Origin of the sequence: Butyrivibrio sp. TB, assembly GCF_900110805.1 — a bacterium.
Classification (GTDB): Bacteria; Bacillota; Clostridia; order Lachnospirales; family Lachnospiraceae; genus Butyrivibrio; species Butyrivibrio fibrisolvens_C.
On sequence record NZ_FOER01000004.1, the window covers coordinates 58272 to 115942 of the forward strand.

A 57671-nucleotide genomic window follows, 5' to 3' on the forward strand; every position below is an offset into this window, starting at 1 on the left:
AAAATCATAAAGATATGAAATAAAGGAGTTTTACATGCAAAACAAAGGCAAATATTATCTCACTACGGCTATTGCCTATACATCAGGTAAGCCTCATATAGGTAACACATATGAAGCAATCCTTGCTGATGCTATCGTTCGTTATAAGAGAGCTGACGGCTATGATGTTCACTTCCAGACAGGTTCTGATGAACACGGCCAGAAGATCGAGTCAAGAGCTATTGAAGCAGGGTGCGATAGCCCTAAGGAATTTGTAGATCAGGTATCCGGAGTTATCAAGGATATCTGGAACAAGGTTGGAACATCTTATGACCGTTTCATCCGTACTACTGATGAGGATCATGTTAAGCAGGTTCAGAAGATCTTCAAGAGATTCTATGATCAGGGCGATATCTACAAAGGATCATATAAGGGCAAATACTGTACAGAGTGTGAAGCTTTCTATACAGACTCTCAGCTCAAGGACGGCAAGTGTCCTGTATGCGGCGGCGATGTTCATGATTCAGAAGAAGAAGCTTATTTCTTCAAGATGAGCAACTATACTCAGAGACTCATTGACTATATCAACGAGCATCCTGAGTTCATCCAGCCTGAGTCCCGTAAGAACGAGATGATGAATAACTTCCTCCTTCCGGGTGTTCAGGATCTGTGCGTATCCAGAACAAGCTTTAAGTGGGGAATCCCGGTAGACTTTGATGACAAGCACGTAGTATACGTATGGCTTGATGCTCTTGCTAACTATATCACAGGTATCGGTTATGACTGTGATGGTAACAGCACGGAAGAGTTCAAGAAATACTGGCCTGCGGACCTTCACCTTATAGGTAAGGATATTCTTAGATTCCATACAATTTACTGGCCTATATTCCTTATGGCTCTTGATCTTCCTCTTCCTAAGCAGATCTTCGGTCATCCATGGCTCCTGCAGGGCGGCGAGAAGATGAGTAAGTCCAAGGGTAACGTTATCTATGCTGATGATCTTGTAGATCTCTTCGGTGTTGATGCGGTTCGTTATTTCGTACTTCACGAGATGCCTTTTGATAACGATGGAACTATCACATGGGAACTTATGGTTGAGCGTTTCAACTCTGATCTTGCCAATACTCTTGGTAACCTTGTAAGCCGTACTATCGCTATGAGCAACAAGTACTTTGACGGCGTGGTAGAAGATAAGGGCGTAGCAGAAGCTGTTGATGAAGACCTTAAGAACGTTGTTACAGGTACATACAAAGTAGTAGAAGAGAAGATGGATGAGCTTAGAGTAGCTGATTCTCTTACAGAGATCTTCAACCTCTTCAAGAGATGCAATAAGTATATCGATGAGACAGAGCCGTGGGTACTTGCCAAGGATGATTCCAAGAAGGACCGCCTTGCAACAGTTCTTTATAACCTTACAGAATCCATCATGATCGGTGTATCACTTCTTGCTCCGTTCATGCCAGAAACAGCTGAGCAGACAGCTAAGAACTTTAATACACAGCTTAGAGGATTTGACAGCCTTTCCACATTTGGTTCATATCCTAATGGAAACAAGGTTTCAGCTGAGCCTGTAATGCTCTTTGCAAGAAAAGATCTTGAGACAGTCCTTAAGCAGACTGCCCAGATCACCGAGAAGCAGAAAGCAGAGTTTTTTGAAAGTCAGGAGACAGCTGCCAATAACCTCGAAAAAGCTGGAAGAATACAGGATGCTGAAAAGATCCGCGACAATCTTAAGAAGCTTCGCGGTGACGATGGATCATCTGATGAAGAAGCTATCGACATCGAGCCTAAAGCTGAAATAGAGTACAACGACTTTGCAGCAATGCAGTTCCAGGTAGGCGAAGTTATCAAGTGTGAAGCTGTACCGAAGTCCAAAAAGCTTCTTTGCTCACAGGTCAAGGTTGGATCTAAGACACTTCAGATCGTATCAGGAATTCATAAGTATTATGAGCCTGAAGATATGGTTGGCAAGAAGGTTATGGTTCTTGTAAACCTTAAGCCTGCTAAGCTTGCAGGAGTTACTTCTGAAGGAATGCTTCTGTGCGCAGAGGATGCTGATGGCAATCTCTCACTCATGGTTCCTGAGAAGAAGATGCCTTCTGGAGCAGAGATCTGCTAATATAATACGGCTTTGAGCCTTAGGGGAGGTTACAGTGCTATATGGGTGATGCTATCAAAAAAGAAAGTCTGTTCTATCAATCAGCCGATGGAATCGATAAGATTCATGCAAGTATGTGGACACCTGAAGGAGAGCCTCGTGCTATCCTTCAGATAATCCATGGCATGCAGGAATATATTGACAGGTATGATGAGCTTGCACGTTTTTTTGCCGGTCATGGTTTTGTTGTGTGTGGTGAAGATCACCTTGGACATGGTGAAAGTGTTGCAGATGGCAAAAGCTACGGATATTTCTGCAAACAGGATCCAGAGAAGGTTCTTCCTGAGGATTCGCATCAGCTTACACTTATGATGAAAGATAGATATAAAGGTCTTAAGTACATAGTACTGGGGCATAGCTTTGGATCTTTTATTACAAGAGAATATCTGGCCAGGTTTGGATCAGATGTTGATGTGGCTATAATCTCAGGAACAGCATATCAGCCGGCGAGTGTTGCAAAGAGCGGTTTGTTTCTGGCAAGACTTCAGAAGCTGTTTTTCGGAGACAGGCATATAGCCAGGTCTCTTGACAAGATATCTTTTGGCTCCTATCTGTCTAAGATTGAGAATCCAAAGACGCCTTCTGACTGGCTTTCTTATAACGAAGAGTCCGTTGCGGCATACCGGAGTGACCCTTGGTGCACATTTACTTTTACCATTAATGGATTTGAAACTATGGCTAAACTCCTACTGCTTGTGGGTAACAAGAATAGGATGCAGTTTATCCCTCACGATCTTCCGATCCTTCTGTCTGCAGGAAGGGAAGACCCCGTAGGAAACTATGGTAAGGGTGTAGAACAGCTTTATAATATTTACAAAGATGAGATAGGCCTTAACGTATCTTTGAAGCTTTATGATCATATGCGTCATGAGATACACAATGAACCGGACAGACTCAAAGTGTATGAAGATTACCTTGAATTTGTTAATAGGTTTATCTGAGCCGGAATCATATTTTTACAGTTTTTGTTTTGATCTATTTTATATCTATACTGACATCTGTTTGAACTGACATAAGCAATGTGGAGGAGATTGGCGCTTATTAAAAGGCCACTCTTGGGAGATATCATGGAGTTTATTATCAGGAAGGGATATGCCAGTGACTGGGACAAGGCAATGGAGCTGGTGTGGAGGACATTTATAGTATTTAATGCCGCTGATTACAGCACGGAAGGACAGGAGAATTTCAGGAAATTTCTCTTTGGCCAGGAACTGTATCAGCAATATGCTATCGGTAACTATGACCTTCTTACAGCATTTGACAAGGATACCCTGGTTGGCGTGCTGCTTCTTAGAGAGAACAGACACATATCGCTCCTATTCGTGGACGGAGACTATCATGGCCGCGGGATAGGGCATATGCTTATAGAATGTGCATCCAAGTATGTCAGGAAAAAAGGAAGAAGATTTAAGATAAGCGTTAACGCTTCGCGCTTCGCTGTTCCTTTTTATAAACATGAGGGTTTCAAGGAAGCCAGAATCGAGCAGTTCGAGGATGGTATAAGATATCTCCCTATGGAACTAAAATTGTGATTGGTATTTTGACTTTTCAGGCAATAGGGCCTTTTGTTCAAGCACCAAAAGCAGCTCTATTGCTATATTTTTGTAATGAGTGACAATAAGTCACAGAAAATGGTGGGTTATGAGTAAGTTATTTGATTTAGACAGTCCTTTGATGAGAATTCTTAATAAGGTTGCGGATCTTATGATCCTTAATGTTGCAACGCTTCTTTTCTGTGTGCCGGGCCTTTTTAGCGGCTATGTTGCACTTCAGATCTACATGAGTGAAGGTGTTATCAATCTTCCTGCGATCCTGATGTTCGTAGTATTGTCCATACCGATAGGAAGTGCACTTACAGGAATGCATTTTGTGCTTCTTAAGATGGTAAGAGGTGATGAAGCATATATTATCAAGGATTTCTGGAAGTCTTTTAAACTTAACTTCAAGCAGGCATCAGTGATATGGCTTATATTTGAAGTTGCGGGATTTTTACTTATTGCGGATTACAAGATATATATGGGCTCAGATACTTTCCCAAAGATCATGCTCATCATGACAGGTGTTGTTGCAATAGTTATATTTATTATATACATTTATGTCTTCCCGGTATTGTCAAGGTTTTCAAATACAATAGCTAATACTATTAAGAATTCATTTCTTATGTCAGTTCTGGGACTTCCGAGAACTCTCGGAATGATACTTATTACAGGCGCATCATTTGCTCTTCCTGTTCTTGGTGCAACTTTGATCTATCGTATATTCCCTTTATACATTTTATTTGGATTATCACTTCCGGGATTTTTGTGCGCTCTTCTTTACAGCCCTTTATTCAAGAGGTTTGAGCCTGAAGTCAAAGAAGAAAAGATGTCCACAGAAGAAGAACTCCTTGAGGCTGCAAGAGCTATCCAGGGAGCTAAAGACGAAGACTACGACGAAGTTGCAAAGATCATTCAGGATGAAGGAATGGATGATGAGGATAATTGATAATGATAAAGTTCTGATGACAGCTATTAAGGGTTGTTTAAGGCGGATTGTTTTGTGAACATATCATTATTGAAAATGGATGTAAATAACATTTGCTTATCGAATCGTGCCGGGTTTATTACTTGCAGTAATGAACCTGGCATTTCTTTTGGATGTTGATATCGGTATATTGTCATTCTGACGTAAAGTTTTCGTTTTCTTCGGCAGATTGACATAAAAAAAAGAGAAAATAATTCTCAATATGCATATTGTCTATAACCGCTGATTAATTTTGTTAAATCGCGCCATATCAAAAAAAGAAAGTAAACGATATACTGAGTAAGGATTGAAAAATCTGGATGACTATTTCTTTTATGAATGGGAGGATTATAATATGGCAAGCTTACAGTTAGAGCATATTACAAAACAGTATCCTAACGGTTTCGTAGCTGTTAAGGATTTCAACCTTGATGTTGAAGATAAGGAATTCATCATTTTCGTTGGACCTTCAGGATGCGGTAAATCAACAACTCTTCGTATGATCGCAGGTCTTGAAGATATCTCTTCAGGTACACTTAAAATCGGCGGCAAAGTAATGAACGATGTAGAGCCTAAGGATCGTGATATCGCGATGGTATTCCAGAACTACGCTCTGTATCCTCATATGACAGTATATGATAACATGGCATTCGGTCTTAAACTTCGTAAAGTTCCGAAGGAAGAGATCGACCAGAAGGTTAAGGCAGCAGCTAAGATCCTTGATCTTTCAAATCTCCTTGATCGTAAGCCTAAGGCTCTTTCAGGTGGTCAGAGACAGCGTGTAGCTATGGGACGTGCTATCGTTCGTAATCCTAAGGTATTCCTTATGGATGAGCCTCTTTCAAACCTTGATGCTAAGCTCCGTGTTCAGATGAGAACAGAGATCGCTAAGCTTCACCAGAGACTTGGTACAACAATCATCTACGTTACACACGACCAGACAGAGGCTATGACTCTTGGTACCAGAATCGTAGTTATGAAAGATGGTGTTGTTCAGCAGGTAGATACACCTCAGAACCTCTATGACAAGCCACAGAACCTCTTCGTTGCAGGATTCATGGGTTCACCTCAGATGAACTTCCTTGATGCTGACGTAGAAGTTACAGGTGATACAGCATACCTCAAGATCGCTAACCAGAAGATCGAGCTTCCTCCGGCTAAGTCCAAGAAGCTTATCGAGGGTGGCTATGACGGAAAGAAGGTTACATTCGGTATCCGTCCTGAAGATGTTGATGATTCAGAGATGTTCGTTAACACTTCTAAGGCTGTATTCGAGTCTACAATCAACGTATACGAGCTTCTTGGTGCAGAAGTTTATCTGTACTTCGATCTCGAAGGATTCCCTATCACAGCTAGAGTTGATTCTCGTACAACAGCTAGACCTGGCGATAAGGTTAAGTTCGGTTTCGATGTTGAGAAGATTCACGTATTCGACAAAGAGACAGAGAAGACAATCACAAACTAATAATAGTTTACTTAAAGGCAGAGCTTACGGGCAATGTCATTAAGTTTACATTGAACACTTAAGGAACTAACCCAAAAATCAGCAAGAGCGATGGAGATATTTATATCTTCACCGCTCTTGTTTTATTTTTGAACATCACAATTAGACAGACAAAAGTCTGTCTAAAATAGTATTCAGTTCAGCGTAATTATGCTACTCTGTACAAGAAGCCATGAAAAATCTTTACAGTCAGATTTCGAGTGCGATGTCGTTCTGGCCGTATTGGTATAAGATTTCTTGCAATTATGGTTTCCAGATCAGGTGGTGTCGCTCTATTATAAAAGAAGAGTCTGCATATATGGACAGCAACCGAGAAGTTTGCTTTATATGTATGCTTTCTTTGCTTTTTGGCAATGACTACGTGAGAGGTAATCATTTCAGAAAAGTTATACATAATCAGATGTGCATAGATTTCTTGATGGATGCACATCACCTTTTTTGAATGAAAGTCCAGCATTCCGACGGTATATTTCAGGTCTCTGAATGAGGTTTCTATTCCCCACCGTGCTGCATACAATTTTTTTACTTCTTCCAGTGGATAATTAGCGGCATCTAAGTTTGTAAGTACTGTCTCAAATGTATCCGGCGTTATCCTGAATCTTACAACCCGAAAACTCAATTCGTAAAACCTTACAGGATCATATTTTCGTAATTTCTGGGGAAGATAATCAAATGGTGTTGAACTTGCTATAAAACGGTAATGATTTTTATCTTTTAACAACTCCTTTATCTCATTTGTCTGCTTACGAGTAAGTTTTAAGGATATGTCAACATCAAATTCATCTTTATTGGGAAGAACCAATCCTTCTTTTATTCCCGTCTTTCCGTCCTTGATACGAATGAGAAATGACCACCCTTTCTCCTGTATATGTGCCATGTTGTTGTATGATTCATAACCTCTGTCCGCTATAACAAGAGCCTTGGGGATATTTGAATGATCGACCATTGTCTGCAGTGCAGCATGTTCGTTCCAATCCCAACGTCCTTGTATTATTGTGTCAACATAAATATGTTGGTCAAGGCTGTACAGCGCATTTAAATGCAGAAGATTATATGGTTTCTGCTCATTAGTTCCTTGGAAATATGATGATTTATCCTGTGGATTTGTTGCTATCTGAATGTCAGAACCATCAACAGCCAAGATTTTCATTTCATCAGACGGCATTGTCAGCATTTTTTGGGTAAATCTATCAAAAACAGACTTCAACGCTTCCGGTTTGATTTTTGCTCGTTTCTGCACAAATGCAGAAGCTGAAGGCATCTCAGAAGAAGCCTGAAAGAGATCAATCATCTCATTTGTAAGGCTTTTACTACCCATTCCAATAATGTTTTTTAACATTGATTCAAATGAGAGTTTGCGTTTACGCGTGAAATCTCGATGAGGATCGTAGCAGAATTCTTCGGGTTTAGCAGCCACAGCACGAATTTCAGATAACAAAACATCTTTAATGTGTTTCGGTTTCATGTATAACCTCCTTGCAATCAGTTTTTCCTAATTACAAGGGCCGCTTTCGCTACCTTTTAATACTATCAGTAGCGAAAGCGGCCGCACATTTTGGCATTCGTGTCAAGTGTTTTTTATAAAAAAAGACCCCTATACCATTTCTGATATAGAGATCTTTGTTTTGTCATCTTAACTTAATGACATTGAGCTTACGGGCTCTGCCTTTTTTGAGCAAAAAAACGTCCTGCCCGGAGATATACTCAGCAGACAGGACATTTCATTTGTTTATAATTATCATAGTGTTACTTCCTTTCAACTATAATATCGGTGCTTTATGATAAAACTTTAGTGCGTTTCAGCCATTTTTATGTTTCTATATAGTATAATTATAATGTTTGACTGTATTGATATATAAGATGAAGGGATTGTATGGGAGATGAAGCACGATAAACATAGAGATAAACTGATTGTGGGGGCACTTCAAACAGCTCTGTGTCTTGTTATGATAACAGCTCTTGTTCTTACGGGGTGTGAGAGCGCGCATGTATCCTCTGGGACAGGTGCCAGTGCGGTTATGCTCACAAGCATGGAGGAAGCTGCACTATCAGAGAGTGCGGCGACTTCATATACATCTGATGTTGTACTAGAATCTGGCGTAGACATTAGTATTGATAGTAGTTCTTATGATTCTGTAGTAGAAGTTACTATCGAAGATGGAGCGCAGAGCTCATCAGAAGAAAGCAGCACGTTTACAGTAGCAGGATCTCCTGCACGGACTTTCTATGTAGAGGGAACGCCGGCAGTTGTAAGTGATTCTGATTCCAAGGATGATGACTCTATGAATCTGAACGGTCAAAGCAGCGGCGCAGATGTAAGTGTAACAGAGCTTGTAGCTGATAATTCAACTGATGAGAGCCAGAAATCTTCGGAATCATCAGATAATAATTCTTCAGATAAATCTTCTCAGGAGTCCAATCAAGACAGTAATTCCGGTAATACCCAGCAGACTCAGTCAAAGACTGTAGCCTCAGAGACAGGAGATGTCACCTATGGTATTGATGTGGCTTCATATCAGGGTGTTATAAATTGGCAGAAAGTTGCTGCATCCGGAGTTGGCTTTGCTATGGTCAGGGTTGGCTACAGGTCCAATGACGGCGTACTTCATGAAGATGCCAATGCTAGATATAACCTTCAGGAAGCAAACAAATATGGTATTAAGACAGGAGCATATTTTTTCTCCAGAGCTACTAGTCAGGATGAGGCAATTCAGGAAGCTAATCTTTGTATTAGTATAATAAGCGGATATTCCATAACCTATCCCGTTGCATATAACTGCGAGGGATATAATAAATCCACAAGCCGCCAGTATGGTATCTCTATGCAGGACAGATCCTCATATGCACAGACATTCCTCTCTACTGTTAAAAGCGCAGGATATACTCCGATGTTTTATGCATCCCGTAACGAGCTTGCGGGAGGTACAGACTGGGATACAGCATCTCTTGCAGGAAGTAACAAGATCTGGCTTGCCTACTATCCGTCGGATTCATCGGTTACTAGCCCGGGATATTCAGGTTCTTACTGCATGTGGCAGTATACAAGCAAAGGCTCTGTGCCCGGTATTGAAGGCAATGTTGATATAGATATAGCTTATTTTGGATATTCGGGAACTAGTTCTGCCAAGTCTGATACAGCAACAGAAAGTGTTACTGCCAACATGGAGTCAGGTATGACATTTACAGAGGTCAATGAGACTGTGACCTGTAAGGATGTTCTAAACCTGCGGGATCGTCCCAGTCAGGGCGAAGCTTCTGTAGTCATAGCCAAGATCAAAAACGGCGAGACAGTAACAAGGACAGGATATAATGAAACTACCGGCTGGAGCAGAGTTATCTATAACGGTCAGACTCTTTACTGCGTAAGCAGCTACCTTATAGTTGTCGAATAAAAGATTATGGTATTAACTTGAATCAGTAGTATAACTATAAAACTATAACATATTTGTTATAACGTATTCTTGATTTGCACACATACATAAAATAGGCTAAAATTACTTTTGGTGTGTGCGATAACATGCACAAGTAGCACTAAGTAAGTGCTTACAGTAAATGAAGCGAGGATAAAAGAATGATTTCCGCACAGATAATCAAGCAGAGCATAAGCCAGCTGCAGGCTATAACAAGAGTTGATCTTACAGTCATGGATCTTGCAGGAGGTATTGTTGCAAGTACTAAGGACGGTGAAGATATAGATTCAAGCCTTGTTGTAAGCTTTGCTAACTCTCCTGTAGATTCACAGGCTATAGGCAACAGACACCTTCTTAAGATCATGGATGACAACGAGCCTGCATATATACTTATAGCAAGTGGCAATGATGAAGGTGCCTATACTATTGGTAAAATATGTGTCTGCCAGTTGCAGGATCTTATAGTTGCTTATAAAGAGAGATTTGACAGGAACAATTTCTTCCAGAATCTGATGCTTGATAATCTTCTTCTTATAGATATCTATAATAGAGCTAAAAAGCTCCATATCGATGCAGTAAGGCCCAGAGTTGTAATAATTGTTGAGACAGGCAAGGACAATGATAATACAGTATCAGAGCTTCTTGGCAGCATCTATACAACTCAGGCAGGTGATTATATCACTGCAGTTGATGAGAACAGTGTGATCCTTATCAAGTCAGTTGATAATCCTGACAGCTATGATGAGATCGCTCAGATAGCAACAACTATTGTAGATATGATGAATACAGAAGCAATGCTCAATGCAAGGGTTGCTTATGGTACAATAGTAGGAGAACTCAAGGATCTGTCCAAGTCATATAAGGAAGCCAAGATGGCACTTGAAGTTGGTAAGATCTTCTATGCTGAGAGGAATGTCAATGCATACAATACTCTTGGTATAGGAAGGCTTATTTATCAGCTTCCTGTTAACTTGTGTCATATTTTCCTTGAAGAGATATTTGGCGACAATGATGTCCTCGATCAGCTTGATGAAGAGACTCTTAGCACTATAGCCAAGTTCTTCGAGAATAACCTTAATGTATCAGAGACATCACGTCAGCTCTTCGTACATCGTAATACTCTCGTATACCGTATAGAGAAGCTTGAACGCAGTACCGGCCTTGATATACGCAAATTCGATGATGCACTTACATTCAAGATTGCACTTATGGTTTCGAACTATATCAAATATCTTGATGCCAATGAGTATTGACAAATAAACGAAAAAAGGATATATTACTAGCATTGCGGCTCTGTGAAGGGTGCATATATTTTGTGAATAGCCGGGTCTTATGCAATGGGACTTTGCGAAACGTGTCAGGTCGGGAACGAAGCAGCACTAAGCATTTCATCTCATGTGTTGTAAGGTGCCTTGTTACTTTGCAGGGTATGTGCATCCGTCACAGGGTCGCAGTTTTTTTACAATTTTGTTGGTTTACTTTGGATGAGGTTATTTTATGGAAAAAGCGTATAAATTAGAATTCACCAAAGAAGAAAATGAAAGTTTATATGTTACCAGCTGTGGTCTGTCCAAAACCGGACCGAACCATCACTTCGGCCCTGCCATAAAGCCTCATCACATGATCCATTACATCTTAAGCGGCAAGGGAATATTCAGACTTAAGGGTAAGGAATATAAGCTTACTGAAGGGGCCGGATTTCTTATAACACCTGATGAGCTTGCATATTATGAGGCTGACGAAGAAGATCCTTGGACCTATGTGTGGGTCGGATTTGGGGGAAGCCTTGCAGGGTCTATAGTTGAGCAGTTGTCATTGTCTCCTGATCAGCCTATATTCAGAAACTCAGAATCAGATAAGATATATTCTATAGTTCATGATATGATGGAGCATAACACTTTTAGTGTTGCAGATATACTTGAGCGAAACGGCCAGCTCCACCTATTCCTTTCAGTTGTTGCAGGAAGCCTTATTTCTTCAAAGGGTGAATCGGAGAGTGCCAACAATTATGTTCAAAAAGCTATCTCTTTTATAAGGGCCAATTATTATAACCCTATCAAGATAACTGATGTTGCAGATTATGTCTGTGTTAACAGAAGCTATCTGTATACCCTTTTTGAAAAGGCGCTTGGAGTATCTCCTCAGCAGTATCTTAGTTCATACAGGATATCCAAAGCCTGTGACCTTCTAAAAGTCACGGACCTTCCTATAGAGAGTATTGCCATATCATCAGGATATAACGATCCTCTGGTCTTCACTAAGGCGTTTAGGATGAATAAAGGAATGTCACCTTCAAACTATCGTAAAGCTCACAAAAAAGATGCTCTCCCCGGAGGTAAAGAGCACCTTAAACAGCTTGAAAAGTATCTTGAAGGTAAGACCACAAACTAGTATTATTCCAGTTCCTTTCTTGCTTTCTTTTCAAGTTTGTTGCGGATACGAAGTTCTAAGAAGAATTTCTTTAATATAGAACTGCAATCTTCTTCCATAACATTCCATACAACTTCGCACTGATGGTTGAAGTCTGGATTTTCGAGGATGTTGAGGATAGTGCCTCCGCATCCTGACTTCTGGCTTTGACAGCCTATGACTACCTTGGGTATCCTGGCCTGAACTATAGCGCCTGCGCACATCTGGCAGGGTTCAAGTGTTACATACAAGGTGCAGTCTTCAAGGCGCCAGTCCTTGATGATCTTGCCGGCTTTCTTCATAGCAGATATCTCGGCATGGCATAGAACAGACTTGTCAGTATTTCTTCTGTTATAACCTCTGCCGATGATCTGCCCGTCATATACGATCACACATCCTATAGGAACTTCTCCAAGATCATAGGCTTTTTTGGCCTGCTTTAAGGCCTCTTTCATGTAGTAATTATGCTCTTTTTCAATATCATCAAAAATTTTTTTCATAAAATCTCAATCAAATCATACTATTCTGGTAGGTTTTGTGTTATAATAAGTCACACTAGAATAAACTAATGTTATTATACAACAGTAAGAGGTTTTTTATATGAAAATATCAACCAAAGGAAGATATGCACTCAGAGTCATGATAGATCTGGCTCTTCACGATAACGGAGAATACATAGCTCTTAAGGACATCTCTGAAAGACAGGGGATTACGGTCAAGTACCTGGAGCAGATCGTGACCAATCTTAACAAGGCGGGATTTCTTCGCAGTATGCGCGGCAACAACGGTGGTCACAGGCTTGCACGCAGGCCTTTTGAATACAAGGTTGGAGATATACTGCGCACTATGGAAGGAAGTCTTTCGCCTATAGAATGTCTTGCAGACTCTACATCAGACGGCGTGAACTGTCCACGTTCTGAAGAGTGTCCTACTTTGGGCTTCTGGCGCGGTCTTGATAAGGTTATCAATGAATACGTAGACAGATATACACTTCAGGATCTTATCGATCAGGAACAGATGATCGCCGGCGGGTACGACTATTCTATCTGATCATAGTCCGCTATAGTCAAATGCGGGGATGAAGCTTGATTTATCAGTTTCATCTCCTTGAATGAAGGCGTATTCTACGCCTATGTCTATTGCATAGTCTACAAGCTTGTCGTAGTCAGCTACGCTTACAGTGCGTGTAAGCTCCGGGAATGCTGCGCTATGCGGCATTGGAGTATACTGATTCATAATACTTATGTAGATATCATTTCCGAATCTGTTATGAATCCTGTTAACCACGTTCATAGAATCGTCAAGATGCCCCGGCAGTAAGAGGTGGCGGACGATGGTGCCTTTTTTCATCAAGGGGCCGGAATAATCAGATGACTCATCCTGCCCTGATATATCATAGTTCGTAGAGTCATGATCAATTTTTTCTGTTTGGGTGACATCATCTAAAGATGAGTCTTCGCCGGTTACTATATCGTTATATTCATCAGCATTTAAGCTCTTTTGGCAGGCTTCTTTTCTAGAAATTCCCGGATGAACATGGGGATAATAAAATGTTGGAGCGCCAGTCTGTCTTACCATCTCTTCGATAGCAGGAAGTGCCTTTTCAAAATAATCCCTTGCTTTACTATATTTAAACGATAATTCGCTGTTATAGTACTTACAATCCGGAAGATATATATCAACAAGGCCGTCAAGCATCTTGATGGTGTCAACATTTTCATAAGCGCTTGTATTATAAACAACAGGGATTTTAAGGCCTTTATCTTTGGCGATTTCCAAAGCTTTGATAATACTTGGGACGAAATGAGTCGGAGTTACAAGGTTGATATTGGCAGCTTTCTTGTCTTGAAGTTCTAAGAATATATCGGATAGTCTATCTACCGAAATCTCTTTTTTTACCTCATCATGCGCTATCTCATAGTTCTGACAAAAAACACATCCCATGTTGCAACCTGAGAAGAATACAGCTCCGGATCCTGTCTCTCCGGATATGCAAGGCTCTTCCCAAAAGTGAAGGGCAGCTCTTGCCGCAGCGATAGTTCCGGAAGCTTGGCAAAAGCCTCTTTCGCCCTTGGTGCGGTCTACGCGGCATTTTCTAGGACATATCATGCAATTTTCATATAGTAAGTTTAATTCATTATTCATAGCAATAGCATTTTAACGTAGTTACTGGTAATAATACAAGTTTTTGGATGGTGTGCATGAAAAAGCTAATGGTTGTAGTGTCATATATCAATGAGGTAGGTGTCAAAAGTTCCTTTTGACACCTTTTGACCCTTACGTCATATCAATTTAAGGGATTTAATTTAGAGAAAAATCAGTTTTTTTAACTTGAATGCTTGTGTATAATATGTTATGTAGAATTGCGAGATGAACGCAGTTCATATATTCTGATTTATAGTATTCATGTATAGATTTATTATTGTTTATGATTGGAGTACAAAATGGCATTCGGTGATGAGATAATGCAGGGGGTCATGAATGCGGCTGATACAGTAACCAAAGCTGTCGAAACCGGAAACTTCAGCAATTTGAGCAGTGACCTGTCTGCTACATTTAATGATACGGCTAAGAGGTTCAAAGAGCAGGCTGCGCGCAGCGGTATATACAATTCGTATATGCCTGGTGGCTCATCTGCAAGGAATAATTCCGGCGTTAACATGACAGAGCAGTATATTCTTAACAAAAAGAAGATCAGTGTATTTCAGAAGGCTCATGTTAGTAGTATATCAAGCACTATATCGGGTATAATCGCAGGCTTTTTTACAATATCATCTTTGCTTTTTACGTTAATAATGCTTCCCGGAGCTATAACTTTTACATCAGCATCTGAGATATCAGGATTTATATTTTTCTCTTTGATCACTATTTTATTTGGACTGTGGTGGAAGAAAGCTCATGATAAAAAGAAGCTTATAAAGCAGTTCAATCTTTTCAAAAAGGCAGTCGGTAACAGAGAGTATATATCAATTAAAGAGTTTGCAAGTATAGTTCAGATTTCGGAAGATGATCTTAAGAAATCTTTGAAGAAGATGATATCAAGCGGAATGCTCATTGGCGCAAGGTTTGATGATGAAGAGACAACTCTGATCCTGTCTGAGAATGCATTTGATGAGTACAAGAAATTTGTTCAAAGTCAGAGACAGCAGGAGATCTACGATCAGTCAGCTCAGGTTGATACTCAGGGTATGAATGTGACTTCTGATTCGCAGAAAGTTATTGATGAAGGCAATGAATACCTTGTCAAAGTAAGACGTATCAACGATATGATCCCTGATAATGATGAAGAGCACATGTCAGACAAGCTCTATAATCTCGAGAATATCATGAAGAGGATATTCGAACATGTAGGCCAGCATCCGGAGAAAGCGCAGGATCTTCGTAAGTTCATGAACTATTACCTGCCTACTACAGAGAAGCTCCTGAATGCATATGTTCATCTTGATGCTCAGCCTGAAGTCGGAGACAATATCAAAGATACCAAGAAGCAGATCTCTGATGCTCTTGATACCATTAATACAGCTTTTGAGAAACTCTTCGATGATCTTTTTGAAGAACAGGCTTGGGATATAGCATCTGATATATCTGTAATGCAGACAATGATGAGCCAGGATGGTCTTATGCAGAGCCAGTCAGGATTATAAGCGGTTCTTTTTCCATGAAGACAGATGACAATGGCAATTAGCATATTCAAAAACAGAATTGTTTTTATCGGATATAAAGAAAAAGATATATATAGAAAAATAAGGAAAAGATATATAGAAAAATATAAAGAAAAGGATAGTTATAGTAAACGACTTAAGAAAAAGCACTTTGCCAGTCATCAAATGCCTTATATGCCAGCATTAGATAACTGGCATAAGGCATTTTCTAAAGTCGTTTACTATAGAAATAATCAGTTCTTTGGAGGATAATATGGAAAATCAGTTTTCAGATCTTAATGCAGCACCATCAGCACCAACACTTTCATTTGGTGATCCACAGCCTCAGGCAGCTACAGCAAGTGCTACTGCTACAGCTCCTGCAGCAGAGTCAAAAGAAGAGAGCACCAGAAAATTCGAAGCAGATGTTCAGCTCTCACCTGAAGAACAGAAAATGGTTGATGAATTTGTAAAGCAGATCGATATAACAAATTCACAGGCTGTTATGAACTACGGCGTAGGAACTCAGAAGAAGCTTGCAGACTTCTCACAGAAGGCCATTGATAACGTAAGGACCAAGGACATGGGTGAAGTTGGAGATATGCTCTCAGGCCTTGTAACAGAGCTTAAGGATTTCGATGTCGATGAAGAAGAAAAGGGCTTTATGTCTTTTTTCAAAAAGAGTGCTAATAGAGTAAATGCTATTAAAGCAAAATATTCTACTGTTGAAACTAACGTCAACGAGATCACTTCAAGACTTGAACAGCATCAGGTTACTCTTATGAAAGATGTAGCGCTTCTCGATCAGATGTATGCTCTTAACCTTAACTATTTCAAAGAGCTTACAATGTATATCCAGGCAGGTAAGAAGAAGCTTGAAGAAGTAAGAAATAACGAGCTTGTAGAACTTCAGCAGAAGGCTCAGGCATCAGGACTTCAGGAAGATGCAGAGAAGGCCAAGGATCTGTCAAACCTTTGCGATAGATTTGAAAAGAAGATCTATGACCTTGAGCTTACTCGTACGATTGCTATGCAGACAGGCCCTCAGATCAGAATGGTACAGTCTTCTGACACTATCATGGCTGAGAAGATCCAGTCTACTATTGTTAATACTATTCCTCTTTGGAAGAATCAGATGGTCATCGCTATAGGCGTAGAGCATGCCAATCAGGCTGCCAAGGCTGAGCGCGAAGTCAATGACATGACCAATGCTCTTCTTAAGAAGAATGCAGATAAGCTCAAACAGGCTACAATAGCTACTGCTAAGGAATCTGAAAGAGGCATCATCGATATGGAGACACTGCGCCATACCAATGAGACTCTTATCAGCACTATCGATGAAGTTCTTGCAATCCAGAAGGACGGCAAGGAAAAGAGAAGAGCTGCCGAAGCTGAACTTGGCCAGATCGAGTCACAGCTCAAGGACAAGCTCATCGAGGCATCAAAAGCATAATTTAGAACGTGGGCGGCAACTGCTTGGCCGCTTACAAGTATGTAAAATTACAGTATATAACGTCGGGACGCTCCCGCTCTGTGAAAAACGTAGCGGTACTAACGATGCAAAACACGCATCGTAAGTACCGACGTTTTTCAAAGCCACTCCTTATATATACTGTAATTTCACACACTTGTAAGCGGCCAAGCAGTTGCTTTTGAGGGATGTATTTCTAGGTACCGTTACAGGATGTAACGAGCACATGTCCAGAAATACATGGATGTATTTCTATGTGCCCTTGACAATAAATTATGAATTGATTACAATCAAACGTAACGTTGAAGAGGAATAGTAATGGAACTGTCCTGTCTCAGAGAGAAGACTTATCTGGTGCGAAGTCTTTACAGTGATGTCTGTGAACCTGCCTTGGAGTTCTGTGTGAAAGTTGATTTTGTGATATAAGCTTGAATTTTTTGATGATAGTTTATATTCCTACTTCATTAACATAAACACGGCGTTTCCCGCGTTAAGGGATAGTTGAGAGAAATCTGCAGTTTTTTTCATATGCGGATTTAAATAGGGTGGTACCGCCGAAGATGAATTTATAACCTTTGGTCCCTGTTTTTAATTAAACATGGACTGAAGGTTTTTTTATGTGATAAAGCCTGATGGTCCTGGGTACAAAAAAGGAGAAAAAGATGGCAAACGAAAAGAAGAAAATGGTATCTGAGATCACATCCATGGATGAGGATTTCACACAGTGGTACACAGATGTGTGCATCAAAGCTGGTCTTATCAGCTACTCTAACATTAAGGGATGCATGGTAATAAAGCCTTCAGGATACGCTATTTGGGAGCTTATCCAGAAACACCTTGATGCCAGATTCAAAGAGACTGGTGTTAAGAATGTATACCTTCCTATGTTCATTCCTGAATCACTTCTTCAGAAGGAAAAGGATCATGTAGAAGGTTTTGCTCCTGAAGTTGCATGGGTAACACACGGAGGTCTTGAGCCACTTGCAGAGAGATACTGCGTACGTCCTACTTCAGAGACACTGTTCTGCGATTATTATAAGGGTGAGATCCACTCTTACAAGGATCTTCCACAGGTACTGAACCAGTGGTGCTCAGTAGTAAGATGGGAGAAAGAGACAAGACCTTTCCTTCGTTCACGTGAGTTCTTATGGCAGGAGGGCCACACAGCTCATGCAACTATGGAAGAGGCAGAAGAGCGTACAGTTCAGATGCTCAATGTATATGCTGACTTTTTGGAAAATGATATGGCAATCCCTGTTATCAAGGGTCAGAAGACAGAGAAGGAGAAGTTTGCAGGTGCTGAGCATACATACACAGTAGAAGCTCTTATGCACGACTGCCGTGCTCTTCAGTCTGCTACATCTCACAACTTTGGTGATGGATTCGCCAAAGCTTTCGAGATTCAGTATGCAGGTAAAGATAACAAGCTCCATTATGTATTCCAGACATCATGGGGACTTACAACAAGAACAATCGGCGCTATGATCATGGTTCACGGCGACAATGAAGGTCTTGTAATGCCTCCTAAGATAGCTCCTACTCAGGTAGTAGTAATTCCGATCCAGCAGAAGAAGGAAGGTGTCCTTGACTGTGCACAGAAGATCTATGAGAGCCTTAACGACTTCAGAGCATCTATCGATCTTACAGACAGAAGCCCGGGATTCAAGTTCGCTGAGCAGGAGATGCATGGAATCCCGATCCGTGTTGAGATCGGACCTAAGGATATGGAAGCCGGCAAGTGCGTTCTCGTAAGACGTGATACAAGAGAGAAGATGGAGTGCGCTATAGCTGATGTTCCTGCTAAGGTTGGAGAACTTCTTGATACTATCCAGAAGGATATGTATAACAGAGCTAAGGCTCACCTTGATGCTCATACATATATTGCACACAATAAGGAAGAGTTCGAAGAGAATTTCAAAGAGACCAAGGGCTTTGTTAAAGCTATGTGGTGCGGATGCCGCGAGTGTGAAGACAAGATCAAGGAAGATTATAATGTTACAAGCCGCTGTATTCCATTCGAGCAGGAGAAAATCTCAGATACTTGCGTAATCTGTGGCAAGCCTGCAACCAAGATGGTTTACTGGGGAAGAGCATATTGATGATATTTTAATATCTGTATCTTATAAAAAACTGCGCTAAGCCATAAACTTAGCGCAGTTTTTAGCACATAACGCTAATAATGTCCCTGCTTCAATGCAGCTTTTGAGCGGTTCATCTTATAATAAAAGCAATTTTTGAGCCCGTGTGTTAGAATATGCATAGGAGTTTAGATATGCGTAAAGAAGATATAAAAATCAAAATGCCCATAGAGGCAGCAGAAATACTTGAAACACTTCATGAGGCAGGATATGAAGCCTACATAGTCGGAGGATGCGTACGAGACAGTATATTAGGACGTGTTCCCGGTGACTGGGATATCACAACCAGTGCCCTTCCTCAGGAGGTCAAGAAGCTTTTTAAAAGAACTATTGATACCGGCATCAAGCATGGTACAGTTACTATCATGAAAGGTAAGGAAGGCTTTGAAGTTACAACTTACCGCCTTGACGGAGTCTATGAAGATCACAGACACCCCAAGGAAGTTACATTCACAAGAAGTCTTATAGAGGATTTAAAAAGGCGTGATTTTACTATAAACGCCATGGCCTATAATGACACAGAAGGCCTTGTAGATGAATTCGATGGTCTTAAGGACCTTGATGATAAAGTAATAAGATGTGTAGGCGATCCTGTCAGAAGATTCGAAGAAGATGCTCTTAGAATACTTAGAGCAGTCAGATTCTCCGGACAGCTCGGTTATACCATAGATCCGGAAACAGCCAAAGCTGCCAAGGAGCTTGCACCAACACTTTCTAATATAAGCGCAGAACGTATACAGACAGAATTTATCAAGATGATGACATCCATGCATCCTGAAGTTATAAGAGATGCTTACGAACTGGGCATTACCAAAGTTTTTTTGCCGGAATTCGATCAGTGTATGGAATGTGAACAGAATGCCATCCATCACTGCTACACAGTAGGAGAGCACATGATCCGTTCTGCAATGGAAGTTCCGGCTGATAAAGTTCTTCGTATCACCATGATACTTCATGACATAGGTAAGCCTTCATGCAAGACAAGCGATGAGCGAGGTGATCACTTCAAAGGTCATGCCAAAGAAGGCGCTGGTATGGCAAGGACTATACTTAGAAGACTTAAGTTCGATAATGCAACCACAGACCGTGTCTGCAACCTGGTCCTGTATCACGACATCCTAATGAAGGATGAACCAAGTGAAAAAAATGTTAGAAAAACCCTCTACCTTGTAGGCCCTTCAAACTTTGAAGACCTTCTAATGGTCAAAAAAGCTGATATGCTGGCTCAAAGTACATATCGCCGCGAAGATAAAGAAAGACGCCTTGATCTTTTGGCATCCATTGGACACGAAATCTTAGAAAGAGGCGATTGCCTGTCACTTAAAGAGCTAAAAGTCGGAGGCAAAGATCTTATAGACTTAGGAATCACCCCCGGCAAAGACATAGGAATTATCCTTAACAACATGCTCAAAGACGTCATCGGTACCCCTAATCACAACGATAAGGAATATCTGATAAAACACCTTGCTAACTACAAAAATCCAGTTGAATGACATAATAATAAAAACGGTGCCAAAAGTAACTTTTGGCACCGAGGGTTATTGAAAATTTACACTTGTTCGATCCTTCACCAAATTATAAATATTCGCAAGCTTGCTATTAAGAAAAGTATAAAAAAAGTCGATATATTATCGGATAATGATAATCATTTTTTAATGTCATGTCGCGAGCAAAGCGAGTGACTAATGGTTCAAATTTTCACATGAGGCGTTGATTTTATTTGTTAAAGTCTTGGGCATAACCTGCCTGTTATGGTCACAGCTTTTAATGCGTGCAGCCCACGGTTATTCAAAGGGGAGATGGATATGCGTAGATATGTTAGAAGTTTATTCGTAACCATTATAGCTTTTGTTGTAGCGCTGACTTTTTTCCCGGACATCTCGTATGCACAGACTGTTAACACAGTCTCTCTTGTAGGCAAGTATGATTCGTCAGATACTGCCATCATCAAATCAATCGATACAGATAACAATACCATCACGTTCCGTAATCATGATACAGGACGTGATTATACCCTTTCTTATGACAATACCACTTTGATATATAGTGAATATGGAAGAGCACTCTCGGCACAGCTCCTTGAAGTCGGAGAGATTGCCAATATCACCTTTTTGTCAGGTTCAAGGCACCTTAACAGCCTTGATATAAATGGTGATGCCTTTACTATCGACAAGTCATATGGTTATGACCTTCAGGCAGGCACTGAGACAGCTCAGATAGGAAGCAGTTACTATCATATAACTGATAAGACACTGATCCTGATAGATGGCAGGTCAGGCCGCATCGCAGATGTGCTCCCCGGTGACAATATCAAAGTAACCGGAATAGATACAGAAATCTACTGTGTAGAAGTAAAGCAAGGTCACGGATATGTATCCCTTTCATCCAACATGGTAGGAGATGCTGACATCTCCGGATCCTATCTGGAGATTGGTGATAAGAATATATACCGCGTAACTGACGGAATGCTTGTGAGCGTTCCTGAAGGAACCTACAAGCTCTTTTTGACAGGTAACGGCGTAGATTATGAGACTACTATAACGGTTGACAGGGATAAAGAGACCATAGTGGATACCAGTCAGATAGAGATCGAATATAACTTCGGTCTTGTCACCTTCAAGATCATCCCTCAGGAAGCAAGACTCTATATAGATGGCGAAGAGGTTAACCCGTCGTGGCCTATAGAACTAGCCTATGGAACTCACAAGATCGAAGCGACGGCAGAAGGGTATCTTCCTTGTTCGGAGTATCTTCATGTAGGCTCTTCCAAGGCAGAAGTTGAGATAACACTTCTTGTCGATGAAGATTATGAGAAGGAAGATGAGAAGGAAGATGAGAGTACTACAGCGACTTCTGTAAGCGACTCGTCCACTTCCCAGGCAACGACCGAAGATAAACCCAAGGAGTCTGATAAGAGCAGTGACAATGCTTCAAGTAAGTCCAAGGCCAAGACAGTTAATACAGCCAAGGCATCTACAACGGCTACAACTGTTAAGGACGGAACTCTTATAAGCGGCTATTATATTAGGATAACGGCTCCTTCTGACGTAGAAGTATATCTTGATCCTGACAAGAACAAAAAGGGAGACGACGGCAAATACATCGGAATATCTCCATGTTCTTTTACCAAGATAACAGGAGATCATGTAATAAGGCTGAAAAAAGACGGGTATCTCACCAAGGACTATACTATTAGTATTGATTCTGAGAAAAAAGATAAAGAGTACGCCTTTGAAGCACTGAAAAAGGATCCTGCAGCTTCTGCCAGCACTGCAAGTACCGAAGAACCGGATGGAACCTTGATAGAAGGATATGGCGTATATGTGGATGCGCCGGTTGGAGCTAATCTGTATGTGGACGGCGAGGAAGTTGGAGAAGTTCCCTGCTCTTTTGATAAAGTCAAGGGAAGCCATACTATAACCTTCACCCGCGACGGATATGCTACAAAGAGCTATTCGATATATGTAGATGGTAACAAGAAAGACAAGTTATATGAATTCCCTGAACTTGAGAGGTATGTAGATATATATGCTCTTGCAGGAACCGAAGTGTTCGTAGACGACGAGCTTATGGGCGTGATAGAAGGTGATGAAGCTATCAGATTTGCAAAGCTGCCTGATGCTCACAGTCAAGGGCCATCTACTATAAGGCTTGAGCTTGAAGGATATAAGACCCTCGAAGAAGAGCTTAGCGTAAGTACCTATGACGGCGTAGACAGCCACTACTATGCAGACAGACAGGAAAAAGAGGAATCTGCTGATCCTGATTCCGGAAGCAGCAAATCTTCTGACAGTGCCAGCAGTGCATCTACAGAGGCATCATCCGACGAAGGATCGTCTGAAGCTTCGACGGAGGCTTCGACAGACGGATCTGATGAAGGCAGCTTGTCAAGTAGCGGAGATCAGAACGGTCAAGACCAAAATCAGGGAGATAATACAGAGAATACAGATCAGAACTCAGATCAAAATGGCGGCGACGAAGATCAAGAAGATAATCAGAGCATCCCCGACGAACAAGGTCAGGTTGATGACTCCGGAGGCGCTGATCAAAGTGAGGTTCAGGAAGGAAGTGATAATGCTACTACATCATCTTCCACTGCGCCTTCTTCCTCCAATACAGGAGGAACTACAGAATAGGGAGTTTGAGGCTGTAAAAGTCTGATTTTTGGAAGTTGTGTATATATTAGATACAGAAACTTCGCACTTGCCAAACATACGACACTTCTTATGGTTGTACCGATGCGGGTAGTTTATAAAGTCTTTTCGTGTTCTTTTGAAAGTGTTATAAAATTCAGGAGCGTGATAGATGGAGATTCATATTCCGCATAGGGTTCGCATGTTTGAGCAAAGCGAGTTTCGAACCCTGGAATATAAATCTCCAGATATCATGCCCTGAATTATAACACTTTCAAGACACGAAAAGACTTTATAAACTACCCGCATCGATACAGCCGTAAGAAGTGTCGTATGTTTGGCAAGTGCGAAGTTTCATCTGGCTATTATAAATCGAGTCCGCCTTTAAACACAGATTATTACTGTAAAACGAAAAAAAGAATCTGTTCAAACGCAGTAAACTAGGAGCAAATTGGAATAAAAAGGCTAAAAAATGGCTTAAAATAAGGATTTTCCTTGACAGCTTTTGCGAAAACGTATATAAGTAAATATATACCGCTTGAAGCAGGTAATAAGAAGCGCTATTTTAGCGCATTACAATCTTAGAGGAGGAATTTCCTAATGAACAAGACAGAATTAGTAGCAGCAATTGCAGAAGATGCAGGATTATCTAAGAAGGACGCTGAGAAGGCTCTTAAGGCTTTCACAGACGCAGTTACAGCAGAGCTTAAGAAGAAGGGTAAGGTTCAGCTTGTTGGCTTCGGTACATTCGAAGTAGCTAAGAGAGCAGCAAGACAGGGCAGAAACCCTCAGACAGGTGCTACAATGAAGATCGCAGCATCAGTTGCTCCTAAGTTCAAGGCTGGTAAGGCACTTAAGGACGCTGTAAACAAGAAATAATTCCTTTGAATTATTTTAATAGAATAGGTATATAGACCTTTTCTAAAGATCAGCTATAAGTGTTTTGACACGAGTTGATAGCCTGCGGAGTTCATTCTTCGCAGGCTTTTGTAAAGCTAGAGATTAGTTTTATACGGTTCATAGAAGGAGCTGTGAATATGAGACTTGATAAATATTTGAAGGTATCACGACTTATCAAAAGAAGAAGTGTTGCAAACGAAGCCTGTGATGCAGGCCGTGTTCTGATCAATGGAAGAGTTGCTAAGGCAGGAACCGAGGTCAAGGTAGGCGATCATCTTACGATCCAGTTTGGAAACAAAGACGTAAGTGTAGAAGTACTTGATGTGCAGGAGACTGTACATAAGGAAAATGCAGGTGAATTATACAAATATATTTAATATTGATAACAAAACGTCGTTGCGCCGAAACTCCCGAGGTGGTAAGATTAATGTAGCTATTAGTCTACATAATTACGGAAATTGATCAATACCAAGCTAGAAATAATATAATCCAGACCGCAGAGAGGAGTTCTATATGAAGACAAGATATAGAACCAGACGCAAGGAGAACCGATTTGGTGTACTACTTGCAGCGATTGTGGTGCTGCTTCTTACATTTGCAGTTTCAGTCAGGAGTATAGATTTACTAAGACAGGTTGGTGATAATGAAGCAAGGATAGAAGAGCTTCAGACTCAGATGGACAAAGAGAAGCAAAGAAGCGCCGAGATCGATGAGTTCGTAAAAGAGACGCAGACGCGTAAATATATAGAAGACATAGCAAGACAGAAGCTGGGGCTTGTATATCCCGGCGAGATCATTTTTGAAAAAGAATCAAATTAGGGGTGCAAACTTCCGCAAGTCAGGGAGTTTGCACTGTTTACGTTAAGGGAATGATATATGGATCTAAGGCAGCAGGTTCTAATGTTTATTAGAAAAGAAAATATGATACAAAAAGGCGACCACATCCTTGCAGGTGTATCCGGCGGGGCTGATTCAGTATGTCTTCTTGTATTACTTCATTCACTTATGGATGAATTGTCCTTTAAGCTGTCAGTTCTTCATGTCAATCATGGTATACGGCAGGAAGCATCAGAGGATGCCGATTATGTGAAGACTTTATGTGATAACTATAAAGTGCCTTTTTATCTGGAAGAGATTGATGTTCCCGGTATGACCAGAGAACTTTCTATCGGAGAGGAAGAGGCAGGAAGACTTGCAAGGTACGACCTTTTTTATAAGAAGATGGATGAGATCGGGGCAGGTAAGCTGGCAGTTGCTCATAACATGAACGATCAGGCAGAAACTTTTATCATGAACCTTGCAAGAGGAAGCGGGCTTAGGGGCTTGTCCGGAATAAGGGCGGTTAGAGATAAGATCATAAGACCTCTTCTTATGACAAGCAGAGAAGATATCGAGGCATATCTACAGGATCAGAATATCTTATTTAAAACAGATGCGACCAATCTTGAAGATGATCATACCAGAAACAGGATAAGGCATCATATCCTTCCTTACATGACAAGGGATATCAATTCAGAAACCTTAAGTCATATCAGCAGAGCGGCAGCTGAGCTTTCATATGCGCAGGAGTATATCGAATCACAGGCTGCAAGGTGGCTTGACGACAACGGATTCGGTATTGATAAGGATGAAAGATCCGATAAAACTATAGAACTTAATAAGGCTACAGCATATTCTACTACAGAACTAAATACGACTATAGAACATAGTAAGGATTTGGGATTTAACAAGAACGCAGGCTATGATGAAGGCATGCATAGGTCTTACAGATTAAGTCTTCAAGGCTACAGAAGTCAGCCCTATATCATCCGTAAGTATATCATCATGAAAATGCTGGATCTTGTGACTATGCATCGCAAGGATATAACCCAGGCTCATATAGAGGCTGCAGACAAGCTTTGCATGGACAAGGCAGGAAGTAAGAAGCTGAATCTTCCATACGGTATCAGGCTTATAAGATCATATGATGAGCTTGAGATAGCTCTTGGCAGGGATGCTGCTATAGATGATGATGAACTGGTTGTTGATCTTGAGGCTATAAATAAAGCTGATAATGGATATATTTTTTCTTTTAATAATACAGATTTCCGAGCGCGTATTATCGAAATACAAGAAGATGACACAGAAGATTTTATTTCAAAGGTTCCGCGCTTGCCATATACTAAATGGTTTGATTATGATAAAATACTATCGTGCCCGACTTTTCGCTTTCGAAGAGCCGATGATTATATTGTCATAGACAAAGAGGGTCACAAGAAGAGTCTTAAAAAGTTTATGACAGATGCAAAAATCCCTGAAAATAAACGAAACAGCGTGATACTTATGGCAGATGGCGACAGCATTATGTGGGTCTTGGGTTATCGCACAAGCTGCGCATATGAGATTTCAGCTAGTACAAAACACATCCTTGAAATAGATGCGTTATCAGTAAATTAAAAAGGAATGAGGTAGTAACAACAATGGCAGAAAGAGTTAGAGTTATGTTCACTGAAGAGGAAGTAGATAAGAGAATCAGAGAACTTGGTGAACAGATCAGTAAAGATTATGCAGGTAAGACAGTACATCTTATATGTGTACTTAAGGGCGGAAGCTTCTATATGACAGAGCTTGCTAAGCGTATTACAGTTCCGGTAACTCTTGATTTTATGAGCGCATCAAGTTATGGTTCATCAACTAAGTCAAGCGGTGTAGTTAAGATTGTCAAGGATCTTGATGAGCCTCTTAAGGATAAGGACGTACTTATTGTAGAAGATATCGTAGACTCAGGTCGTACTCTCAGCTATCTTATGAAGATGCTTGGAGACAGAGGACCGGCAAGCATCAAGCTTACAACTCTTCTTGATAAGCCTGATCGTCGTGTTACAGATGTTAAGGTAGATTATACAGGTTTTGTTATTCCTGATGAATTCGTAGTAGGTTATGGCCTTGATTATGATCAGAGATATCGTAACCTTCCTTATATCGGAGTTGTTGAGTTCGATTGATCATGATATGAGGACCTCGTGAGCTTTTGCTTTAACCGAGGCACTGATTTTGGTTTTGAAAACAGATTTTTCAAATTTAACTATAGTGAAGTGCTATGAAAAAAGTTCATTTCCGCGTATAGCGGATGATATATAAAGGAGGAAGTAGTGGAAAATCGCAGAAGAAGTTTTGGAACGATCTTCGGATTTATCATAGTTCTGCTCCTGTTATTGGTTGTCCTTGAGTTTTTCGGCGACAGCAATCGTACGGCTGACTCACAGGCATACACTATTGGTAAACTTCAGACAGATCTTGAAGAAGGGGACATTAAGAGCGCTGTTATCCTTCCCAATGGTGAAAATGCGACAGGTGCTGTAAACATCGAATTTAAAGATGATGATAAGAATACCGAGACCTTGTATGTGACCAATGTTACAGAGGTTAGACAACTCCTTATGGAGTACGGAATTGATGCAGAAGTCAGAGATGTATCTGATGACAGCTGGCTCTTTAACTGGGCGCTTCCTATACTGGTAGTTGTGATCATATTCGTAATGTTCCTGTCTATGATGAACGGATCACAATCATCCGGAAGTGCAAGCAACAACAGAATGCTCAATTTTGGTCGAAGCAGAGCCAGAATGACTGTGGGTGATGACAACAAAGTCAAGCTTGATGATGTTGCAGGCCTTCAGGAGGAGAAAGAGCAGCTGGCTGAGATCATAGAATTTTTGAAAAATCCTGATCAGTTCACTAAAGTCGGAGCGCGTATTCCTAAAGGAGTACTGCTTGAAGGTGCTCCGGGTACAGGTAAGACTCTTCTTGCAAGGGCAGTTGCCGGTGAAGCGGGAGTTCCTTTTTTCTCAATATCAGGTTCAGACTTCGTAGAGATGTTTGTAGGTGTCGGTGCATCCCGTGTCCGTGACCTCTTCGAAGAAGCCAAGAAGAATAGCCCTTGTATCATATTCATCGACGAGATAGATGCTGTAGCAAGGCGTAGAGGTACAGGTATGGGAGGCGGCCATGATGAGCGTGAGCAGACTCTTAACCAGCTCCTTGTAGAGATGGATGGTTTTGGTGTCAATGAAGGAATCATCGTTATGGCAGCAACCAACCGTGTAGATATCCTCGATCCTGCTATCTTAAGACCGGGACGTTTTGACAGAAAGATAACAGTAGGACGTCCTGATATAAGAGGCCGTGAAGAGATCCTCAATGTACATGCCAAGAATAAGCCTCTTGGAGATGATGTTGATCTGTCACAGATAGCACAGACTACAGCTGGATTTACAGGCGCTGATCTTGAGAACCTTCTTAATGAGGCTGCTATCAATGCAGCAATGGACAAGCGTCCGTACATCCTTCAGGATGATATCAAGAAGGCTTTCGTTCAGGTTGGTATCGGTACTGAGAAGAAGAGTCATCTTATCTCTCCTGAAGAGAAGAAGATCACTGCATATCATGAATCAGGACATGCGATCCTTTTCCATGTACTTCCTCATGTGGGACCTGTATATACAGTATCAGTTATTCCTACAGGTGCTGGTGCGGCAGGATATACAATGCCTCTTCCTGAGAAGGATGAGATGTTCCTTACAAGGACCAAGATGCTTGAAGAGATCATGGTAGATCTTGGCGGACGTATCGCTGAAGAGATAGTATTTGACGATATCACAACAGGTGCTTCCAATGATATCCAGAAAGCTACCAATATGGCCAGAAATATGGTTACCAAGTATGGTATGTCCACTAATATCGGTGTTATCAATTATGATGACAATGAAGATGACGTATTCATCGGATACGATATAGGCCATAGAAAGAGCCATTCAGAGCTTATGAGCGGCGAGATAGACAGAGAAGTTAAAGCGATCATAGACGAGTGCTACAACAAGGCTAAGCAGATCATTCTGGACAATCAGGATGTGCTTCATAAGTCAGCAGAGCTTCTTATACAGAAAGAGAAGATCGGAAGAGAAGAGTTTGAAGCTCTTTTCAATAGAAACGAGTCTATATTAGATGCTGAACCTTCATTTTCACTTTGATTTTTATTAGATCAATAAGAAACTTGAATCCCCGAAGAACTGTCCAAAGGCAGATTTTCGGGGATTTTTCAGGATAATTGGTTAAAATCACAAGAGAATGGAAGAGCTTACATTTTTTCTCTGAAAAAATCACCAAAAACCCGTACATGTATTTGGCAATTTTGTTGAAGCTGTTCATTGTGAGTATAGGGTACGGATGCTATTATAATACTCGTAACCCCCCAATATTATATAGTTTTTTGCTATACCCCATAAGAAAGAAATACCTTCTCTAAAAAAGACAGCAACCCCTAAAGCTGTCTTTTTTGCTGTTTAAAAATCAGATCCCGCAAGGAGCGTTTATAACACTTTTTGCGGGATCTGATTTTGTCAAAAAAGGAAGGATTCGATTATAGAAGAAGTAAGCGAAGTATATCGCTTACTAATATTACATTAACCAGACAACTGTTCATAGGACTCGGGATCCTCGCTGTGGATGGTAAGACTGCTGTCATACAGGCTCCTGAATTTGGTAGGTGTGTATCCTGTTATGATCCTGAACATCCTTATAAACGAAGACATGCTGCTGAATCCGCAGTTGATCGCTATGTTGGTAATAGTTGAATCAGAGTCCATAAGGAAAAGCTTGGCCTTCTGAATGCGGACCTGATTGATATATCTGTAGAAGGTTACACCGGTCAGCTGCTTGAATACTCTTGAGAAGTGGTATTTGCTAAAACCGGCGATCTTGGCAGCTGACTCAAGGCTGATGTCTTCTGCGTAATGAATTTTAAGATAATCACATATTCTGTTGATCTGCTCAGCATACTCTCTTTGCTTTTTGATACTCGTATCTGCAAGAGAATTATTGATCTGATGATAATTCTTACCAAGTAGCAGAAGCATCTGGGCCATAGAAGTGTATATCTCAGGCTCTGCCATAAGGCCTGCGTGAGTATAGCTTTCACATATCTGCCTGAACAGGTTGTGGAACTGGTCATAGCATGGGCAGTTGGAAGGGCTTACGACATATACAGGATATATAAGTGATACGACATGATCGAAACCGCTTATGGCCTGAAGCATAGAGATGTCTATCTGGAATATGAGTCTTTTGCCGGGAAGAGCAGGCATAGAGTGTATGACACCCGGGCATATGAAGATCATCTCATCCTCTGCTATATCAAAGACATGTCCGCAGCTTTCAACCTTGTAGTTGTTCTGGATGGGCATGATTATCTCTATAGGAAGATGCCAGTGAGAAGGATATGCCTCGAAGTCGTCATTCTCATAGAGCCTGACACGGCCTGTGGGCGCGTAGTTGACGGTCTCGTGCAGCCCGTTAAGATTCTCTATCATGATACTCCCCCTTTTACTAATACAAAATTGCTAATAATTGCACATTGATTTTAGTCAACATGACTGAGAAAATCGAAAAACTTTCGGAAGATTAGTCATTACGTTGCCGAAAACACCATAAATATAACATTTGTCTTAAAGATTATCAATATTGTGGGTAAAAGGATAGCAATAATTAGTAATTAATTAGCAATCATTGTAAAGATGAGCATACGTAATATTGCTAACCTTAAGGTGTAATTACAAATGAGGGGGCATCAGTTACACAACTGATGCAAAAAAGATAAGGAGGGTTATTATGAAAAGCAAGGCATTATCAATCGTACTGTCATTGTCAATGGTAGCAGCAGCTCTTACCGGATGTTCGGTTTCTACGGATACTGGTGAAACATCTACACCTGCGCAGGATGAGGCAAAGGACACAGGTACAGATTCAGGTGCGACTGATACGGGCACAGGTACTGACAGCACAGATACAAGTACAGCTTCTGCTGACGAAGAAGAGATCACATGGGTATTCTGGGATGATCTTGAAGCCAGCACAGACCAGATGACACAGCTGTATGCTGAAACTGTTAAGCGCTTCAACGAAGCAGACAACGGTTATCATGTAAATGTAATAACAACTAATCTTGAAGAGTATGATTCTAAGGTTAATGCTCTTATCGCAGCAGGTGATACACCTGATCTTCTTATCTGTAATCCGGGCCCTAACGCAGATGTATATGTAGACGCAGGAGTTGTACAGCCTCTTAATCAGTATCTTGATGCTGATACAGAATGGAAAGATTCATTTGCAGGTGGTATGTTCGACAGAGTTACATATGACGGAGATATCTACGGAATTCCTACAAACTTTGCAGCCGCTTGCTGTTTCTATAACACAGAGATGTTCGAAGCTGCCGGTATATCAGAAGTTCCATCCGATATGGAAGGCTTCCTTGATGCATGCGCTAAGCTCAAAGAGGCAGGATATACACCACTTACATGCTCAGCTTCAACAGCATGGTGTCTTTCTATGATTGCAGGTTACTGCATGAACAGAGAAGGTGTTGATACAGAAGCTCTTAACGCAGGAACAGCACACTGGACAGATGAGAACTGTGTAAAGGGTGTTGAAGACCTCGTTGCTATAAGCAAATTCTTCCAGGATACATATCTTGGAGATTCCAATGATGATGCAACAGCTCATTTCTATAATGAAGAAGCAGCTATCCTCATCCAGGGTTCATGGTGCATAGCTCAGATGAATGGTAACTCCACAACTATCGAAGATAAGTGCGGAGTATTCTCATTCCCTAGCGTAGATGGCAGCATCGGTGATATGATCGTTAAGACAGACAATGTCCTTATGTCAGCTACAACAGAGCATCCTGAAGCATGTGTTGCATTCCTTAAGATGCTCACAGATGAGACAGCTCAGAAGGCTACAGCTGAGAAGGCTGGTAAGATTCCTGTAACCAAGGTAGAAGTTGATACATCCAAGGCTCCTAAGCAGTTTGGCTATGTTTCAGATCTTCTTGCAAACCTTACAGGAACAATCGGATTCTATAACGAGTCACTTGTATCTGTAGAAGCTGGTGATACATTCGATAACAATATGGTTTCTATCGTAATGGGAGATGAGACTATAGAAGAAGGTCTTCAGAATATTGAAGACTTCTACAAAGAAAATGCGTGGAAGTAATAGTGACAATTAGAAACTAAGTCAAGTCATTATGATGCACGGAGATTATCTTGGGATTATCTTAGGATGATCCCCCATGAATGGATATCTCCGTGCATCTGTAATAAGTGGGGGAAGGCTATGAATAAAGCACTTAGGGATAAAAAAGCTATCCTGTTTTTTATACTACCGGCGGCTCTTCTTTTTACATTGGTTTTGTTTGGACCTATATTATACGCCGGATATATTTCCCTTTGTGATTGGAATGCATTAACTAAACCCAAATTTATTGGTTTTGGTAATTTTAAAGCTCTTTTCACAAAGGATGATATATTCCTTACGTCTCTTAAGAATTCGATCTTCTTTATGATCTTCTCATTGATAACTCAGCAGATAATAGGACTGATACTGGCTGCGATCCTTTCAGGACTTCGCTATGGTAAGAATGTATATAAGAATATTATCTATCTTCCGTGTGTATTGTCTTCGGCAGCACTGGGACTATTGTTCAGCTTTATATTAAAACCTAATATGGGTCTTAACCAGCTCCTTGCGATATTTGGGATTCAGGGACCTAACTGGCTTATGTCCGTTAACGGGTACATACCGCTTACTATGTGGGTTATAGGCGTAGTTGCTCTTTGGATCTACGTAGGTACTACTATGATGTTGTATATGGCAGGAATAGCCGGGATTGACAAGAGTCTATTGGAGGCAGCTTACATAGATGGTGCAGGCAAGACCAAGACTTTCTTTTATGTAACACTTCCGTTATTAAAGCCTATGGCCAGAACTACTATATCGCTTACATGTATTGGATCACTCAAATTCTTTGACCTTGTATATAACATGACACAGGGAGGGCCTAACAACAAGACACAGACAATGGCTACATGGCTTTATTTTGAAGGCTTTTCATACTTCAAATACGGCTATGCAAGTGCTATATCAATAGTGCTTCTTATCATGTGCCTTCTTGTGACATTTATCATAAACAAATGTATCAGCATTAAAGATTTTGAAAACTAAGGGGAGCAATAAGTATGAAGAAGATAACTCTTTCAAAAGTCATCATATATATTGTGCTGACAATAATAGCTGTCTTATATGTAGCTCCGCTTGTGTGGATAGTACTTGTATCATTTAAGACCAATGCAGAAGTCTTTTCCAATCCATTCGGACTACCACAGGTATGGCAGCTTGGTAACTATATCTTTGCATGGACCAAGGGCAAGCTTGGAATAGCACTTTGGAACTCAGTATTTGTATGTGTATTCACGCTGGCAGTCAGCCTTCTTCTTGGAGCTATGGCAGCATTTGGAATTGCCAGGATGAGATTTGGATTTAATAATGCGACTCTCACCTATTTCATGATAGGAATGATGGTTCCTGTACACTGCGTTCTGATTCCTCTTTTTGTAATGTTCTCTAAGATGAAAATAAAGACGCCTCTTTTTGAGATCAGGTTCACCAACTCCCTCATAGGAATCATAATCCCGTATATTACATTTGCTCTTCCTATGACTATATTTATCCTTGTAGGCTTTTTCAGAAGCATGCCGGGAGAACTGTTCGAAGCAGCATGTATTGACGGATGCTCCATCTACAAGATATTCTTCTCAATCGCACTTCCACTGTCCAAGACAGGAATCTTCGTAACAGGTATGATGAGCTTCGTTAATACCTGGAACGAGTTGCTGGTATCGATGGTATTCATATCAGATCCAGAGAAGAAGACGCTTCCGGTTACACTGACCTATTTTGTAGGCCCGTATGCAACCAACTATGTACAGATGTTTGCAGCTATCGTAATAGCGGTCGTTCCTACTATCATCGTCTATAGTATATTCAGTAATCAGATTGTAGAAGGTCTCACTGCAGGAGCGGTAAAGGGGTGACGTATTTTGGCCCTCCAGGGACGCAAGTCAACCCCTAAGGACGCAAGTCCTCCTCAGGGATGGAGTTAAGGAATTAAAAACGAAAATATACGAAAATGACAACTCCCATATAAAATAAAAGCGCATGCTGTCTGAAATATAGACGGCATGCGCTTTTGTGTCTTTGAATATCAGATGGGATATTTTGTATTAATACTGGAGTTTCGATGGCGGTATATGCTATAATGACGATATACGAAAAAATGCGAAAATTATTAAGGCATATATACTGATCTGTTTATTTATATCAAATAATTAGCCAAGTACTTTGATCAAAATATGAACAGTTCAGTATGTAGGATGCAGAATACAAGATACAGGATGCACCTTAGTTTATCTTATATACAATATGTTACCTATAGACAGGAGAGGGGTTGCTATGATTGATCTTAGTTTGTTATTCCATGATATTTCCGGGCAGTATGTTGATAAGGCCGAGCAGGATATATTCAGCGATGTGAGCATCTATTTTAGGACAGGTCATGGGCAGGCTGACAAGGTTTTCTTATGCACTGATGAAGATGAGTACCAGATGAATCTTATGAATAAGACCGGCGTCAAAGAAATGCTTCCAGGATATGAAAGCGGAGTATTTGATTATTATGAAGTCAGAATACAGCTTGGAGATAAGCCTTTATCCTACTTCTTTAAGGTGGTCGCATCTAAAGATAAAGACGAAGCTACTAGTGATAATACAGATGATCCGGCTATAGTCTATTATGACCACAGGGGCGCATTTACCAAAAAGCCCGCGGCAGATAATCATATGGCATTTCGTCTTTTCCCCGGAACACATGCTCCTTCTTGGGCAAGGGGCGCTGTTATGTACCAGATATTCGTAGACAGGTTCTGTAACGGCGATAAGTCCAATGATGTCCTGACTGATGAGTACCACTATAACGGTGGTCATACTGTAAGAGTAAGCGACTGGGACAAGTATCCTCATCCTTCCGAAAGCTATAAGGAGTTCTACGGCGGAGATCTTCAGGGTGTTATAGACAAGCTTGATTATCTAAAGGATCTTGGAGTAGATGTCCTGTACTTAAATCCAATATTCGCATCTCCCTCTAGCCATAAGTATGACACCATGGACTATGATCATATCGACCCTCACTTTGGCAAGATCGTAGAAGATAAGGGCGATACTCTGGAAAAAGATATTACTGATAATAGGAAAGCAACACAATTCGTAAATAGAGTTACTAACATCAAAAATCTTGATGCAAGCGATCTTTTGTTTGCTAAGCTTGTAGAAGAAGCCCATAAGCGAGGGATGAAAGTTATAATAGATGGCGTTTTCAATCACTGCGGATCTTTTAATAAGTGGCTTGACAGAGAGATTATATATGGAGGCGGTGCCTTTGAATCAGAGGATAGCGCATACCATAATTGGTTTGATTTTAAGAAAAAAAAGAAGTGGCCCTATAACAATTCCTATGACGGCTGGTGGGGCTATGATACACTTCCAAAGCTCAACTTTGAAGGCTCTGAAACCTTGCAGCAGTACATCTTGAAACTTGGAAGAAAATGGGTAAGCGCCCCCTTTTATGCAGATGGATGGAGGCTTGACGTAGCTACAGACCTTGGACATTCTGAGAGCTTCAACCACGAGTTCTGGTCGAGGTTTAGAAAAGCTGTAAGAGATGCTAATCCTGAAGCTATAATACTAGCAGAAAATTATGGTACTTCAAGAAACTGGCTCCTTGGAGATCAGTGGGATACCATCATGAACTATGACGCCTTTATGGAGCCTGTTACATGGTTTCTTACAGGTGAAGACAAGCATTCTGACAGCTTCCGGAAAAACAGACTCAATAATACCTCCTATTTCTGGAAGTCGATGAAGAAGGCGATCGGAGAGAACTTCGGTAACTTCTCTATGTATACTGCCATGAATCAGCTTGACAATCATGATCATTCAAGGTTCATGACAAGGACCAACATGAAGCCCGGAAGATCATCTGATAAGAAAGGGCCAGAGGCAGCAGATGAAGGCATCAATAAAGGCATATTCAGAGAAGCTGTAGTCCTTCAGATGACATGGCCGGGAGCTCCTACTCTCTACTACGGCGATGAAGCCGGAGTATGCGGATATACAGATCCTGATAATAGAAGGACCTATCCATGGGGACATGAGGATAAAGAGCTTATAGAATTCCACAAGAATATTATCAGTATACATAAAAAATACGATGAGTTCACAGAAGGCGCTCTTATCCAGCTGGGTGACACTAAGGCTAAAGGAATCCTTAGCTACGGAAGGTTTACAGCAAAGTCAGCATCTGTCATAATTTTAAATAATAACAAAAAAGAAAAGGAAATAACGCTGGACTTAAAGCCTTTGGGAATACCAAAAGACTGCGTGCTTGAAAGGCTTATATTAACTACAGAAGATGGCTTTGACATTAAGAAGGAGGCGCTAAAAGTCAGAGAATGGACACTTACTTTGACAATGCCTGCTTATTCATCAGTTGTATTAAGATATTAACTAAGGCCTTATGCCGCGAGCAAAGAAAGCGGCTGATGGTTTAGATCTTCCAAGTGGAAAGCTTGAAATAATATAAAATATAACTATGCGCTGATAAGTCCGGGGTTTGGAATCATACTATGAAGATACTTGTTACAAACGATGATGGAATAAATGCAGAAGGAATTGAGATCCTTGCAAAAACTGCCAGGAAATTCGGAGAGGTTATCGTTATCGCACCTGAAGATCAGTGCAGTGCTATGTCGCATCACATAACCCTTCGCGACAAGATGACGATAAGGAAGCACGACTTTGCAGTACAGGGCGTATCCGCTTATGCTTTTGGAGGAACACCTGCAGACTGTGTCAGAGCTTCCTATCTGGGACTATTTAAGGATGGAGAAAAGCCTGATCTGGTTCTGTCCGGAGTTAATAAGGGAGCAAACTGCGGATATGATATACAGTACTCAGCAACAGTTGGAGCTGCAATGGAAGCACTTCTTTATGGAGTTCCGGCCATATGTTTTTCTCAGAACTATTTTACAGATGAGCATGAATGTCATACAGATGTAATGCATGCTCACATTGAGGAGATACTAAGAGACCTTATCTCTAAACCTCTGGACAAAGGACTTGCATGGAACGTAAACTTCCCATCATGCAAGATAGAAGATTATAAAGGTATTCTTTTTGACAGATTCCCCGCCCAGAGCGCATTCTGGGATGATAAGTATGTTGTGGAAGACAGTGACGAAGCGCAGAAAGAAGTTGTTCTTAAAACTATACCGGTTGAAAAGGCGCAGGAAGGCAGTGATATGCAGGCTGTTATCGATGGCTATATTTCAATAGGAACCATAAGAAATACAGTTATTCGATAAGTATGACTTCTTGAATATAAAATTCAAGAATGTATACTTATCGAAAGAAATGTCATACACAATTAATGTCACATATTTTATAAATTAATCTTTCTGAATATATAACTATTATTAAAAAAAGTTGCATATTTTTGATATGTAACTTTTTTTAATGGTGTTATAATTAATTCAATTGTTAGATATAACTAATTGGGGAAGGAGTTCTTTTTTTCCTACACAAATCCAAGGACTATAATTTAAGAAAGGTGGTATTACTATGGCACTTGTTACATCAACAGAAATGTTCAAGAAAGCTTATACAGGCGGATATGCTATCGGAGCTTTCAACATCAACAACATGGAGATCGTTCAGGCGATCACTGACGCTGCAGCTGAACTTAAGAGCCCTGTAATCTTACAGGCTTCACAGGGAGCTAGAAAATATGCTAACTCCGTATATCTTGTAAAGCTGGTAGAGGCTGCCAATGAGATTCATCCTGAAGTTCCTATGGTACTTCACTTAGACCATGGTGCAGACTTTGCAACATGTAAAGACTGTATCGACAATGGATTTACATCAGTTATGATCGACTATTCAAGCCACTCTTTCGAAGAAAATATAGAAGAGTCAAGGAAGGTTGCTGAGTACGCACACGAGCACGGTGTAGTAGTAGAAGCTGAGCTTGGAACTCTTGCAGGAATCGAAGATGCTGTATCAGTTGATGCTGATAAGGCTATGTTCACAGATCCTGATCAGGTTGAAGAGTTCGTTAACAAGACAGGCGTTGATTCACTTGCAATCGCTATAGGAACAAGCCATGGTGCATATAAGTTTAAGCCAGGCACTAATCCTAAGCTTCGTCTTGATATCCTTGCTGAGGTTTCAAGAAGACTTCCCGGATTCCCGATCGTACTGCATGGATCAAGCTCTGTACCTCAGGAATATGTTAAGATCATCAACGAGCATGGCGGCAAATTAAAGGATGCCATCGGTGTTCCGGAAGATCAGCTCCGTGAAGCTGCAAGAGGCGCTGTCTGCAAGATCAACATCGATTCAGACCTTCGTCTTGGCATGACAGCAGGTATCAGAGAGCACTTCGTAGCAAATCCTGATCACTTCGATCCTCGTCAGTATATTGGCGATGGCCGTAAGTATGTCAAGGATATCGTAGCTCATAAGATCAAGAATGTACTTGGATCTGAGAATACTATCTGATAATGGTATTTGGACAGTATATAATCAATAATATTAACTCATAAAATAACCATATCAAAAATGGATATCAGCCAACAATAAGCTGATATCCATTTTATATAAAAAAGAATTATTTAAATCATGGCTTCCATACAAACCAAATGAAGAGATAACCTGTAATAACAGCTGTAAGTGTAAACGGAATACCAATCTTGAAGAAGTCTCTGAACTTAACTTCATAACCTTCTTTTCTAAGCATACCAACACCTGCGATATTGGCAGAGGCTCCGATAGGAGTGATGTTACCACCAAGAGTAGCTCCTATGAGAAGACCGAAATACAGGAAGTTAGCATCTACATTAAGTGTTGCTGCGACAGAACCCAGAATAGGGAGCATTGTTGCAACGTAAGGTATGTTGTCTATAAAAGCAGATATAACTACAGAACCCCATACTACAATTGAATACAAAATGAATACGTTGCTGCTACCTGCCTTTGAGATCATAGTTGCAAGATCATCTATGACACCAACATTGGTGATACCTGCTATTACGCAGAACAGACCTGTAAGAAGGAGCATTGTATCCCAGTCCATAGCCTTAAGTGAGTGCCACATTCCATCTGTGCTCTTCTGCTTGGCAATCTCCCATACTACAGTGAGGACGCCGCATACAAGGCAGATGATACCATTGGTTGTCTCCGGCTTCATCTCTTCCGGAATGAAGGATGCGATGATAAGCAGTACCACGTGTCCCAGCATCGTAATAGTCGGAACATAGTCAGTTACAACTGTGTGCTCTGTTGATGTAACAGATTCTTTGTCCTTGCGGAAGAGGAACATCATGATCGGAACAGTAAGAAGAGCACCAAGCTCAACTGCAAAGAAGATACCGGCTCTTCCGTGGAATACGAAGAAGTCATTGAAGTTCATGCCGGCAGCGCCTGCAAGCATGATAGATGTAGTATCACCAACAAGTGTTGCAGCGCCCTGAAGGTTTGAGGATACAGCGATACAGATGATCATGGATACAGGGGATATGTTCAGCTTCTTACAGATAGCAAGTCCTACAGGTGCTACCATAAGTACTGTAGCTACATTGTCGATGAAAGCTGAGATGATACCTGAGAAAAGTGACATGAGAATTGTAACCCACATTACATTAGGGGCAAGTCTTAGAAGCCACTCAGCAATAACATTGGGCATCTTGGATTCGATGAAATAGTCTACGATAACCATAGTTCCTACCAGCATCATAAGTATGTTCCAGTCGATAGCACTGGGTACCTGAGTGATTGGAAGGATAGGATCACCGCCTACTCCTATAAGTGTAAGAATTACATAGATCGCTGCAGTTGAGAGAGCAACAACAGCTCTTTTCTTTGGTAATAGCACCATGAGTACATACATAAGTACGAAAAGTGCTATCGCGATGGTTTTGGATGTTAACATTTTGTCTCCTTTGAATGAATTTTGGCAAAATAAAAAAGACCCTGCCATGTGGTTGGCCGCATATAGCGGTAAGCAAATGACAATTATAGAAGTGTCATCTACTAAAGTTACATGGTAAAAGTCTTGCTTTTGTGGATATCAGCAGAATAATATTTGTCGTCTTTTGCCATAAAATAAATGACAAAAATCTGCTGCGTTATATCCGGTTCCGAATGACCTTTGCCGGCCATTGTGCTGACGAATACCGGAAATCTATATACCTTGCCAATATATAGATCAGCTACTCCCTTTTACTCCCTATATAATAAAGATTTATTGCAAAAACGTCAAGAAAATCAGCATTCCATGACATCCCCTATATCAGGCTGTTTGTAGATGATGATCCAAGCAATATCAGATATTTTCTCATAAGATCTGTGGTTTAAAATTTCTTTATTCAAACTTCGCACTTGCCAAACATACACCACCATCTGAGGCAGAGCTGATGCGGCCCGTTTATAATACATTTTCGTATCTTTTGAAGGTGTTATTAAATTCAGGAGCAAGATATCTGGATCTTTATATTCTTCTTAGGGTCCACCTGTCTGAGCGAAGCGAGTTTGGACCCTAGAATATAAAGATCCAGATATCTTGCCCTGAATTATAACACCTTCAAGATACGAAAATGTATTATAAACGGGCCGCATCGGCTCTGCCTCAGATGGTGACGTATGTTTGGCAAGTGCGAAGTTTGAGTTTCTTTAGTTTTTCAGTTATTAAAGTATTTTTTATCCTGTTGAAATGGTTTTTTTCTTATCATAAAATTGAATAAGCAGGAATTATAAGTGAGGTTTTTTATATGCACAACGAACTGACTAAAAAAGACATAGAAGATATGCAGGCTGAGATTGACAACCGCAAGATCAATATAAGGAAAAAGCTTCTTGAGGATGTCAAAGAGGCAAGGGCTCAGGGCGATCTGTCCGAGAACTTTGAGTACTATGCAGCCAAGAGGGCCAAGAACCAGAACGAGAGCCGCATACGCTTTCTTGAAAGGATGATCAAGACAGCCAAGATCATTGATGATGACTCAAGTGATGATCAGGTAGGCATGAACAAGACTGTAACTGTCTATGTCGAGGAAGATGATGTCGAGGAAGTGTATAAGATCGTCACTACCATAAGAGCGGACTCCCTTAAAGGAACCATAAGCGTGGAATCTCCGCTTGGTAAAGCCCTGATGGGACATAAGGTAGGAGACCGCGTCAATATAGTTATAAGCAAGGATTATAACTATGACGTGATAATCAGAAAGATTGAGAATACCGAGCTTACAGATGATGATAAGCTCAGGGATTTCTAACCCGTTACAGGATCAAGGTTTAGAGGACTTGATCAAAGGGAAGAATTCTTGGGGCTTTTTGTGATGCACAAAAATAATTATTGGTACGAGGGTTTTAATGAAAGAAGATTTTAAAGAGGAAATAGAAAAAGTCATCAGCAAGATGACTCTTGATGACAAGATTGCAATGATTCACGGTGCACATCTTTTTCAAAACGGGAGCGTGGATCACCTTAATATTCCACCGCTTACAATGTCGGATGGACCTATGGGTGTAAGGGCAGATTTTGAGCCTGATAAGTGGATGCCTGCCCAGCATGCAAGTGACGAAGTTACTTACCTTCCATGCAATTCAGCTCTTGCGTCTACCTGGAACAGAAGCCTTGCAAGGGATATGGGAAGCGTCCTTGGTGAAGAGAACAGAGGAAGAGGCAAGGATATAAGCCTTGCTCCAGGTATCAATATCAAGAGGACTCCCCTTTGCGGAAGGAATTTTGAATATTTTAGTGAAGATCCTTATATAACAGGTGAGCTTGCATCAGAGTTTGTTAAGGGGCTTCAGGAGTGGGACGTTGCAGCCTGTGTCAAGCATTTTGCACTTAACAATCAGGAGACGCAGCGTCTTGAAGTGGACGTAGATGTTGATGAAGAGGTGCTTAGGCGCATATATCTAAGAGCTTTCCATAAGGTGTTAAAAGATGGCGGAGCCTACAGCGTAATGGGCGCCTATAACAAGTTCAGAGGCGATTATTGCAATGAGAATCCATTCCTGCTTACCAAGGTGCTTAGAGATGAGTGGAAGTGGGACGGAGCGGTAATATCAGACTGGGGCGGTGTCCACAATACTGATAAAGCAGCCGTGTCAGACCTTGATCTTGAGATGTCTGTAAGAGACAACTTCGATGATTATGTTATGGCAAAGCCTCTTAAGAAGATGGTTCAAAAAGGTAAGATAGATGAGTCATATATTGACAAAAAAGTCTACCATCTCCTTCTTCTTATGTATCGCCTTAATATGATGGAAGGATTTGTAAGAAAGTGCGGAAGTTACAACACTCCGATGCACAGGCAGATAGCACTTGATGTTGCAAGAGAAGGTGTGATACTTCTTAAAAATGATAATAAGACACTTCCTCTTAAGAGAGATAAGCTTAGAAAAATCCTTGTAATTGGTGAAAATGGTGACAGGATCCATTCTAATGCCGGAGGATCAGCAGAGATCAAGGCTCTATATGAGATAACTCCTCTTATGGGACTTAGAAGCCATATAGGCGGTAATTGCAAGATCGATTATGCAGAGGGCTATACTTCAAGGTTCAGAGCAGATGAGCCGTCAGCCTTCGAAGATGGCGGAACTAACTGGCAGAGGCTCGATGCTATAAGGAAGGCAGCAGAAGCTAACTGGCAGGAAGCTTCCCTTGAAAATGGCGGTGGTAAGACTCAGTCTGTTATTAAAGTAGACAAAAAACTGTCAAAGCTTCGTGCTAAGCTCCGTGAGGAAGCCCTGTCGATGGCCAAGGATCCGTCTTATGAGCAGGTTATATTCATAGGTGGAATCAATCACGATTTTGATTCTGAAGGAATAGACAGGATAAACATGGATATTCCTTATGAGCAGAATGAGCTCATAGAAGAGCTTCTTAAGATACGTCCTGATCTTGTTGTAGTTATGGTAGCAGGAAGTCCTCTTAATATGACGCCCTGGGCCGATAAGGTTGGGACTCTTATATGGACCTACTATAACGGAATTGAAGGAGGCAATGCCCTTGCAGATGTGATCCTTGGCAATGTCAATCCTTCCGGCAAGCTTGCAGAGACTATAGGACATGACCTTAGTGATTATGGAAGTCACGTTCTGGCAAGATTCCCTGAGCCTGAAACGGCGCACTATACAGAAGGTTTCAAGGTTGGATACCGCTTTAATGATACTGATAATGTAGAGCCTTTATTCCCGTTTGGATATGGTCTGTCTTATACGAGCTTTGAATATTCAGATCCTAAGCTGTCGCTTGATGATAAGGGTAATAAGGTTATTACTGTTAGTATCAAAAATATAGGAAAAGTATCAGGCTTTGAAACCGTGCAGGTTTATGCAAGAAGGGAAGGCGCAGAAGTATTCCAGGAACTTGCTGGTTTTGAAAAAGTATACCTTCGCGCGGGCGAAGAAAGAAGTGTGGATATAGCGATAGAACTTGACACAGAGACAGAGCTTTCCAAGAGCTTTAACAAGTCTGTTAAGTATGCGATAGGTTCATCTTCACGTGATATAAGACTTACAATTTAATGCTATAGGTTCGTTATAAGGCTTTTATGAGCCTTTGGAGTGTAATGATTTTTTGAAAATAATAGTTATGATCTCATAAGATCACAGCACAAGGAGGAATGTATGTTTTTTGCACAGGATGGAAATATCCTAATTGGAAAAAGAGAGGGAGAGACTCTCAGAATCGAGCCTTGGGGCAAGAATGCTCTTCGTGTTCGCTCTACAATGTATCCTGAATTTACAGGTAATAACTGGGGACTTGAAGAAGATATAGATCATGGAAGTGCCAAGATCGAGACTTTTGATGACCATGCTACGATTGAAAATGGCAATATATCTGCTCATATCAATAATTCAGGCGTTATCACTTTTTTCAAAAACGGACAGAAGATTCTCAAGGAATATTACAGAAGCTATGATGCCTCTGTAACCAAGGAGAGCATATGTCTTAAACTCATTGCTAGGAACTTTAAGCCTATAGTGGGCGGAGATTACAAGCTTACTATGCGCTTTGAGCCCAATGATGATGAGAAAATCTTTGGTATGGGCTGCTATCAGCAAAAGTACATGGATCTTAAGGGATGCGTACTTGAGCTTGCACAGCGCAATTCACAGACATCTATTCCTTTTGCTCTTTCAAGTAAGGGCTTTGGATTCTTATGGAATAACCCGGCTGTTGGTAAAGCTTCTTTTGGTAAGAACTATACAGAATTTGAAGCATATGCAACCAAGGAACTTGACTACTGGATAGTAGCTGAGGATACTCCGGTAGAGATTATAGAAAGATATACAGAGGTTACAGGAAGAGCTCCTGTTATCAGAAATGATGTATTTGGTTTATGGCAGTCAAGGCTTCGTTACAGGACTCAGGAAGAAGTTCTGTCTGTTGCCAGAAAGTACAAAGAGCTCGGCATCAAGCTTGACGTGATCGTAATAGACTTCTTCCATTGGACAAGACAGGGGGACTGGCAGTTCGATCCTGAATACTGGCCTGATCCAAAGGCTATGATAGATGAGCTCCATGCAGGCGGAACTAAGGTCATCGTATCAGTATGGCCATCTGTCGATAAGAAGTCTATACACTTCTATGAGATGTGGGACAAGGGATATCTTATCCGTACAGAGCACGGCTCTAACCAGACATATGATTATCAGGGAGACTGTGTTGAGATTGACTGCACCAATCCGGAGGCTCGTCAGTATATCTGGGATATCTGCAAGAAGAACTACTATGATTATGGTATAGATATGTTCTGGCTTGATAATGCAGAGCCTGACTTTGGAGTATATGATTTTGACAACTACCGCTATCGTATGGGAACTGCTCTTTCCTGCAGCAACATCTATCCTAAGCTTTATGCTAAGGCTTTCTACGATGGTCAGAAAGCTGATGGCAATGACAAGATCTTCTCGCTTATCAGATGCGGCTGGGTTGGATCACAGAAGTACGGCACACTTTTGTGGAACGGTGATATCCAGTCAACCTGGGAAGCTCTGCAGTCAGCAGTTGGTCAAGGCCTTAATATGGGTATTGCAGGTATCCCATGGTGGAATACAGATGTTGCCGGCTTCATGAATGGTGATATGACTACAGATTATTTTAAAGAGCTGGCTCAGAGATGGTTTGAGTTTGCAATATTCACACCTATCCTTCGTCTCCACGGAGATAGAGAACCTATGAACATCCCGGCACTTGACACCACCAAGGACTGGGGCGGCGGATACCTCCACACAGGAGCACCTACTGAGATGTGGGCATGCGGCGATGAAGTCTTTAATGTTATGAAAAAGAACTTAGAGCTTCGCGAAAGTCTTGTTCCATATATTGACGAGCTCAACAAAGAGGCTCACAAAACAGGCCTTCCTATCATGCGTGCTATGTTCCTTGAATTCCCTGAAGATTCGAAGTGCTGGGAACTTGATGATCAGTACATGTTCGGTAGTAAGTACCTTGTAGCACCTGTCCTTGAAGCAGGTGTAACCCAAAGAGAAGTATACCTTCCTGAAGGAAAGTGGGAAGACATCCGTGATGGCAAGGTATATGAAGGCGGGGGCACAGTTAAGGCGCCGGCTCCTATAGACAGTATCCCTGTATTTAAGAGAGTATAATGATTTTTATGGCAAATATATCAAGATGATCAGATAAAGCAATTTGTATTATGCAAATCGCTTTATCGGGTTATATGACTCAGAGATTGTAAAAAATATATAGAGGTTAAGATATGGAATTCGATCTTCAAAAAGAAATGGCCCGTATAGATGATCAGATTGCAAAAGGGCCCTATAAAGATACCTGGGAATCTATTTCTACATATCCTGTACCCAAGTGGTATGCTGATGCAAAATTCGGAATATTCATTCATTTTAGTGTATGTTCACAGACTGCCTATGCCAATGAATGGTATCCACGCGGGATGTATATTCAGGGAACAAGAGAATTTGAGCATCATGTCAAGACACATGGTCCTCACAAAGAGTTTGGATACAAAGACTTCATTCCGCTTTTTAAGGCAGAGAAGTTCAGTGCTGATGAGTGGAATGACCTTTTTAAAGAAGCCGGAGCTGAGTATGTAGTTCCTGTAGGCGAACATCACGACGGATTTCAGATGTACAAAAGTAAGATATCTGACTGGAATGCAGCTAAGATGGGACCTATGCGCGATGTAGTCGGCGAGATGGAAGACTCTATAAGGGAGCACGGGATGATAGCAGGAGTATCATCACATAGGATAGAGCACTGGTGGTTTTTGTCCCATGCAAGAGAGTTTGATTCAGATATGACCGGCATGGAAGAAAGAGGTCATATCTACTGGCCGTCAATGAAGGAATGTGAAGATCAGATGGATCCTTTCTCAGAGCCTGTTCCATCTAAAGAGTTCCTTGAGGACTGGCTTGCAAGAACTGTGGAGATCATAGATCGCTTTGCTCCTAGAGTGCTTTATTTTGACTGGTGGATACACCACAGCGCTGCAAGGCCATATGTCAGGAAGATGATGGCATATTATTATAATCATATGGAAAGCCTCGGTCTTACAGGAGTTGTAAACTACAAATACGGTTGCCTTCCTTTTGGATGCGGTGTTCCTGATGTTGAGAGGGGACAGTTCGCAGAGGCTAAACCCTACATATGGCAGACAGATACATCCATTGGAGATAAGTCCTGGGGCTATATAGAAGACAACCATTATAAGAGCTCAAGGCAGATTATTGAGAATCTTATTGATGTTGTGTCCAAGAACGGAAGGCTCCTTTTAAATGTAGGTCCTAAAGGCGACGGAACTATCTGTGAAGAGGAGACCAAGGTGCTCAAAGAAATAGGAAGCTGGCTTAAGGTCAATGGAGAAGCTATATATGGTACAAAGCCATACGAGAGATCTTCAGAAGGACCTACCAAGATTGAAGACGGATACTTCACAGAAAGTTCCAAGGAGTATACATCACAGGATTTCAGATTTACAGTCAAGGGTGACCATATGTATGTCATAGCCATGAAGACTTCCAAAGATGGAGAATATCTTGTTAGAAGTTTTGCAAGAAATCCTGAGCATGAGCAGTTCCATTATACGGGAGTTATCAGTAATGTTGAGTCTCTTTTGGGTGATTGCAGATTTGAACACAAAAACGACGGCCTCCACATATATTCTGAAATTACGTCAGATTATCCGATAGTATTTCGTATTTCTTTTTCTTAAAAAAGTGTGAAAAAATCCTCGGTAATTTGACCTGGGCGTTTTAATATATTATCATACATTCTTGAATATAAAATGATGTAAGTATCAAAACAGACTTTTAATACTTGCATCACAAAATGAAATAGGCATAACCGTTTTTGCGGAGGTGCCTGTTAGGCAACCTTATCATTGAACCGAGGTCACATTGTGGATACAAAAGAAGAAATAACAGAAACTGATAATAAAGCGGATGATCATAAGAAGGCTTCAAAAGGCAGCAGATCCAGAAAAATCCGTACTGCCATCATCATCGTAGAGATAATCCTTATCTTATTGGAATGCGCTGTTCTATATGTTGTTAATAAGCTTGACAGGGTGCAGAGAGTTGCAATATCCGTGGATGAGCTTCAGGAGAACATAAGCGAGGAAGTTAAGGCCAACGCAGAAAGCGGACAGATGAAGGGTTATACCAACATTGCTTTATTTGGTGTTGATACCAGAACCGGTGATCTTGAGAATAACACAAGAAGTGATACTATTCTCATTGCTTCTATCAATAATACAACCAAGGAAGTTAAGCTTGTATCTGTTTTCAGAGATACTTATCTTAATCTTGGTAATGATTCATATAACAAGGCCAACAGTGCCTACGCACAGGGTGGCCCTACTCAGGCTATCAATATGCTCAATATGAATCTGGATCTTAATATCACTGATTTCATCACAGTTGGATTTGAAGGTCTTGTAGATGTTATAGACGCTCTTGGCGGTATAGATATAGAGCTTACAGATGCTGAGGTTAAGCACCTTAATGATTATCAGAAGATAATGGCTCGTCAGCAGGGCAAAGAATATATAGCTGTAACGCAGGCGGGATATCAGCACCTTAACGGTCTTCAGGCTACAGCATATTGTAGGATCAGATATACGTCAGGTGATGACTTTAAGAGAACTGAGAGGCAGAGAGAAGTTCTTGAGAAAGTATTTGAAGCAGCCAGCAAGGCTTCACTTTCTGAGCTTAATTCTATAATCGATGCGGTAACAGATGAGATATATACATCTCTTTCTACATCGGAGATACTCGGATATGTCTCTAATATCACAAGCTACAGTATAGTAGATACAACAGGTATACCTACTTCTGATATGAGAACAGGTGCTACAGTCGGCAGAAAGGGAAGCTGCGTAATACCCGTAACCCTTGAAGCAAATGTTATATGGCTCCATGAATATCTCTTCGGAGAAGAGAACTATAGCCCATCATCCAAGGTACTTGAGTATAGTGAGAAGATTCAAAGCGATTCAGGATATACTCTTGATGAAGATGGCAATGTTGTATCAGGCTATAGGAGCAGTTCTACAACTACGACTACTACAACGTCTGGTACTACAACTACCCCAAGTACAACTACTCAGGAAGATACTACGACTACAACAGATCCGTATGCAGGACTTATGTCTATGACTGATCCTAATACAGGAGCCACAGTCTGGTATGATCCGTATACAGGAGCTGTTATAGATCCTGCTACAGGACAGCCTACAGGTGCGATGGCAGATCCTGCTACAGGCAATGTTGTATATCCGGGAGGATCAGGAAGTGGTCAGAATACTACTCCGGATCCTAATGCGCAGACTACAACTCCTGCTGTGACCGACCCGGCTACAGCTACTCCTACGGATCCATCAGCTACAACAGTAGATCCAAATGCCGCAGCGCCTGCAGTAGATCCTTCTACTACAACACCTGATCCAAATGCAACGACTGCTGCGCCGGCAACAACAAATTAATTCTTATATATAAAGACTTCCAAAAATCTCACTTAGTAACTGCTGAGTAAGGTTTGGGAAGTCTTTTTGCTTGGAAGTCTTTTTATGTGATTTTTTGGGTATGCCGGTTCGTCCAAGTGGGAAGTCTGAGTTAATTATTTAGCTGTCTATACTGCCCGGGAGTCATTCCGGTTATTTTTTTGAACTGTCTGTAGAAATGTATCTCATTTGTGTAACCGCACAGGCTGGCTATATGTTCAAGCTTATTATCAGTACTTTTTACAAGTCTCTTAGCGTACTCTATGCGCATCTGTATAACATCCTTTTGATAAGATATTCCGAAGAATTCTTTGTACAGATGCTGGAAATAGGACACACTCATTGACATGGAATCAGCCACCTTCTGCATGCTGATATCATATAGACGCCCCGACAGCATAGAAAGGCGTATGGCCTGAAAATGAGGATAGTATGGATTTTGATATCTCTCATCCCCCTGCATCTTGTAGGCACTTAGCAGATGATTTATAAGGACGTTCATAAGACAATTTATGTTATCTTTCTGAACTTCCTCATCCTTGGTATAGGACAGTTCGAACAGTATCTGCCTAAGGAGAGTGGCAGGATCTTCTATATCACTTAATGAGAAAAAAGTATTAAGAGGGAGCTTCCTGCTTAAAATAATATTATCCCCTTCAAAGCTAAAATGCAGCCAGTCATCTATATACTGCCCCTTAGGGTTGGAATAAGAGTAAGAAACCTTAGGATCCAGTATGACAGCGCTTGCAGGAGGAACCATCTGAATATTGCCATCAATATTGTATTCACCGCCGGATCTTATAAGCAGGATCACATAATGCCCTGCCCCCTTGGGCCTAGACATCATAAATCCTTCCGGATGCACCTTATTACTTCCTCCATAGAAAACTTCGTACATATATCACCTCACCATGCAAAAAGCAGAAAATGTTAGTCAATTAGTATTATCTGATATTATAAAAAGCCAGTCAAATAGATAGAATTGTATATAAGCTATTTTGAGAACTTTAAATAATAAGTAAGATAAGCTAACTAAAAAGAAGGGCGGGGCATGAAATGGATAGTAAGGCATTGGAATATGCTAAGGAGATTTCTTTAAAGATTAAAGAAAAGGAACTAAAGGTTGCAGGCAGGACCTTGAACAAGATCCCCTATACAGCAGTTGACGGTGTATTTGATGACTGGACTTTTAAGAACCTGTGCTGGTGGACCAATGGATTCTGGGGAGGTATGATGTGGCAGCTATACGGTGCCACCAAAGAGGATATTTATAAGAAAAGAGCTATGGAGCTTGAAGATAAGCTTGACGGCAACCTTATGAATTATAACGGAATGGATCACGACAGCGGTTTTAAGTGGCTTACAACATCCCACGCTTCTATGCTGCTTACAGATAATAAAGAGTCACGTAACAGGTTACTGTTATCCGCAGCCAATCTTGCAGGACGTTTTAATCCGGCAGGATTTATAAGGGCATGGAATGATGACAAGGGTGATAATGCAGGCTGGGCGATCATAGACTGTCTTATGAATCTGCCTCTTTTATATATTGCATCAGAGCTTACAGGTGATCCTAGATTTAAGAAGATCGCCATGATACATGCTGATACAGCAATAAAGCATTTTGTAAGAGAAGATGGATCCGCAAGGCACATAGTCATATTCGATCCTGAGACAGGTGACTTTCTCGATGAGCCGGGAGGCCAGGGCTATGGCAAGGGTTCAGTATGGACAAGAGGGCAGAGCTGGGCTTTATATGGCTTTACTATGAGCTTTCTTCACACAGGGCAGACGAGATATCTTGAGACCGCTGTTAGATGCGCAGACTTTTTTGCCAATAATACTCCTCAAAATGGCAGGATACTGGTTGATTTCAGACAGCCAGCAGAGCCTGACTATACAGATTCCTGCGCAGCTTCTATCGGCGCAAGCGGACTGCTCCTTCTTTCTAGGACTCTTCGAAATGAAGGCAAAGATATAATTGACGGCGCAGAATCTGTTGCGGACAGGTATGAGGAGACTGCCCTTAGGATCCTTCGCTATCTGACAGACAACGACAGCGACTTTGATCCGGAGACAGACAATATACTTAGATCCTGCACAGCTGCATATCATGACAAGGAACATGAGTTCCCGATAATATATGGTGATTACTATCTGATCGAAGCTATATTCAGAATCACGGGCGAAGAGACATACATTTGGTAAAAGATATAACTTCCCACTTGGACAGACTAGTATCCCCAAAGCCTTTACAGTGGCAAGTAGTATATAGATCATATATAGTCTGCGTCTGCAGATATTCGGAGAGATATGATGAGCATAAATAATACTTGGAAACCTAAATATACAGATTTTGAATTAAGTCCTTATACAGGACTTACGCGCGAGAGCTGGCTTGATGCCGGCAGATATATGCTTGAAGGGATTTTTAGGCATATTGATTCTATAGAAAGGCCTGTAGTTGTCCCTCGCAAGGAGACTGATGTTACGTATCCCCACAAATATAGCACAGGTGAGGGATTTGTAGCAGAGCAGAAAGCGGAGATATTTGAAGGACTTACCAGATCTTTTTTTATAGCATCCGTGATGATCCATAATGAGCCTGATATCACAATTAATGGCATAAAACTTGCAGATTATTATAAGCATCAGATCTATAAGAGCTGCTGTGACAAGGAAGACCCTTCATATGTCGGGACTTATGAAGAGCTTCATACAGGTGCATTTGCAAGTGATCCTATAAAGCCTTTTCAGCAGACTGTCGAGACCTGCGCCCTTGTGATAGGCCTTGATGCGTGTGCATCCGAGATCTGGGATACATATTCTGATCAGGAAAAAGATGATATCGCCGATTTTCTGAAAAGCTATGCTTACAATCCTACAGTTCCGCAGAACTGGCGCCTTTTTAACATGCTGGATATGGCCTTTTTGTATAAGTATGGGTATAAGATTGATGAAAAGATAATGGGAGATCATGCTCAGGCGATTATTAATTACTATGTAGGAGATGGCTGGTATAGGGATGGTCAGTGCTTTGATTATTATTCCTGCTGGGCGTTCAATGTATATGGGCCTATCTGGTGTAATTGGTACGGATATGAGAAGCTGCCTTATGTTGCGGCTAGAATAGAAGATGCTTCCAATGCTCTTATGAAGACTTATGCAGACATGTTCGACAATGACGGATACACCAATATGTGGGGCAGGAGCTGTATATATAGAAATGCTGCAACAAGTGCATTTGATGCCAATATGTTCCTTAGAAATTCTAAGGCTGATCCGGGGCTTTCAAGGCGCATATGTTCAGGATCTTTGTTACAGTTTCTTACAAGAGATGATTTTCTATGGAACGGAGTGCCTACTTTGGGCTTTTATGGCCAGTTCACGCCTCTTGTTCAGGGATATTCCTGTGCTGAGTCACCTTTTTGGCTTGGTAAGGCTTTTCTATGTCTGCACCTTCCTAAAGATCATCCTTTCTGGACCAGCAGGGAATCTGAGAACTCTTTTGACAAGCTTGGTGATCATGAAGTCAAGGAGACAGTCCTCAAAGGACCTTCACTGTGTTTTTCCAACCACAAGGATAATGGAGAGACGATACTTAGAAGTGCCAAGGTTTTCAAGACAGCAGGTGACATGCATGGGATGTGGAATTATAACAAGCTCTCTTATAACAGTAAGTTCCCTTGGGAAGCAACGCCTTCCTACCAGGATGGACCAGCTGTAGAATCCCAGATGTATGTCATAACAGACGAACATAATGGAGACAGACTGTATCCAAATGCTGTATTTGCTGCGGGTTGCAGAGACGGTGTATTATACAGGCGCGGATTTTTTGACTACAAGATTGAGAATGAAAGACACTGGGTTCAGAGTATGGACTTCGCAGATTTTGGCGTAAGTGAGGGACTTGTGCGTGCCGATAAGCTTGTACTTTACAAAAGGCCTGTTACTATAACACTAGGTTCTTATGGCTTCCCGGATAATGATACGCAGATTATCCGTAAAAATGAGGGCGAAGCCAAGGCCATAATCCTTAAAGGAACTGACCATATGGGAAGTCCATGCCAGCTTGCCATGACAATATATTCCGGCTGGGAGGATATTGATATCGTAAGATCAGAAGGTACCAATCCTGATTCGTGTAAGTCTATCATAGTATATGCTAAGGCTGGATCAGGACCAAGGCTCTATGATGCCTCAAAGCCATATGTCCTTGTATCTCAGACTATCACAAGACATAGTTATGAAGATTTTACAGATGATGAGCTGTTCCCAATACGCAAGATAGAGTACACGGATCCCTGGAATAGCGGCGCTTTTGGACCTGTTACTATAACCATGAAAGACGGAAAGCAGCACGCAGTGGTATTTGAAGGAATAGAAGCTGATCTTTCGCTGTGATAGTGTTTATAGTCATGAGGTTTTAAGTTTGAAAGTGTTTCTCTTTCAAAACCAAAATGATGGCGCGACATATGCGAAAACCCACAAACCTTCCTGTGGGAACAGTCAGTCCCAAGTATTTGCCTATTTGCTATTTGATGGAGTATCATCTTAAGTAAGATAACGGATGCATGGTAAGAGCTATGTCTTTGATCCATGACATGAGCAAAAAGATGAGGAATCATATGGAGAGAAAAGCAAATATTAGTGTTATAGGAATACATGACAGAGGAGAGAAGACTCCCGAGAAGATTGAGTCCAATAGTACCTGTACCTGGGACATAACTGATGATGGAATAAATGTTATAAAAGGTGACGAATCCAGGGACGAATCAGGAGAGATGGTCACAACCTCTTTTCGCATATCATCTTCTAAGATCAAGATGGTCAGGAAAGGAAGCTTTGCATCAGTCATGGTCTTTGAAAAGGGCGTAGATCACGTATCAACTTATAATACTCCATACGGCGCTATGGATATGAAGGTTAAGACTGATATACTTGAAGTGGATGGTGATGAAAATCATCTGTATGCTCATGTTAAGTACATGCTTGAGATGGACGGTCAGGTGACTTCGAATTCTGATATCAAAATAGATATCAGGGCATGAAAAACTTCCCACTTTGGAGATGCCGGCGCATCCAAGTGGGAAGTCTAGTTAAGAATAAAAAGCTTGATAAAAAGCGCAAAAAAAACAACCTGATAAAATCTTATCAGGTTGTAATATTAAACAAAGAAATCAAATAATTATAATGCAAAGAGCATCATTTAATCTGCTTAGCTCCAGCTTTTTCCTGAGCTTTCTCAAGTGTTCTCTTCCAGAATCCCTTCTTTTCTTCAGGCTTCTTAACACCCTTGTTGCCATGAAGACCCTTAACAGAAGTTACATAAAGACCTGCTACTGTAGCTTTAACTTCTTTCTTCTCAGGAACAGAATCAAAGATTTCAGGCTCACAGATAAGGTTCATGATCTGAGGTCCAACCTTGACTTTGAGGATCGGAAGTTTCTGACGACGAGCGAGCTTGGATACAGATTCAAGTGCAGCTGCAGGAAGTCCTGCTTCGCTCATTCTCATTTTCTTTTTGCTGATGATGAACATTGAAACTGTCTGCTTGGCAGCTTCAAGCTGTGCCTTAGACTCTTCCTGCTGAGCAAGCCTCTTGGATCCGACAATGTATAAAACAGTTCCGGCGATAGCAAGAACAAGAGTTATTATTGCCAAAACCGGCTGATGGAATACGAAGAGCAAGATTACAAATGCAAGGACAACGGCGTCTACAATGACAACCTTCAAGTTTTCTTTAAGTACGTTCAAAACTTAACCTCCCAGATAATTAACAAAAAATAGTTGGTGCGTAGTACATATTAACATTTTTAAAAAAAACAGGCAACGTTTCCCTACATATTTACTAAATTTTTATCTATTAATTATTTAAAAGGGTTCTTACTTTTTTGACTTGCAGTTCACATGGGCGCCAAGGTATGGTAATATGGTAAAAGTTGACTTGAATAAAAGATTCATTATCATGGGTTTTCTGAATCTAATTTCGGCATTACGCCGGATATATATTGCCAACAGGCACAAAAGAAGGGATTTTAATATGAAAAAGAAACTGACAATTGTTATGGCAACAGTTTTAAGTGGGGTGTTGCTCGCAGGATGTAATAAAGCTGGAGATGCCAGCACTAATGCAAACAGTGCATCATCGTCTGCTTCACTTGCAGAGGGAATTGATGCTCAGTCTCTCCAGGGGGCTGTTGACGGATCATCTGCAGGAGCTTCTGCAGAGCCTCTTACCGAGGATGGATATCTTTCATACTACACAGCAAGTGATTATGTAACTCTTGGTGATTATAAGGGATTTGAAGTCAAGGTTCCGATAGTGGAAATTACTGACGAAGATGTTCAGTCTACTCTTCTTTCATCCTATGCATCATCATTTACACCGGTAGAAGTTACAGATCGTACAGATGTAAGAATGGGAGATACAGCCAATATCAACTACGTAGGCAAGTATGCTGATACACTTGAAGCATTTGATGGTGGTACTGATGATTCTGCAGAAGGCTATGACCTTGTTATAGGTTCAGGAAGCTTTATTCCCGGTTTTGAGGATAGTCTTATCGGAGCAGAAGTTGGTACAACTGTTGATATAAATCTTACATTCCCTGAAGATTACAGCGCAGCTGAGCTTGCAGGAGTAGATGTTATCTTCACTGTTACAATTAACAAGATCTCTGCACCAGCTTATTCTGACGAAGAGGTAGCAGCTCTTGGTATTGAAGGCGTTACAGACAAGGATAGCCTTCTTGAATATATCAAAGAAGACCTTACCACTCAGGCTCAGGAAGAAAACAAGGAGACAGCAAGATCATCCGCTCTTGATCTTGCATATGACAATGCTACATTTGCAGAGGAGTTCCCTCAGGTACTTGTAGACAGATTCATTTCTGACTATGAAGATACTCTTGAGTATTACATGCAGATGTACAGCTACTATTATGGCGTATCATATTCATCTGTTGATGACTATATCAGCCAGAACTATGGAATAGCAGCAGAAGAGGTTGCATCCTACAAAGAGGAGCAGGCTGTAGAGCAGCTCAAATATATATTCCTCGAAAGAGCTATCGCAGATGCTGAAGGTCTTACAGTTACAGATGAAGACATAGAAGCAGAGCTTTTAGATATTGCAACTCAGTCCGGATATGAAGACGTAGACTCTTTTGCAGAGTTCTATAATTCTACTTACGGAAGAGATGTCAGGGAGCTTGCAGCTGAACAGCTTATCGCTGAGAAGGCACAGGATTTCCTTGCAGAGAATTCTACACTTGTAGAAGTTGAAGCTTCCGAACTTGAAGAAGAGACAGATGATGCTTCAGAGGCAGCATCAATAGCAGAATAAATACTAAAATAATTAATAAAAATATATATACACAATACTCTCGCATGATCGGGAGGAAAGGAGCAGTATGGATTTAATTGATGTTTTTAAGACCAAAAAGATCGGAGATACAGTAGAACTTGAGGGCTGGGTTAGAAATAATCGTGACCAGAAAGAGTTTGGATTTATAGATTTCTATGATGGTACTTCTGTTAATACTCTTCAGGTAGTATATACCAAGGAACTTGCAAATTTTGATAGTATCACTAAGATTCATCCCGGATCTGCTATTGAAGTAAAGGGAACACTTGTTGAATCTAATGGAAAACAGGAGTATGAGCTTAAGCCTGAAAGCATCAATCTTATCGGTGACTGCCCTACAGATTATCCTATTCAGCCTAAGAGACACACAGTTGAGTTCTTAAGAAGCCAGGCTTATCTTCGTCCCAGAACTAAGCTTTTCCAAGCTGTATTTAAGATCAGATCTATCGCAGCTGCTGGTATTCATGAGTACTTTCAGAATAACAACTATACATATGTTCATACACCTATCATGACCAACTCTGACTGTGAAGGTTCTAATCAGATGTTCAAGGTTACAACTTTTGACCTTGCTGATGTTCCGAAGACTGAGGATGGAAGCGTAGATTACACTCAGGACCTTTTTGGAAAAGAGGCTTATATCACAGGTTCAGGTCAGCTTCATGGCGAGACATATGCTATGGCATTCAAGAAGATCTACACATTTGGACCTACTTTCAGAACAGAGGATTCCAACACCAAGACTCATGCCAACGAGTTCTGGATGATCGAACCTGAGATGGCATTTACTCATCTTGAAGGACTTATGGATGCAGAAGAGGATATGCTCAAGTATGTCATCAAGTACACTCTTGAAAAGGGTGCTGCTGAGATTGAATTCCTCAACCAGTTCGTATCCAAGGGACTTAAAGAGAAGCTTGAGAAGGTTGCAAATTCTAACTTCGTAAGAATCACACACCACGAGGCTATAGACCTTCTTCTTGGATCAGGTGAGAAGTGGGAGTTCACTCCTGACTATGAATCTGATATTGCCAAGGAGCATGAGAAGTGGATCACAGAGCATTTCGGAGCTCC

The 57671-nt window shown here is 41.1% G+C and carries 44 protein-coding genes, 1 other RNA gene and 1 other annotated feature (1 of these 46 only partly in view); of the genes, 38 read left to right on the forward strand and 7 right to left on the reverse strand.

The window, feature by feature from the left end:
- Positions 1–34: 34 nt before the first annotated feature.
- The 5 genes from metG (at position 35) to BMX21_RS03740 (ending at position 6104) form a co-directional block, all read left to right on the forward strand.
- Positions 35–2098, forward strand: coding sequence for a methionine--tRNA ligase (gene metG, locus BMX21_RS03720; protein ID WP_092041493.1), 2064 nt, complete (start codon positions 35–37; stop codon positions 2096–2098).
- A gap of 41 nt (positions 2099–2139) precedes the next feature.
- Entirely contained in the window at positions 2140–3078 is a 939-nt protein-coding gene (locus BMX21_RS03725) for an alpha/beta fold hydrolase (RefSeq protein ID WP_092041496.1), read from the forward strand.
- 126 nt (positions 3079–3204) lie between these two features.
- Positions 3205–3669 carry a GNAT family N-acetyltransferase gene (locus BMX21_RS03730; protein ID WP_074755867.1) on the forward strand — a complete coding sequence of 155 codons (465 nt, stop codon included), beginning with the start codon at positions 3205–3207 and terminating at the stop codon, positions 3667–3669.
- A gap of 109 nt (positions 3670–3778) precedes the next feature.
- Entirely contained in the window at positions 3779–4621 is an 843-nt protein-coding gene (locus tag BMX21_RS03735) for a YesL family protein (RefSeq protein ID WP_022753822.1), read from the forward strand.
- Positions 4622–4994: 373 nt separating this feature from the next.
- Positions 4995–6104, forward strand: coding sequence for an ABC transporter ATP-binding protein (locus BMX21_RS03740; protein WP_022753821.1), 1110 nt, complete (start codon positions 4995–4997; stop codon positions 6102–6104).
- 187 nt (positions 6105–6291) lie between these two features.
- Here the strand turns inward: BMX21_RS03740 and BMX21_RS03745 are convergent, their stop codons facing one another.
- The gene (locus BMX21_RS03745) at positions 6292–7608 is read right to left on the reverse strand and encodes an IS4 family transposase (protein ID WP_022756245.1); all 1317 of its coding nucleotides are present in this window, start codon (positions 7606–7608) and stop codon (positions 6292–6294) included.
- 415 nt (positions 7609–8023) lie between these two features.
- Between BMX21_RS03745 and BMX21_RS03750 the strand changes: the two genes are divergently transcribed.
- From BMX21_RS03750 to BMX21_RS03765, 4 genes are all read left to right on the forward strand, one after another.
- A complete protein-coding gene (locus BMX21_RS03750) occupies positions 8024–9535 on the forward strand; it encodes a glycoside hydrolase family 25 protein (RefSeq protein WP_092041498.1) in 1512 nt (503 codons plus the stop codon).
- A gap of 179 nt (positions 9536–9714) precedes the next feature.
- On the forward strand, positions 9715–10806 hold the full coding sequence (locus tag BMX21_RS03755; RefSeq protein ID WP_022753819.1) for a PucR family transcriptional regulator: 1092 nt from the start codon (positions 9715–9717) through the stop codon (positions 10804–10806).
- A 68-nt stretch (positions 10807–10874) separates the two neighbouring features.
- An RNA gene (ffs, locus tag BMX21_RS03760) (signal recognition particle sRNA small type) lies at positions 10875–10973 on the forward strand.
- Positions 10974–11050: 77 nt separating this feature from the next.
- Positions 11051–11944, forward strand: a complete 894-nt coding sequence (locus BMX21_RS03765; RefSeq protein ID WP_022753818.1) for an AraC family transcriptional regulator — start codon at positions 11051–11053, stop codon at positions 11942–11944.
- Between the two features lie 2 nt (positions 11945–11946).
- Here the strand turns inward: BMX21_RS03765 and tadA are convergent, their stop codons facing one another.
- Positions 11947–12462: a tRNA adenosine(34) deaminase TadA gene (tadA, locus tag BMX21_RS03770; RefSeq protein ID WP_022753817.1), complete on the reverse strand. Its 516-nt coding sequence runs from the start codon at positions 12460–12462 to the stop codon at positions 11947–11949.
- Between the two features lie 100 nt (positions 12463–12562).
- On the opposite strand from tadA, the gene BMX21_RS03775 reads away from it, so the two are divergent.
- Positions 12563–13012 (forward strand): RrF2 family transcriptional regulator, encoded by a 450-nt coding sequence (locus tag BMX21_RS03775; protein WP_022753816.1) that lies wholly within the window; start codon positions 12563–12565, stop codon positions 13010–13012.
- Here the strand turns inward: BMX21_RS03775 and BMX21_RS03780 are convergent, their stop codons facing one another.
- Complete coding sequence (locus BMX21_RS03780; RefSeq protein ID WP_177173906.1) at positions 13013–14107, reverse strand: radical SAM protein; 1095 nt, start codon at positions 14105–14107, stop codon at positions 13013–13015.
- Positions 14108–14406: 299 nt separating this feature from the next.
- Here BMX21_RS03780 and BMX21_RS03785 point away from each other — a divergent pair, with 299 nt between their 5' ends.
- From BMX21_RS03785 to ftsH, 12 genes are all read left to right on the forward strand, one after another.
- Positions 14407–15606, forward strand: a complete 1200-nt coding sequence (locus tag BMX21_RS03785; protein ID WP_022753814.1) for a 5-bromo-4-chloroindolyl phosphate hydrolysis family protein — start codon at positions 14407–14409, stop codon at positions 15604–15606.
- A gap of 30 nt (positions 15607–15636) precedes the next feature.
- Positions 15637–15876 (forward strand): hypothetical protein, encoded by a 240-nt coding sequence (locus BMX21_RS03790; protein WP_027218878.1) that lies wholly within the window; start codon positions 15637–15639, stop codon positions 15874–15876.
- A 1-nt stretch (position 15877) separates the two neighbouring features.
- Positions 15878–17056 carry a toxic anion resistance protein gene (locus tag BMX21_RS03795; RefSeq protein ID WP_022753812.1) on the forward strand — a complete coding sequence of 393 codons (1179 nt, stop codon included), beginning with the start codon at positions 15878–15880 and terminating at the stop codon, positions 17054–17056.
- 311 nt (positions 17057–17367) lie between these two features.
- Positions 17368–17661: a binding site (T-box leader), on the forward strand.
- Positions 17662–17736: 75 nt separating this feature from the next.
- A complete protein-coding gene (proS, locus tag BMX21_RS03800) occupies positions 17737–19173 on the forward strand; it encodes a proline--tRNA ligase (protein WP_027204336.1) in 1437 nt (478 codons plus the stop codon).
- A gap of 173 nt (positions 19174–19346) precedes the next feature.
- Positions 19347–20705, forward strand: a complete 1359-nt coding sequence (locus BMX21_RS03805) for a CCA tRNA nucleotidyltransferase (RefSeq protein ID WP_330365342.1) — start codon at positions 19347–19349, stop codon at positions 20703–20705.
- 312 nt (positions 20706–21017) lie between these two features.
- On the forward strand, positions 21018–23348 hold the full coding sequence (locus BMX21_RS03810) for a PEGA domain-containing protein (RefSeq protein WP_177173907.1): 2331 nt from the start codon (positions 21018–21020) through the stop codon (positions 23346–23348).
- Positions 23349–23945: 597 nt separating this feature from the next.
- Positions 23946–24224, forward strand: a complete 279-nt coding sequence (locus BMX21_RS03815; protein WP_022753808.1) for an HU family DNA-binding protein — start codon at positions 23946–23948, stop codon at positions 24222–24224.
- Positions 24225–24382: 158 nt separating this feature from the next.
- Positions 24383–24622, forward strand: a complete 240-nt coding sequence (locus tag BMX21_RS03820) for an RNA-binding S4 domain-containing protein (RefSeq protein ID WP_022753807.1) — start codon at positions 24383–24385, stop codon at positions 24620–24622.
- Positions 24623–24758: 136 nt separating this feature from the next.
- Complete coding sequence (locus BMX21_RS03825) at positions 24759–25064, forward strand: FtsB family cell division protein (RefSeq protein ID WP_022753806.1); 306 nt, start codon at positions 24759–24761, stop codon at positions 25062–25064.
- An 81-nt stretch (positions 25065–25145) separates the two neighbouring features.
- Positions 25146–26681 carry a tRNA lysidine(34) synthetase TilS gene (gene tilS, locus BMX21_RS03830; RefSeq protein WP_177173908.1) on the forward strand — a complete coding sequence of 512 codons (1536 nt, stop codon included), beginning with the start codon at positions 25146–25148 and terminating at the stop codon, positions 26679–26681.
- A gap of 23 nt (positions 26682–26704) precedes the next feature.
- On the forward strand, positions 26705–27229 hold the full coding sequence (gene hpt / locus BMX21_RS03835; RefSeq protein ID WP_022753804.1) for a hypoxanthine phosphoribosyltransferase: 525 nt from the start codon (positions 26705–26707) through the stop codon (positions 27227–27229).
- 147 nt (positions 27230–27376) lie between these two features.
- The gene (ftsH, locus tag BMX21_RS03840; protein ID WP_022753803.1) at positions 27377–29254 is read left to right on the forward strand and encodes an ATP-dependent zinc metalloprotease FtsH; all 1878 of its coding nucleotides are present in this window, start codon (positions 27377–27379) and stop codon (positions 29252–29254) included.
- Between the two features lie 432 nt (positions 29255–29686).
- On the opposite strand, the gene BMX21_RS03845 is transcribed toward ftsH, so the two are convergent.
- A complete protein-coding gene (locus BMX21_RS03845) occupies positions 29687–30592 on the reverse strand; it encodes a helix-turn-helix domain-containing protein (RefSeq protein ID WP_051199464.1) in 906 nt (301 codons plus the stop codon).
- Between the two features lie 298 nt (positions 30593–30890).
- Between BMX21_RS03845 and BMX21_RS03850 the strand changes: the two genes are divergently transcribed.
- From BMX21_RS03850 to fba, 6 genes are all read left to right on the forward strand, one after another.
- A complete protein-coding gene (locus tag BMX21_RS03850; protein WP_027204330.1) occupies positions 30891–32279 on the forward strand; it encodes an ABC transporter substrate-binding protein in 1389 nt (462 codons plus the stop codon).
- Positions 32280–32399: 120 nt separating this feature from the next.
- A complete protein-coding gene (locus BMX21_RS03855; protein ID WP_022753800.1) occupies positions 32400–33287 on the forward strand; it encodes a carbohydrate ABC transporter permease in 888 nt (295 codons plus the stop codon).
- Between the two features lie 14 nt (positions 33288–33301).
- A complete protein-coding gene (locus tag BMX21_RS03860; RefSeq protein ID WP_022753799.1) occupies positions 33302–34156 on the forward strand; it encodes a carbohydrate ABC transporter permease in 855 nt (284 codons plus the stop codon).
- A gap of 418 nt (positions 34157–34574) precedes the next feature.
- Positions 34575–36683 (forward strand): glycoside hydrolase family 13 protein, encoded by a 2109-nt coding sequence (locus BMX21_RS03865; RefSeq protein WP_177173909.1) that lies wholly within the window; start codon positions 34575–34577, stop codon positions 36681–36683.
- A 119-nt stretch (positions 36684–36802) separates the two neighbouring features.
- Positions 36803–37540 carry a 5'/3'-nucleotidase SurE gene (surE, locus tag BMX21_RS03870; RefSeq protein ID WP_092041514.1) on the forward strand — a complete coding sequence of 246 codons (738 nt, stop codon included), beginning with the start codon at positions 36803–36805 and terminating at the stop codon, positions 37538–37540.
- A gap of 256 nt (positions 37541–37796) precedes the next feature.
- Positions 37797–38735 (forward strand): class II fructose-1,6-bisphosphate aldolase, encoded by a 939-nt coding sequence (fba, locus tag BMX21_RS03875; RefSeq protein WP_022755333.1) that lies wholly within the window; start codon positions 37797–37799, stop codon positions 38733–38735.
- A gap of 118 nt (positions 38736–38853) precedes the next feature.
- Here the strand turns inward: fba and BMX21_RS03880 are convergent, their stop codons facing one another.
- Positions 38854–40164, reverse strand: coding sequence for an ArsB/NhaD family transporter (locus BMX21_RS03880; protein WP_022755334.1), 1311 nt, complete (start codon positions 40162–40164; stop codon positions 38854–38856).
- Positions 40165–41002: 838 nt separating this feature from the next.
- Here BMX21_RS03880 and BMX21_RS03885 point away from each other — a divergent pair.
- The 5 genes from BMX21_RS03885 (at position 41003) to BMX21_RS03905 (ending at position 49210) form a co-directional block, all read left to right on the forward strand.
- Entirely contained in the window at positions 41003–41506 is a 504-nt protein-coding gene (locus tag BMX21_RS03885) for a GreA/GreB family elongation factor (protein ID WP_022755335.1), read from the forward strand.
- A 97-nt stretch (positions 41507–41603) separates the two neighbouring features.
- Positions 41604–43769, forward strand: a complete 2166-nt coding sequence (locus BMX21_RS03890) for a beta-glucosidase (RefSeq protein ID WP_092041517.1) — start codon at positions 41604–41606, stop codon at positions 43767–43769.
- Between the two features lie 102 nt (positions 43770–43871).
- Positions 43872–45857 (forward strand): glycoside hydrolase family 31 protein, encoded by a 1986-nt coding sequence (locus BMX21_RS03895; protein ID WP_092041520.1) that lies wholly within the window; start codon positions 43872–43874, stop codon positions 45855–45857.
- Between the two features lie 113 nt (positions 45858–45970).
- A complete protein-coding gene (locus tag BMX21_RS03900) occupies positions 45971–47440 on the forward strand; it encodes an alpha-L-fucosidase (RefSeq protein ID WP_092041524.1) in 1470 nt (489 codons plus the stop codon).
- Positions 47441–47626: 186 nt separating this feature from the next.
- Positions 47627–49210 carry an LCP family protein gene (locus tag BMX21_RS03905; protein WP_242952865.1) on the forward strand — a complete coding sequence of 528 codons (1584 nt, stop codon included), beginning with the start codon at positions 47627–47629 and terminating at the stop codon, positions 49208–49210.
- A 130-nt stretch (positions 49211–49340) separates the two neighbouring features.
- On the opposite strand, the gene BMX21_RS03910 is transcribed toward BMX21_RS03905, so the two are convergent.
- Positions 49341–50126: a helix-turn-helix domain-containing protein gene (locus BMX21_RS03910; RefSeq protein WP_092041527.1), complete on the reverse strand. Its 786-nt coding sequence runs from the start codon at positions 50124–50126 to the stop codon at positions 49341–49343.
- 158 nt (positions 50127–50284) lie between these two features.
- Between BMX21_RS03910 and BMX21_RS03915 the strand changes: the two genes are divergently transcribed.
- The 3 genes from BMX21_RS03915 to BMX21_RS03925 all read left to right on the forward strand — a co-directional run bounded on the left by BMX21_RS03915 (position 50285) and on the right by BMX21_RS03925 (position 54279).
- Positions 50285–51436, forward strand: a complete 1152-nt coding sequence (locus BMX21_RS03915) for a glycoside hydrolase family 88 protein (protein WP_092041530.1) — start codon at positions 50285–50287, stop codon at positions 51434–51436.
- Between the two features lie 108 nt (positions 51437–51544).
- The gene (locus tag BMX21_RS03920) at positions 51545–53632 is read left to right on the forward strand and encodes a DUF2264 domain-containing protein (protein ID WP_092041533.1); all 2088 of its coding nucleotides are present in this window, start codon (positions 51545–51547) and stop codon (positions 53630–53632) included.
- Between the two features lie 224 nt (positions 53633–53856).
- A complete protein-coding gene (locus tag BMX21_RS03925) occupies positions 53857–54279 on the forward strand; it encodes a YwiB family protein (protein ID WP_177173910.1) in 423 nt (140 codons plus the stop codon).
- A 154-nt stretch (positions 54280–54433) separates the two neighbouring features.
- Here BMX21_RS03925 and BMX21_RS03930 read toward each other — a convergent pair whose 3' ends face one another.
- Positions 54434–54985, reverse strand: coding sequence for a CobD/CbiB family protein (locus BMX21_RS03930; protein ID WP_022755343.1), 552 nt, complete (start codon positions 54983–54985; stop codon positions 54434–54436).
- 286 nt (positions 54986–55271) lie between these two features.
- Here BMX21_RS03930 and tig point away from each other — a divergent pair, with 286 nt between their 5' ends.
- Both tig and asnS read left to right on the forward strand, forming a co-directional pair.
- A complete protein-coding gene (tig, locus tag BMX21_RS03935) occupies positions 55272–56576 on the forward strand; it encodes a trigger factor (RefSeq protein ID WP_022755344.1) in 1305 nt (434 codons plus the stop codon).
- Between the two features lie 67 nt (positions 56577–56643).
- A protein-coding gene (gene asnS, locus BMX21_RS03940) for an asparagine--tRNA ligase (protein ID WP_022755345.1) crosses the window boundary here: on the forward strand, positions 56644–57671 show its 5' portion. Its footprint extends 343 nt past the window's final position; 1028 of the gene's 1371 nt are visible here — the first part of the coding sequence; the start codon lies at positions 56644–56646; the stop codon falls past the right edge of the window.

What these genes read in the sequence shown, in the direction of transcription:
- metG (WP_092041493.1), top strand. Translation starts at nt 35, where the DNA reads ATGCAAAACAAAGGCAAATATTATCTCACTACGGCTATTGCCTATACA.
- BMX21_RS03725 (WP_092041496.1), top strand. Translation starts at nt 2,140, where the DNA reads ATGGGTGATGCTATCAAAAAAGAAAGTCTGTTCTATCAATCAGCCGAT.
- BMX21_RS03730 (WP_074755867.1), top strand. Translation starts at nt 3,205, where the DNA reads ATGGAGTTTATTATCAGGAAGGGATATGCCAGTGACTGGGACAAGGCA.
- BMX21_RS03735 (WP_022753822.1), top strand. Translation starts at nt 3,779, where the DNA reads ATGAGTAAGTTATTTGATTTAGACAGTCCTTTGATGAGAATTCTTAAT.
- BMX21_RS03740 (WP_022753821.1), top strand. Translation starts at nt 4,995, where the DNA reads ATGGCAAGCTTACAGTTAGAGCATATTACAAAACAGTATCCTAACGGT.
- BMX21_RS03745 (WP_022756245.1), bottom strand. Translation starts at nt 7,608, where the DNA reads ATGAAACCGAAACACATTAAAGATGTTTTGTTATCTGAAATTCGTGCT.
- BMX21_RS03750 (WP_092041498.1), top strand. Translation starts at nt 8,024, where the DNA reads ATGAAGCACGATAAACATAGAGATAAACTGATTGTGGGGGCACTTCAA.
- BMX21_RS03755 (WP_022753819.1), top strand. Translation starts at nt 9,715, where the DNA reads ATGATTTCCGCACAGATAATCAAGCAGAGCATAAGCCAGCTGCAGGCT.
- BMX21_RS03765 (WP_022753818.1), top strand. Translation starts at nt 11,051, where the DNA reads ATGGAAAAAGCGTATAAATTAGAATTCACCAAAGAAGAAAATGAAAGT.
- tadA (WP_022753817.1), bottom strand. Translation starts at nt 12,462, where the DNA reads ATGAAAAAAATTTTTGATGATATTGAAAAAGAGCATAATTACTACATG.
- BMX21_RS03775 (WP_022753816.1), top strand. Translation starts at nt 12,563, where the DNA reads ATGAAAATATCAACCAAAGGAAGATATGCACTCAGAGTCATGATAGAT.
- BMX21_RS03780 (WP_177173906.1), bottom strand. Translation starts at nt 14,107, where the DNA reads ATGAATAATGAATTAAACTTACTATATGAAAATTGCATGATATGTCCT.
- BMX21_RS03785 (WP_022753814.1), top strand. Translation starts at nt 14,407, where the DNA reads ATGGCATTCGGTGATGAGATAATGCAGGGGGTCATGAATGCGGCTGAT.
- BMX21_RS03790 (WP_027218878.1), top strand. Translation starts at nt 15,637, where the DNA reads ATGGCAATTAGCATATTCAAAAACAGAATTGTTTTTATCGGATATAAA.
- BMX21_RS03795 (WP_022753812.1), top strand. Translation starts at nt 15,878, where the DNA reads ATGGAAAATCAGTTTTCAGATCTTAATGCAGCACCATCAGCACCAACA.
- proS (WP_027204336.1), top strand. Translation starts at nt 17,737, where the DNA reads ATGGCAAACGAAAAGAAGAAAATGGTATCTGAGATCACATCCATGGAT.
- BMX21_RS03805 (WP_330365342.1), top strand. Translation starts at nt 19,347, where the DNA reads ATGCGTAAAGAAGATATAAAAATCAAAATGCCCATAGAGGCAGCAGAA.
- BMX21_RS03810 (WP_177173907.1), top strand. Translation starts at nt 21,018, where the DNA reads ATGCGTAGATATGTTAGAAGTTTATTCGTAACCATTATAGCTTTTGTT.
- BMX21_RS03815 (WP_022753808.1), top strand. Translation starts at nt 23,946, where the DNA reads ATGAACAAGACAGAATTAGTAGCAGCAATTGCAGAAGATGCAGGATTA.
- BMX21_RS03820 (WP_022753807.1), top strand. Translation starts at nt 24,383, where the DNA reads ATGAGACTTGATAAATATTTGAAGGTATCACGACTTATCAAAAGAAGA.
- BMX21_RS03825 (WP_022753806.1), top strand. Translation starts at nt 24,759, where the DNA reads ATGAAGACAAGATATAGAACCAGACGCAAGGAGAACCGATTTGGTGTA.
- tilS (WP_177173908.1), top strand. Translation starts at nt 25,146, where the DNA reads ATGTTTATTAGAAAAGAAAATATGATACAAAAAGGCGACCACATCCTT.
- hpt (WP_022753804.1), top strand. Translation starts at nt 26,705, where the DNA reads ATGGCAGAAAGAGTTAGAGTTATGTTCACTGAAGAGGAAGTAGATAAG.
- BMX21_RS03845 (WP_051199464.1), bottom strand. Translation starts at nt 30,592, where the DNA reads ATGATAGAGAATCTTAACGGGCTGCACGAGACCGTCAACTACGCGCCC.
- BMX21_RS03850 (WP_027204330.1), top strand. Translation starts at nt 30,891, where the DNA reads ATGAAAAGCAAGGCATTATCAATCGTACTGTCATTGTCAATGGTAGCA.
- BMX21_RS03855 (WP_022753800.1), top strand. Translation starts at nt 32,400, where the DNA reads ATGAATAAAGCACTTAGGGATAAAAAAGCTATCCTGTTTTTTATACTA.
- BMX21_RS03860 (WP_022753799.1), top strand. Translation starts at nt 33,302, where the DNA reads ATGAAGAAGATAACTCTTTCAAAAGTCATCATATATATTGTGCTGACA.
- BMX21_RS03865 (WP_177173909.1), top strand. Translation starts at nt 34,575, where the DNA reads ATGATTGATCTTAGTTTGTTATTCCATGATATTTCCGGGCAGTATGTT.
- surE (WP_092041514.1), top strand. Translation starts at nt 36,803, where the DNA reads ATGAAGATACTTGTTACAAACGATGATGGAATAAATGCAGAAGGAATT.
- fba (WP_022755333.1), top strand. Translation starts at nt 37,797, where the DNA reads ATGGCACTTGTTACATCAACAGAAATGTTCAAGAAAGCTTATACAGGC.
- BMX21_RS03880 (WP_022755334.1), bottom strand. Translation starts at nt 40,164, where the DNA reads ATGTTAACATCCAAAACCATCGCGATAGCACTTTTCGTACTTATGTAT.
- BMX21_RS03885 (WP_022755335.1), top strand. Translation starts at nt 41,003, where the DNA reads ATGCACAACGAACTGACTAAAAAAGACATAGAAGATATGCAGGCTGAG.
- BMX21_RS03890 (WP_092041517.1), top strand. Translation starts at nt 41,604, where the DNA reads ATGAAAGAAGATTTTAAAGAGGAAATAGAAAAAGTCATCAGCAAGATG.
- BMX21_RS03895 (WP_092041520.1), top strand. Translation starts at nt 43,872, where the DNA reads ATGTTTTTTGCACAGGATGGAAATATCCTAATTGGAAAAAGAGAGGGA.
- BMX21_RS03900 (WP_092041524.1), top strand. Translation starts at nt 45,971, where the DNA reads ATGGAATTCGATCTTCAAAAAGAAATGGCCCGTATAGATGATCAGATT.
- BMX21_RS03910 (WP_092041527.1), bottom strand. Translation starts at nt 50,126, where the DNA reads ATGTACGAAGTTTTCTATGGAGGAAGTAATAAGGTGCATCCGGAAGGA.
- BMX21_RS03915 (WP_092041530.1), top strand. Translation starts at nt 50,285, where the DNA reads ATGGATAGTAAGGCATTGGAATATGCTAAGGAGATTTCTTTAAAGATT.
- BMX21_RS03920 (WP_092041533.1), top strand. Translation starts at nt 51,545, where the DNA reads ATGAGCATAAATAATACTTGGAAACCTAAATATACAGATTTTGAATTA.
- BMX21_RS03925 (WP_177173910.1), top strand. Translation starts at nt 53,857, where the DNA reads ATGGAGAGAAAAGCAAATATTAGTGTTATAGGAATACATGACAGAGGA.
- tig (WP_022755344.1), top strand. Translation starts at nt 55,272, where the DNA reads ATGAAAAAGAAACTGACAATTGTTATGGCAACAGTTTTAAGTGGGGTG.